The sequence below is a fragment of the Acidovorax sp. SUPP3334 genome, assembly GCF_030159055.1.
GTDB lineage: Bacteria > Pseudomonadota > Gammaproteobacteria > Burkholderiales > Burkholderiaceae_C > Paracidovorax.
Window position 1 is genome coordinate 1 of sequence record NZ_BQXQ01000027.1, and the last position, 57671, is coordinate 57671.

Sequence of the window (57671 nt, forward strand, 5' to 3'; positions counted from 1 at the left end):
AAGCCCGACGTGGGTTTTTGCCGTTGACCCAGCGAAAAACCTGGCGCTCCTGCACGGGTGTGAGGCTGCGCGGGCGGCCTGTGCCTTTGGTCGAGCGCAGCGCGCGCAGCCCATTTCCGCGCCCGCTAACACATTGTGGGCCAGGGTGCGTCCGTCTCGTTTCATGCCGTCAATGAAAGCACCGATCGCCGCTCTGCGCAAGAAAGTGTTCTCTAAGTTACTGACTTATGAGTAACTGAACGACCGCAAACGACAGATCCATAGGGCACGGCGGCAGACCGCTTTGGGTCGCAAACTGCCATGGCTCCCGCTGGCTGCACATCGGGCACACAAGCATCTCCCCCAATAGGCTCTCACAGCCACTTCCTCCAGAATCCAAGCGAACCTCTTTCGCCCCGCCGACAATGGATTCACCCTCCCTGGACACCTTCCTTTCCCAATCCGCCTGGACTGCTGCCCTCACCGAAGAACAGTCCAGCCGCATCCGCGCTGCGATCACCGTGCGCAGCTTCCCCGCTGGCAGCACGGTGTTCTCGCGCGGCCTGCCCACCGCGCATTGGGCGGGGGTGATGCAGGGCATGCTCAAGCTGGACAACATCACCGGCGAGGGGCGCACCAGCACGTTCGCGGGCGTGCCGTCGGGCGCGTGGTTCGGCGAGGGTTCGGTGCTGAAGGACGAGCCCCGGCCCTATGCCGTGACGGCGCTGACCGACAGCGTGGTGGCGCTGCTGCCGCGCAGCGAGTTCTTGCGGCTGTTGCAGGAAAGCCATCCGTTCGCGCTGTGGCTGATCGGGCAGCTCAATGCGCGGCTGGCCCACTACGTGGCGCAGGTGCAGACGGACCGGCTGGGCGATAGGACGGCGCAGGTGGCGTACAGCCTGTCGGGGCTGTTCAACGATGCGCTGTTTCCCAACACGGCGCGGCGCGTGGCGTTGTCGCAGGAAGAGCTGGGGCGGCTGTCCGGCGTGTCTTGCCAGGTGGCCAACCGGGCCTTGCAGGAGCTGCAGGACCGTGGGGCGATTCGGCTGGGCTACGGGTCCATCGAGGTGACCGACCTGAAGGTGCTGCAGGCCGTTGCGCGAGAGGGTTAGCGCCAGGGGCCATTCTTCGGATCAGGGGCTCGCGAAGTCGCCACGCCTCGGGGCGGCAGGTGCCTGTGTTGTTTGATCCGCGAAATCCTCACCATCGAATGCTTGCGCGCGTGTGCCCGGCTCAATCGGCCGGCAGTTGCGCCAGCTGCGTGATGGCCTCGCGGCTGCCTGCGATTTCGCGCAGGCGAAACTTCTGGATCTTGCCGGTGGCGGTGCGGGGCAGGGCGTCGAAGACGACGTGGCGCGGACATTTGAAGCGGGCGAGGTGGCTGCGGCAGAAGGCGATCAGTTCTTCGGCGCTGACGGTGCCCACGGCTTCGGGCTTGAGTTCCACGAAGGCGCAGGGCACTTCGCCCCAGCGCTCGTCGGGCTGGGCCACCACGGCGGCCAGCAGCACGGCGGGGTGGCGGTGCAGCACGTCTTCCACTTCCACGGACGAGATGTTCTCGCCGCCCGAGATGATCACGTCCTTGGACCGGTCGGTGATCTGAACGTAGCCGTCGGGGTGCATTACCGCGATGTCGCCAGTGTGGAACCAGCCGCCGGCAAATGCCTTGTCGGTGGCGGCGGGGTTCTTGAGGTAGCCCTTCATCACCGTGTTGCCGCGCAGCATGATTTCTCCGGCGGTCAGGCCGTCGGCGGGCACGGGCTGCAGGGTGTCGGGGTTCAGCACGCGCAGGTCTTCCAGCGCGGCGGCGCGCACGCCCTGGCGCGCTTGCAGTTTTGCGCGCGCTGCCTCGGGCAGGTCGGCCCAGCCGGTCTGGCGCACGCAGCTCACGGGCGTGCCGGAGACTTCGGTGATGCCGTAAACGTGGTCCACGTCGAAGCCCATGGCCGCGATGGCCTGCAGGATGGCGGCGCCGCACAGGGGAATGCCCAGGTGCGCCTCCAGCATGGCGGGCGTGTTGGGCGCGAGGATGGCCACTGTGTCGCCGCGCTGCACCTGCGCGCTGCGGTCCAGAAAGCCCATGGGCGTGAGCGGAACGTGGTTGGCCGCCGTGCGGCCCAGGCCCTGCCGGGAGGGGCTGCGGGAGGGGTTGCGGGAGGTGGCTCGGTCTGCTGCTGCTGCTGCTGCTGCTGCTGCTGCTGCGGTGGTGGTGGTGGGGATGACGGCCATGCGCTGTGTCTCCTGGCGGTTTTTATGCGTGGAAGGTGGTGAAGGATTCGGCGCTTTCGCGCTCGGTCACCAGCGTGTTCTCGATGCGGTCCGGGTCGGCGTGGCCCAGGCTCATGCCGCACACGACCATCTCGGTGTCGGGTATGTCCAGCGCGGCGCCGATGACCGGGTGGAACTTGGTGAACGCCACCTGCGGGCAGGTGTCCAGCCCGCGCGCCCGGGCGGCCACCATCACGCTTTGCAGGAACATGCCGTAGTCCATCAGGCTGCCGGCCTGCATCACGCGGGGCACCGTGAAGATCAGCCCGACCGGCGCATCGAAAAAGCGGTAGTTGCGGCCGTGCTGCGCATGCATGGCCGCCTTGTCGCCCTTGGCGATGCCCAGCAGGCCATACAAATCCCACCCGACCTTGCGGCGCCGGTCCACGAAGGGCGATACCCATTGCAGCGGGTAGTAGTGATAGGGCTCGGTGAGTGCCGCCGAGGCGTCGGCGTCGTCGTCCACGGCGGCGATGGCTTCGCTCAGGCGCGCCTTGGCGGCGCCCGTCAGCACGTGCACGCGCCAGGGCTGCGTGTTCATGCCCGATGCGGCGTGGCGCGCCACGTCCAGGATGGCGAGCACCGTCTCGCGCGGCACCGGCGTGGGCAGAAAGGCGCGGATGCTGCGGCGCGAGACGATGGCCCAGTCCACGGCCTGCTGCAGTGCTGCGGGCGTGACCGAGGGCGCGGCGCCGCGCCGGGCGGCGTGTTCGAGGGGCGTTGGATGTGCGGGGGAGGGCGTCATGCCGGCATGCTAGGCAGGGAGGCGGTTCGTGACTGTCGATGCGAAGACATTTGCGGACAGCGCCCGTTTCGGCGGCCCGCGCATGGCACAGGCGTGCTCCAGGCGCGCTCCAGGCGCACGGAGCGGCCTGGTATGTGGATGCTATTTATTTAATAGCATTATCCCCTAGTGTTTATTGCGCTTGAGGCCGATTCGATGCCCGGTGCGTTTTCGCACTGAGGCCGCGTGTCGGGGCAGGGTGGCGGGCGTTCATCGCCGGCGCCGGCGCTGGCGGGGCGGTTCGCCGCAGGCCCTGGCCGGGTGTCCCAGAGCGGACACCGGTGAATACCAGACCGCCATGCAAGCCCCCTAGAATGGAAAAGCACGATCGTTCGCTAAAAGGCCGCCAGGCCCGCAGCATTGTCTTTTCCAACCCGAGGAACAAGCGCATGACCGCTGAGTACCAAGTCCACGGCGATGTGGCCGTGATCACGCTTCAAAACCCCCCCGTCAATGGCCTGGGCCATGCCACCCGCCAGGGCGTGGCCGACGGGCTGGCGCGTGCCAATGCCGACGCGGCCGTCCGCGCCATCGTCATCACGGGCGCCGGTGGGGCGTTCTCCGGCGGGGCCGACATCAAGGAGTTCGGCACCGACAAGGCGCTGCAGGAGCCCAATCTGCAATCGGTGATCCTGGCCGTGGAGAACTCGGCCAAGCCCGTGGTGGCGGCGATCCATTCGGTGTGCATGGGCGGCGGGCTGGAGCTGGCGCTGGGCTGCCACTACCGCATCGCCGCGCCGGGCTGCAGCGTGGCGCTGCCCGAGGTCAAGCTGGGCCTGCTGCCCGGCGCCGGCGGCACGCAGCGCCTGCCGCGCGTGCTGGGCGTGGAGGCCGCGCTGAACATGATCGTGAGCGGCGAGACGGTCAAGAGCGAGCTGATCGGCTCCATCCCCGGCCAGAAGCTGTTCGACAAGCTGGTGGCCTCGCCCGAGGTTCTGGCCGCCGAGGCCCTGGCCTTCGCGCAGAGCGTCGCCGACGTGCGGCCCCTGCCGCTGGTGCGCAACCTGCCGTGCAAGCACCCCGAGGGCGATGCGTACTTTCAGTTCGCACGCAACATGGTCTTGGGGCTGGCCAAGAACTTCCCGGCGCCCGAAAAATGCGTGGACGCGGTCGAGGCCGCCACCAAGCGCAAGTTCGCCGACGGCATCGCCTACGAGCGCGAGCTGTTCGTCAACCTGATGTGGACGGCCGAATCGCGCGCGCTGCGCCACCTGTTCATGGCCGAGCGCGCCGCGAGCAAGATCGCCGACGTGCCCTCCGACACGCCCAAGCGCGACATTCGCAAGGTGGGCGTGATCGGCGCCGGCACCATGGGCGGCGGCATCGCCATGAACTTCCTGAACGCGGGCATTCCCGTCACCATCCTGGAGACCAGGCAAGAGGCGCTGGACCGCGGCATCGCCACGATCAAGAAGAACTACGAATCGCAGGTCAAGAAGGGCAAGCTCAAGGAAGACAAGTACCAGCAGCGCATGGGCCTGCTCGCCACCACGCTGCAGTACGACGACCTGAAGGACGCCGACCTCATCATCGAGGCCGTGTTCGAAGAGCTGGGCGTGAAGGAGGCCGTGTTCAAGCAGCTCGATGCCGTGGCCAAGCCCGGCGCGATCCTGGCGTCCAACACCTCCACGCTGGACGTGGACAAGATCGCCGGCTTCACGCAGCGCCCGCAGGACGTGGTGGGCATGCACTTCTTCAGCCCCGCCAACGTGATGAAGCTGCTGGAAGTGGTGCGCGGCAAGGCCACCGCCAAGGACGTGCTGGCCACGGTGATGGCCCTGGCCAAGAAGATCAAGAAGACCGCGGTGGTCTCGGGCGTGTGCGACGGCTTCATCGGCAACCGCATGATCGAGCAGTACAGCCGGCAGGCGGGCTTTCTGATCGAAGAGGGCGCCACGCCGCAGCAGGTGGACCAGGCGGTCGAAAAATTCGGCTTCGCCATGGGCCCGTTCCGCATGGGCGATCTGGCCGGCAACGACATCGGCTGGGCGATCCGCAAGCGCCGCTACCAGGAAAAGCCGGACATGAAGTACAGCAAGACGGCTGACCTGCTGTGCGAGATGGGCCGCTACGGCCAGAAGACCGGCGCGGGCTGGTACGACTACCAGGCCGGCAAGCGCGACGCGATCCCGAGCGACGTGGTCAACCGCATGATCGAGGACCACCGCAAGAGCCTGGGCATCACGCCGCGCAGGATCTCCGACGAAGAGATCGTGCAGCGCCTGGTGTTCTCGCTGGTGAACGAGGGCGCGCACATCCTGGAGGACGGCATCGCCGGCAAGTCGGGCGACATCGACATGGTGTACCTCACCGGCTACGGCTTTCCGATCCACCGCGGCGGCCCCATGCACTACGCCAACGAGGTCGGCCTGTTCAACGTGGTGCAGGCCATGAAGCGCTTCGCGCAGAACCCGCTGGACGATGCGAAGTTCTGGGAGCCCGCGCCTTTGCTGGCCCGGCTTGCCGCACAAGGCAAGACCTTCTCCTGACCCGACCGAGCGCACCGCACGTGTCCCCCCGAATCCCAAGGAATTGCACATGACCTCCGCAGTGATCGTTTCCACCGCCCGCACGCCGCTCGCCAAGAGCTGGAAGGGCTCGTTCAACATGACCCATGGCGCCACGCTGGGCGGCCATGCCGTGCAGCACGCCATCGCGCGCGCCGGCATCGACGGCGCCGAGGTCGAAGACGTCCTCATGGGTTGCGCCAACCCCGAGGGCGCCACCGGCGCCAACATCGCCCGCCAGATCGCGCTGCGCGCCGGCCTGCCGGTCAGCGTGTCGGGCGTGACGGTGAACCGTTTTTGCTCGTCGGGCCTGCAGACCATCGCCATGGCGGCGCAGCGCATCATCGCGGGCGAGGCCGACGTGTTCGTGGCCGGCGGCGTGGAGAGCATTTCCTGCGTGCAGCAGGAGATGAACCTGCACATGCTGCGCGACCTGGCGCTGGCCAAGGCCAAGCCCGAGATCTACTGGAGCATGCTGGAGACCGCCGAACAGGTCGCCAAGCGCTACGGCATCGGCCGCGACGCCATGGACGAATACGGCGCCGGCAGCCAGCAAAAGGCCTGCGCCGCGCAGGCCGCGGGCTTGTTTCAAGATGAGATCGCGCCCATCACCGTGACGGCCGGCGTGGCCGACAAGGTGCGCGGCCTCATCACCCAGCAGGTCACCGTCAGCAAGGACGAAGGCACGCGCGAGGGCACCACCAAGGAAGGCATCAGCGGCATTCGGCCGGCCATGCCCGGCGGCGTGATCTCGGCGGGCAATGCCAGCCAGTTCTCCGACGGTGCCGGCGCCTGCGTGCTGGTGAGCGAGGACTACGCCAGCCGCAAGGGCCTGAAGCCCCTGGGCCGGTTCCTCGGCTTCGCGGTGGCCGGCTGCGAGCCTGACGAGATGGGCATCGGCCCCGTGTTCGCCGTGCCCAAGGTGCTGAAGAAGCTGGGCCTCACGGTGCAGGACATCGACCTGTGGGAGCTGAACGAAGCCTTCGCGGTGCAGGTGCTGTACTGCCGCGACAAGCTGGGCATTCCCGCCGACCGGCTGAACGTGAACGGCGGCGCCATCGCCCTGGGCCACCCCTACGGCGTGAGCGGCCAGCGCCTCACGGGCCATGCGCTCATCGAAGGCAAGCGCCGCGGTGCCAAGCGCGTGGCGGTGACGATGTGCATCGGCGGCGGCATGGGCGCCGCCGGCATCTTCGAAGTGCTGTAACGCCGGGGGCACGCCCGTAGCGATGCCCCCTGCCGGTGACCAGAGCGCCGCCGCCGCCCAAGCCGGTGGCGGATGCTTGCTATTTTATTTGTAGCAATGTGCCGCCGTATTCATTGCGGTAGCGCCTTATTCGATGCCCCATCATGAGCCTGCGCACCACGGTTGATTTCTTGCTCTACGACTGGCTGGACGCCCCCGCGCTGCAATCGCGCGAGCGTTTTGCCGACCATTCGCGCGAAACCTTCGATGCGGTGCTGGACACCTGCCAGCGCATCGCGCGGGAGAAGTACGCGCCCTTCAACCGCCTGGTGGACACCCAGGAGCCGCGCTTCGATGGCGAGAAGGTCATCCTGCCGCAGGCCACGCACGAGGCGCGGCGCGCCTATGCCGAGTCGGGCCTGCTGAGCGCCGCGCAGGACTACGACCTGGGCGGCATGCAGCTGCCCTACACGGTGGAGGCGGCGGCCAACAGCTTCTTCGCGGCGGCGTCGGCCAGCATCGGCTCCAGCCTGCTCACTTCGGGCAACGCCAACCTGCTGATGGCGCACGGCACGCCGGCGCAGCAGCAGGTGTTCGCGCACAACGAATTCAACGGTCGCTGGGCCGGCACCATGTGCCTGTCGGAGCCGCAGGCGGGCTCGTCGCTCTCCGACGTGGCCACGCGCGCCATGCCGGATTCGGACGGTGATGAGGACAGCGGCGGTGGTGGTGGCGGTGGTGCCTGGCAGCACGACCCGCTGGGCCCGCGCTACCGGCTCACCGGCAACAAGATGTGGATCTCCTGCGGCGACCACGAGCTGACCGAGAACATCGTGCACCTGGTGCTGGCCAAGATTCCCGGGCCGGACGGCAAGCTGGTGCCGGGCACGCGGGGCATCTCGCTGTTCATCGTGCCCAAGCGGCTGGTGGATGCGCAGGGGCAGCTCACGGGCGTGCGCAACGACGTGGCGCTGGCGGGGCTCAATCACAAGCTGGGCTGGCGCGGCACGACGAACACGCTGCTCAACTTCGGCGAGGGGCGCTACCCCGTCGAAGGCCGCGCGGGCGCCATCGGCTACCGGGTCGGCCAGCCCGGCGAGGGGCTGAAGTGCATGTTCCACATGATGAACGAGGCCCGCATCGCCATCGGCATGGCTGCGACCATGCTGGGGCTGGCGGGCTACGAAGCGAGCCTGGATTACGCGAAGAACCGGCCGCAGGGCCGGCTGCTGGGCAAGGCCGGCAAGGATGCGGCCTCGCCCCAGGTGCGCCTGATCGAGCATGCCGACATCAAGCGCATGCTGCTGGCGCAAAAGAGCTACGGCGAGGGTGCGCTGGCGCTCAACCTGTTCTGCGCGCGGCTGGTGGACGAGCAGCACACGGGCGCCTGCGCCGAAGCCGACGAGGCGCGGCTCCTGCTGGAGGTGCTCACCCCCATCGCCAAGAGCTGGCCCAGCGAATGGTGCCTGGAGGCCAATTCGCTGGCCATCCAGATCCACGGCGGCTATGGCTACACGCGCGACTTTCCGGTGGAGCAGTATTGGCGCGACAACCGCCTGAACATGATCCACGAGGGCACGCACGGCATCCAGGCGCTGGACCTGCTGGGCCGCAAGGTGCTGATGGAAAACGGCCGGGGCCTGCAACTGCTGGCCGCGCGCATCAACGCCACCGTGGAGCGGGCCATCCAGCAGCCCGCGCTGGCCGAGCATGCCAATGCCCTGGCGCAGGCCCTTCAGCAGGTGGGCGCGGCGACCAAGGCCGCCTGGGCGACGGGCGAGCCCACCGAGGCGCTGGCCAACGCGGTGCCGTACATGCAGGCCTTCGGCCACATGGTGCTGGCCTGGGTGTGGCTGGACGTGGCCCTGGCCACGCTGCGCACCGATGCCGCGCAGGCTGCGCCCGCCAGCGTGGGCCGCCTGGGCGCGGCGCGCTACTTCTTCCATTACGAACTGCCCAAGATCGGCGCGTGGCTGAACGTGGTGCGCACGCGCGACGACACCTGCGCCAGCCTGCCGGAAGACGCGTTCTGAGCGGCCGGCTGCATCGCCGCACGCGGACCGCGCGCGGCGCCCCGGCATCGCCCGCGAGACAGCGCGGCGGCCCCGCGCGCAGCACAATGCACCGGCGCCGCGCAGACGACGCCGGCCGACCCATCCACACCAACGAGGAGACCCAACCATGACCCGCACCATCCAACAACTGTTCGACCTCTCGGGCAAGACCGCGCTGGTCACCGGGGGCTCGCGCGGGCTGGGGCTGCAGCTGGCGCAGGCGCTGGGCGAGGCCGGCGCGCGCATCGTGCTCAGCTCGCGCAAGGCGTCCGACCTGGAGGAGGCCACGGCCACCCTGCAGCAGGCCGGCATCGACACCCGCTGGATCGCCGCCGACTGCGCGCAGGAGACCGACATCCGCCGCCTGGCCGACGAGACGCTGCAGCGCGTGGGCGACGTGGACATCCTGGTCAACAACGCCGGCGCCGCCTGGGGCGCCCCGGCCGAGGACCACCCGGTGGAGGCCTGGGACAAGGTGATGAACCTGAACGTGCGCGGCTACTTCATCCTGAGCCAGCAGATCGCCAAGCGCAGCATGATCGGGCGGCGCAGCGGCAGCATCATCAACGTGGCGTCCATCGCCGGGCTGGGCGGCAACCCCAGCGGCATGAACACCATCGCTTACAACACCTCCAAGGGCGCCGTGATCAACTTCACGCGTGCATTGGCGGCCGAATGGGGCAAGTACAACCTTCGCGTGAACGCCATCTGCCCGGGCTTCTTCCCGAGCCGGATGACGGCGGGCACCCTGAAGGCCATGGGCGAGGAAAAACTCGCCAACCATGCACCGCTCGGCCGCCTGGGCGACGACGAAGACCTGAAGGGCCTGTGCCTGCTGTATGCCAGCGACGCCGGCAAGCACATCACCGGCCAGTGGCTGGCCGTGGATGGCGGCGTGAGCATCGTCACCGGAGGCTGAATGTCCTGCGCCCCCACGGTTGCGCACTGCGTGTCGCTTCCTGCCCCCCAAGGGGGCTGCGTTTCGCCTTGGGGCGGCCCGGCGGCGAAGTATCGCCCCCACGGTCGCGCACTGCGTGTCGCTTCCTGCCCCCCAAGGGGGCTGCGTTTCGCCTTGGGGCGGCCCGGCGGCGAAACCTCTGCTACCCCAGCGGCAGCGGCGGTGAGGCGGGCGGTGTCTTTTCGTGGCTATGCTTTTCGTCTTTCCATTGATTCCTGGAGTGCCCTGTGCTGAGTTTTGGTGTCGAAATTCCCTTTGTCGATGAACTGGGCTTCACGCTGCACCGCATGGCGGACGGCGAGTCCGAGCTGCGCTACGAGGCGCGCCCCGAGCACATGAACTCGTTCGCCGTCACCCATGGGGGCGCTGCCATGACGCTGCTGGACGTGGCCATGGCCACGGCGGCGCGCAGCGATACGCCCGACTTCGGCGTCGTCACCATCGAGATGAAGACGAGCTTCATGCAGCCCGCGCGCGGCCCGCTGGTGGCGCGGGGGCGGCTCATCCACCGCACCGTGGCCATGGCCTTCACCGAGGGCACGGTGTCCGATTCGGAAGGCCGCGTGTGCTGCCATGCCACCGGCACGTTCAAGTACGTGCGGCGCAAGCTGGCCCCCGCGGGCGCGCCGCAAGGCGCGGGCGCCGTGGAAGGCGCGCTGTCCACCGATTGATCCGTCGGCTTTCAGGCCCCGAGGCCTTTGAGTCAAACTGCCTGCCAGCGCAATGAATACGCCGGCAGGCTGCTATGAAAAATGTAGTAAACCCAAGGAGTCCACCATGCCTTCCAACCAACAGATCCTGCTCGACAACCGCCCGCAAGGCGAAGCCGCCACCAGCAACTTCAAGTGGGTGACCACCGACACGCCGGCCCTGAAAGACGGCGAGGTGCTGGTGCGCCACCACTACCTGAGCCTGGACCCGTACATGCGCGGCCGCATGAACGACAGCAAGAGCTACGCGGCCAGCCAGCCGCTGGGCGAGGTGATGATCGGCGGCACGGTGGGCGAGGTGGCCGAGAGCCGCCACCCCAAGTTCGCCGTGGGCGACAAGGTCGTCGGCATGGGCGGCTGGCAGCAGTACAGCGTGGTGGACGGCAATGCGCCCGGCATGCTGCGCAAGGTGGACACCACCCACGTGCCGCTGTCGCACTACCTGGGCGCCGTGGGCATGCCCGGCGTCACCGCCTGGTACGGCCTGGTCAGGATCATCGCGCCCAAGGCCGGTGAAACCGTGGTGGTGAGCGCCGCCACCGGCGCGGTCGGCAGCGCCTTCGCCGCGCTGGCCAAGGCCCGTGGCTGCCGCGTGGTGGGCATCGCCGGCGGCCCTGACAAGTGCAAGTACGCCACCGAAGAGCTGGGCTTCGACGCCTGCATCGACCACCGCGAGCACGGCGACCTCAAGTCCATGTCCAAGGCCCTCAAGGAAGCCTGCCCGAACGGCATCGACGGCCACTTCGAGAACGTGGGCGGCTACATCCTCGACGCGGTGCTGCTGCGCGCCAATGCCTTCGCCCGCGTGGCCGTGTGCGGCATGATCGCCGGCTACGACGGCCAGCCGCTGCCGCTGCAAAATCCCGCGCTGATCCTGGTGAACCGCATGAAGATCGAAGGCTTCATCGTGAGCGAGCACATGGAGATCTGGCCCGAAGCCCTCAAGGAACTGGGCACGCTGGTCGGCTCCGGCAAGCTGCGCCCGCGCGAGACCGTCGCCGAGGGCCTGGCCGCCGCGCCCGAAGCCTTCCTCGGCCTGCTCAAGGGCAAGAACTTCGGCAAGCAGCTCGTCAAGCTCGTCTGACGATGGCGCTGCACTGGACCTGGGCCCGCTTCGACGACATGGGCGTGCATGCGCTGCACGACGCGCTGGCGCTGCGCTGCCGCGTGTTCATCCTCGAACAAGGCCCCTACCAAGACCCTGACGACGCCGACAAGACCGCGTGGCACCTGCTGGGCCGGGGCGGGGCGGGCGACCTGCAGGCCTACCTGCGGCTGTCCGACCCGGGCGTGCACTACGTGGAGCCCTCCATCGGCCGCGTGGTCGTCGCGCCCGAGGCGCGCGGCACCGGCATGGGCTGGGCCCTGGTGCGCGAGGGGCTGGCGCGCGCGCAGGCCACCTGGCCGGACCGCGCGGTGCGCATCAGCGCGCAGGCGCACCTGCAGCGCTTCTACGGCGAGATGGGCTTCGTTGCCGTCTCGGCCGAATACGTCGAAGACAACATTCCCCACATCGAAATGCTGTGGAGCGGCCCCGCCTGACGGCGGGCCGCGCCCGAGCACCCGCACTCAGGCCAGGAGAATCGCCCATGACCGACTTGATCCTTCACCACTACCCCTCGTCGCCGTTCTCCGAAAAGATCCGCGCCGTGATGGGTTTCAAGCACCTGGCCTGGAAGTCGGTCATCGTGCCCCGCTTGGCGCCCAAGCCCGACGTGCTGGCGCTCACCGGCGGCTACCGGCGCACGCCGTTCCTGCAGGTGGGGGCCGACATCTACTGCGACACCGCGCTGATCTGCGACGTGCTGGAGCACGCCCAGCCCGAGCCGGTGCTGTACCCGCCGCACCTCAAGGGCGTCTCGCGCGTGTTCGCGCAGTGGGCCGACACCACGCTGTTCTGGGCCGCCATGGCCTACAACCTGCAGCCGCGCGGCGCGGCGGTGCTGTTCGCCAACCTGCCGCCGGGCGCGATCCAGGCGTTCGGCGAGGACCGCAAGGCCATGACCGTCGGCATGAACCGCCTGCGCCCGGCGGATGCCGCGGCGGCCTACCGCTCGTACCTGCGCCGCATCGCGCACATGGCCGAAGAGCACGAATTCCTGTTCGGCGCCGAGCCGTGCCTGGCCGACTTCGCCGCCTACCACCCGCTGTGGTTCACGCGCACCTGCGTGCCGGTGATGGCCGACATCTTCGCCGCCACGCCCGCCGTGCCCGAGTGGATGGACCGCATCGCCGCCCTGGGCCACGGCCGCATGGAGAAGTTCACCGCCGAGGACGCGATCGCCGTGGCCGCTGCGGCCGAGCCCCTGCCGTTGCCGCCGGAGCCGTTCCAGGACGAGCACGGCATCGCGCTGGGCAGCCGGATCACCATCGCCGCCGAAACCTTCGGCACCGAGCCGACCGAAGGCACGCTCGTCGCGGCCACGCGCACGCGCTACACGCTGGCCCGCACCGATGCGCGGGCGGGCACGCTGCACGTGCATTTCCCACGCATCGGCTACGTACTCAAGACAACGGAGACAGCATGATCGAATCGTTCGAGGGCAAGACGGCGGTACTGACCGGCGCGGGATCGGGCTTCGGCCTCGAATGCGCCCGCATCGGCGCGCAGCGGGGCATGAATCTCGTGCTGGTGGACGTGCAGCAGGACGCGCTGGATGCCGCCGCGGCCGAGCTGCAGGCTGCGGGCGCCGCCGTGCTGGCGCGGCGCGTGGACGTGGCCGACGCCGCGCAGATGGAGCAGCTGGCCGCCGACGTGCAGCAGCGCTTCGGCGCGCCGCACCTCGTGTTCAACAACGCGGGCGTGGGCGCGGGCGGGCTGCTGTGGGAAAGCAGCGTGAAGGACTGGGACTGGGTGATGGGCGTGAACGTGATGGGCGTGGTGCACGGCGTGCGCCTGTTCACCCCCATGATGCTGGCCGCCGCCGCGAAGGACCCGCAGTGGCGCGGCCACATCGTCAACACGGCCAGCATGGCCGGGCTGCTGACGGCCCCCAACATGGGCATCTACAACGTGAGCAAGCACGCGGTGGTGGCCCTGTCCGAAACGCTGCACCAGGACCTGGCGCTCGTCACCGACCAGATCGGCGCCAGCGTGCTGTGCCCGTACTTCGTGCCCACGGGCATCACCCGCAGCGAACGCAACCGGCCGGACACGCCGGCCGTGCAGCTCACCAAGAGCCAGATGATCGGCCAGGCCATGACCGACAAGGCCGTCAGCAGCGGCAAGGTGACCGCGGCCGAAGTGGCACAGCGGGTGTTCGACGCCGTGGGGGCAGGGCAGTTCTACATCTTCAGCCACCCGCAGGCGCTGGGCAACGTGCAAAGCCGCATGGAGCACATCGTGCGCGGCGAGAACCCGCCCGACCCGTTCCTCGCGCGGCCCGACATCGGCCAGCGGCTGCGCGAGCAGCTGCGGGGGTAGGCTGCAGGATGGTTGCAGGGGAAAGGTTGCTGGCGGATTTATCAACTAAAAAGGCCGCCAGCACATATTCCTCTAGGGGGTGTTGCTATTATTTAAATAGCAAACTGTTGATCGGCGCGGCGCCAGGCGGATCGCGCCGTCCAGGCGGATCACCTCGCCGTTGAGCATGTCGTTCTCGAAGATGTGCTGCACCAGGCGCGCGTAGTCTTCGGGCGTGCCCAGGCGGCTGGGGAACGGAACGCCGGCCGCCAGCGCATCCTGCACTTCCTGCGGCATGCCGAACAGCATGGGCGTGCCGAAGATGCCGGGGGCGATGGTCATGTTGCGGATGCCGTTGCGCGCCAGATCGCGTGCGATCGGCAGCGTCATGCCCACGATCCCGCCCTTCGAAGCCGCGTAGGCCGCCTGGCCGATCTGGCCGTCGTAGGCCGCCACGCTGGCGGTGGAAATCATCACGCCGCGCTCGCCGGTGGCTTCGGGCTCGTTCTTGGCCATGGCTTCGGCGGCCAGGCGGATCATGTTGAAGCTGCCGATCAGGTTCACCGTGATGGCCTTGGTGAACAGCGGCAGGGCGTGCGCGCCGTTCTTGCCCACGGTCTTCTCGGCGGGGGCGATGCCCGCGCAGTTGACCAGGCCCATCAGCTTGCCCAGGGACACGGCCTTGGCCACCACGGCCTGGCCATCGGCTTCCTGGCTCACGTCGCACTTCACGAAGGCGCCGCCGATGTCGCGGGCCACGGCCTCGCCCTTGTCGGCCTGCATGTCGGCGATCACGACCTTGCCGCCCTGCGTGGTCAGCTTGCGTGCCGTGCCTTCGCCCAGGCCGGACGCGCCGCCGGTGACGATGAATACCTTGCCTTGGATGTCCATGGGAATTGACTCCTCGATGTGAATTACGTTAACGTAAACGTCAATTATGGCCGAAGCACCGGACGCGAAAAAGCCCGGCGAACCGGGCTTTTTGCAGGGGGGAGGCGAGGCGTGCGGCTTACTGGAAGTTCACGCGGTCCAGCATCTGCTGCACCTTCGTCATGTGCTCGCCCACGGCGCTGATCGGAATGGTTTCGCTCTTGAAGGGCTTGCCGTCCGTCATGGCCTTCAACGCGGGGTTGGCCGTGTCCACGCCCTTGGCGGCGGGCCATTCGTTGTTGCCGTTGGCGAAGTAGTTCTGCGCTTCGGGGCTGGCCAGGTATTCCAGGAACTTGACCGCGTTGGCCTGGTTCTTGGTGTTGCGCGCCACGGCGCCACCGGCGATGTTCATGTGCGTGCCCCACGATTGCTGGTTGGGGAACACCACCGACACCTTGCCGGCGATGGCTTTGTCCTCGGGCTTTTCCGAACGCATGATGCGGGCGAGGTAGTAGCTGTTGGTCACGGCGATATCGCACTCGCCCGACGCCACGGCCTTGATCTGGTCGGTGTCCCCGCCCTTGGGTGGGCGTGCCAGGTTGCCGGCCACGCCCTTGAGCCAGGCCTCGGCCTTTTGCTCGCCCATGTGCTCGGTCACGGCGCCGAACAGGCTCAGGTTGTAGGGGTGCGAGCCGGAGCGGATGCAGACCTTGCCCTTGTTCTTGGGGTCGCCCAGCTCTTCGTAGGTGTCCACGTCTTCCTTGCTGACCTTGTCCTTGTTGTACACGATCACGCGGGCACGGGTGGACAGGCCGAACCATGCGATGCCGCCATCGGCCGCGGGCTTGGCGCGCAGGTTGGACGGAATGGTGTCTTCCAGCACCTTGGAGCGAATGGGCAGGAACAGCCCATCGACCTCGCCACGGTACAGCCGGGCCGCATCCACCAGCAGGATCACGTCGGCGGGTGAGGCCGTGCCCTCCGCCTTCAGGCGGGCCATGATGCCGGCGTCGTCGGCGTCCACGCGGTTCACCTTGATGCCCGTGGCCTTGGTGAAGCCGGTGTACAGCGCTTCATCGGTGGCGTAGTGGCGCGCGGAGTACAGGTTGACCACCTGATCCTGGGCGGACGCGGCGCCGGCTGCGGCGAAAAGGCAGGCCGCCAAAACGGCTTTCATGGACTTCGACATGGATGCGGTCTCTTTGAATGTGGAAACCGGGCGATGATAGGGCCAACGAGAATGATTCTTAAGTATGGCCTGAGGAATCGCAGGTTTATCGCAGGGTCTCGGCCCGTCCATGCCAGTGTGAATGCTGGCCGTGCCGTGCCGTGCCGTGCCTGGACGAGAAGAGAAGAGGAGAGAAGAGACCCCTGCCCGAGTCGCTCACGCATCCGGATCGAACGGCGCGGTGGGCGTTCCCTGGTGAAAGCGCATCTGCCAGCCGAGTGGCAAGCGCTCCCAGATCGAGGTGCGCAGCGTCCAGCGGTCGAAGGCTCCATCGGCCAGCCGGTGCACCGAGCGGTAAGTGAGCAGAGCGACGGCATCGCTCAAAAGCGTGATCTCGAAGCGGTCCGCGAGCAGGGTGGTGAGGGCTGGGCCCTGCGGCAGCGCCGGCAGTTGCGACAGGACGTCTGCCTTGGCATAGGTGCCGCCCGACCGGCCGAACTCGCGAAAGCCGTCGTGCAGGAGTGCGCCCAGCCTTGCCGGATTGCCGCGAGTCTCCGGGGTGTGCAGCTCGACTTCGAGGGCTTTCAGCAGCGCAAGGACGTTGTCAGTGGTTTGCATGGATGCGGACGTTGCGCCATGCCGGCGCCTGGGACTGGACTGGGGCCGGGAATCTACGGGCAAAAAAAAGCCCGGTAGAAACCGGGCTTTGAATTGGATCCCTGAAACCGTTCTCGAGAGATCCAAGGAGACAACTTTTTAGCGCTTGCGCTGCTGCACGGCGGCGGCCGACTTGGCAGCGGCGTTGGCGGCCGTGTTGGCCACGGCGTTGAAGTTGGCTTCAGCGACATCGCTGGCTTGCTTCACGGCCTTTTGCACGGATTCGAAAGCGTTGTTGGCTGCGGAGACGGCGCTCTTGAACACGGCCACGCTGGTTTCGGAGCCAGCGGGGGCGTTCTTGGCGGCGGTGTCCACCAGGTTGCTGAAGTTGCGCTGGGCTTCGGAGGCCTGGGCTTCGAACGTGCGGCCGAATTCAGCGCTGGTGCTCGATGCGATGTCGTACAGGTGGCGGTTGTAGGCGGCGGTCTTTTCAGCCAGGGGCTGGAACAGGCTGGACTGCAGGGACAGCAGCTCTTGTGCATCCTTCACGCTCAACACGGCTTGCGTGTGCGTGGCGACTTCGGCCAGGGCGGCACGGGAGGCGGTCACGTTCAGCTCGACCAGCTTTTCCATGCCTTCGAAGGCCTTGTTCGTCAGGCCGAACAGGGTTTCCAAATGGGCCTTGTGGGATGCGATGAGTTGTTCTGGGGTCAGCGACATGGTGTATCTCCTATTGATGGGTCCGCGAGGGACAAAGGGTTGAGACATCTGCGCTGTCGTGACCCGTGAGTCATGTTGCAGTGCAGCATGGATGGGATTCTAGGCCGTTGAGAACAGGAATCAAGCGATTTTGCTGCGTTGCAACATGATTAGAGTGCATTACCAAAAACGGTCGTCGCATGAGGCACATCAAACAGAAAGCCCCGCTGGCAGAATTTGCGCCCATGAATGCTCCGCCTTTGACTGCGCCGCCCCGCCGTGCGCCTGAGCCGCGCTCTGCCTATTCCGTCTTCCGCACGATTACCACGCGCTGGGCCGATAACGACGCCTATGGCCACGTGAATAATGTGATTTATTACAGCTGGTTCGATACCGCCGTCAATGCTTATTTGATCGAGCAGGGCGCGCTGGATATCCACTCGGGCGAGACGATTGGCCTGGTGGTGGAAACCCAATGCCATTATTTCGCCCCGCTGGCATTTCCCCAGACGGTCGAGGCCGGCATTCGCGTGGCGCACTTGGGAAATTCCAGCGTGCGCTACGAAGTCGGGCTGTTCGCCCAGGGCGCGGCCGAGTCGGCGGCAGGCGGGCACTTCGTGCATGTGTATGTGGGCCGTGAGGACCGCCGGCCCCGCCCGCTGCCGCAGCGGTTGAAGGACGCGCTCGCGCCCCTGCACATTCCCCGGGATTGAGCGGCCCATGAAAAAAGCACCGGCGCGCTTGCGCGGCCGGTGCTCTATCTCTATGGCTTGCAGGAGAGCCGTCCTGGCAGGCCGTTCTCCGCCTCCGCCAGGGGATCAGGGCTTGTAGGTGTCGCCCAGGACCACGCCTTCACGGCGTGGATCGGCGCCGCCCTGCAGCACGCTTTCGCCATTGCGTTGCACGCGGATGATGGTGCTGGTGCCGCTCGACTGCGCCGAGGTGGATACGGTGTGGCCCAGTGCCCGCAGGCCGGTGATCAGCGGATCGTCGTTGCCGCCGTTGGCGCTGTTGATGGCCGGGTGCTCACCGCCCAGCGACGTCGTGGGGCTGTTGCTGGCGCCGAAGTCCACCAGCGAGGTGGCCTGCTGCGCATCCAGGCCCCAGTCGAGCGCGCCGACCACGGTCTTCACCACGTACTGGATGATGGTGCCGCCGCCTGGCGAGCCGGTGCCCATCAGGAAGTCGCCCATGCTGCCATCGGCCGCCTTCTTGAACACCAGCGTGGGTGCCATCGAGCTGCGCGGCCGCTTGCCGGCTTCGACCCGGTTCGCCACCACGGCGCCGGTGCTGTCGGTCGGCGTGGCCGAGAAGTCGGTCAACTGGTTGTTCAGCAGAAAGCCCTGCGTCATGTGGAACGAACCCATGCCGGCTTCCACCGTGGTGGTCATCACCACGGCGTTGCCCTGCTTGTCCACGATGGTGAAGTGCGTCGTGCCCTTCTCGTCGATCAGGCTCACGCCAGCGGGCTTGTTGCTCAGGTCGCCGGCCACTGCCGTGCCCATGCTCTTGGTCATGCTGATCAGGCCCGCGCGGTTGCGCAGGTAGGTCTTGTCCAGCATGGCGGCTGGCGAGCCGCCGGGCAGCGACACGAAGTCGGTGTCGGCGATGTACTTGTCGCGGTCGGCATAGGCCAGGCGCTCGGCCTCGCTCACCAGGTGCACGCCCATCACCGAAGGCTTGCCGCCTTCGATGTCGATGGCCGTGGGCTTGTAGTTCGCGAGGTTGAAGTTTTCCAGAATGCCGAGCGCCGAGGCCACGGCGATGCCGCCGGACGACGGTGGCGACATGCCGCACACCCAGTAGTCGCGGTAGGTGGTGCAGACCGGGTCGCGGCGCTTGGCGCGGTAGTTGGCCAGATCGCTCATCTCGGTCAGGCCGGGGGTGATCGCCACGGTGGGCGTGCCGCCGCTGGTGACCTTGATCTTGTTCACGATGCCTTGCGCCACCGGGCCGGTGTAGAACGCGTCGGCGCCGCCACCGGCGATGGTGTTCAGCGTGGTGGCGTAGGCGGGGTTCTTGATCAGCGTGCCCAGGCCCTTGGGGGTGCCGTCGGCATTGAAGAAATAGGCGACGGCTTCAGGGTCGCGCGACAGGCCGCCCGTGGCGCCGGCAATGGCGCTGGCCATGCGGCCGCTGATCTGAAAGCCGTCGGAGGCCAGCTTGGAGGCGGGCTGGAACAGCTCGCTCCACTTGAGCTTGCCGTGGTCCTGGTGGGCCATCTCCAGCATGCGCACCGCACCGGGCGTGCCGATGGACCGGCCGCTGGCGCGAGCCCCGCCGGGCTGGGGCAGGGTGCGGTCGCTGTCGCTCACCCAGCGCAGGTAGTTTTCCGTCGCCGCCGCGGGCGCGGTTTCGCGGCCATCGTAGGCCTGCACTTTCTTGGCCGCCGCATCGTAGTGCAGCATGAAGGCGCCGCCGCCCAGTCCCGAAGACTGTGGCTCGACCAGCCCGAGCACCATCTGCACCGCCACGGCCGCATCGACCGCGGAGCCGCCCTGGCGCAGCACTTCGCAGCCTGCGCGCGACGCCAGCGGGTTGGCCGTGCTCACCATGTACTGCTTGGCATAGACCGCAGTCTTGCCCACCTTGTAGCCGGAGGCCGGCTCGGGCGCTGCGGGATCGCCCGGCAGTCCGGAGCCGACCGTGACCGAGCCGCCGTCGCTCACCACGGCGCAGGCCGAATCCTGGCCCGGGCCCAGTGCGCTGCCACTGCCGCCACCACCGCCACCACCGCCACCACCGCCGCCGCAGCCTGCGAGGACCAGCAGGGCCGCCGTGAGGGTGGCGGTGTAGCGCCACACGGCGCGCGCGTTGGAAGGTGTGGTGGGCGGGCGGGAATGGCGCATTGAAATACCTTTGTTTTTGAAGAAGGATGTGCCGTCGTCTCTGCGGCGCATTGAGCATACGCGCTGCGAGGGCACTGGCTGGCCAGCCACATTCCGTCGTGCGACATGTGCGCGATGGAGTGAGGTGGATGCACCCCGCCCTGAGGTGCGGCGGCCCATGCGCAGCGCAAGAACCGGACCAGCGGCACGCTCTGCGATGGGGCGCCCTTGATGACACAATGTCGCCCGACGGTGCGCCGCTGCCGTCCACCGCAGATGCCCAGCCGGCCCGCCACGGCCGCTTTCACCATGATCATCACCAGCCTGCTCGACACCGACCTCTACAAGTTCACCATGATGCAGGTGGTGCTGCACCAGTTTCCCGGCGCCCAGGTGGAATACCGCTTTCGCTGCCGCAATCCCGGCGTGCAACTGGTGCCGTTCGTGAGCGAGATCCGTGAGGAAATCCGGTCGCTGTGCAGCCTGCACTTTCAGGATGCCGAGCTGGCCTACCTGCGGTCGATGCGCTTCATCAAAAGCGACTTCGTGGACTTCCTCGGGCTCTTCAAGCTCAACGAAAAATACATCACCGTCAGCCCGCTGCCATCGGGCGAGATCGACATCACGATCACCGGGCCCTGGCTGCACACCATCCTGTTCGAGGTGCCGGTACTGGCCATCGTGAACGAGGTGTACTTTCGCAATACGCAGAAGGTGCCCGACTTTCCCGAGGGCCGCCGCCGGCTCGACGCCAAGATCGCGCTGCTGCAGGCCGATGGCCTGGGCGACCTCAAGATCGCAGACTACGGCACCCGCCGGCGCTTCAGCCGCGCCTGGCACGAAGAGGTGCTGCGCGTGCTCTGCGCCCGCCTGGGCACGGGGGACCGGCGCGCTTCGGGCGCGCTCCCGGGGCCGGGGCAGTTCGCCGGCACCAGCAATGTGCTCTATGCCATGAAGCTGGGCGTGACGCCGCTGGGCACCATGGCGCACGAGTACCTGCAGGCCTGCCAGGCGCTGGGCCCGCGCCTTCGCGACAGCCAGATCTTCGGCTTCGAGATGTGGGCCAAGGAATACCGCGGCGACCTGGGCATCGCCCTGTCGGACGTGTACGGCATGAGCGCCTTCCTGCGCGACTTCGACATGTACTTTTGCAAGCTCTTCGACGGTGCGCGCCACGACAGCGGCGACCCGTTCGCGTGGGGCGAGCGCCTGCTCGACCACTACCGCCGCAACCGCGTCGATCCGCTGACCAAGACGCTGATCTTCAGCGACGCGCTCACGGTGCCGCGCACCATCGAGCTGTACCAGCAGTTCCGCGGGCGCTGCCAACTGGCGTTCGGGATCGGCACGAACCTCACCAACGACGTGGGTTGCGAGCCGCTGCAGGTGGTGATCAAGATGACGCGCTGCAACGGCCAGCCGGTGGCCAAGCTGTCGGACACCCCCGGCAAGGGCATGTGCGACGACGAGAAGTATCTGGCGTACCTGCGCCAGGTGTTCGAGATTCCTGCGCCGCAGTGAGGGCGACCGCCGGACTGAGGCGCGGGCGCGGGCCGCACCGCACGGGCTTGGATCGACCCGCCTTTCCACAACAACCTGCAACGGAGACTTTTGACGCCATGGCCATTTCCCGCTGGGTATTTCTGATCGCCGCCGGCCTGCTGCCCGGTCTCGCGCAGGCCGCAGAGATCGACGGGAGCACTTTGTCGGTGCTTTGGGGCGTGCCGTTCGCGGGCATCCTGCTGTCGATCGCGCTGGTGCCGCTGTTTGCGCCCGTGTTCTGGCACCACCATTTCGGCAAGGTCGCGGCCGCCTGGGCGCTGGCGTTTCTGGTGCCGTTCGCTGCGGTCTTCGGATTGGGGGCCGCAGGGGTCAGCCTGGTCCACGCGCTGCTGGCGGAATACATTCCTTTCGTCATCCTGCTGGCCGCGCTGTTCACCGTGGCGGGCGGCATCCATGTGCGCGGCAACCTGCACGGCAGTCCCGGCCTGAACACGGCCATCCTGGCGATCGGTGCGGTGCTGGCGAGCTTCATGGGCACGACCGGGGCGTCGATGCTGCTCATCCGCCCGCTGGTGCGCGCCAACGACAACCGCAAGCACGTGGCGCATGTCGTCGTGTTCTTCATCTTCATCGTCTCCAACGCGGGGGGATCGCTCACGCCGCTGGGCGACCCGCCGCTGTTCCTCGGCTTTCTGAAAGGCGTGGATTTCTTCTGGACGGTGGGCCATATCTACCAGGAAACGCTGTTCCTCATCGGCAGCCTGCTGGCCATCTTCTACGGGCTCGACCACTGGTACTACCACCGGCGCGAAGAACGGCTACCGGTCGATCCCACGCCCGATTCGCGATCGATCGGATTCGACGGCAAGGTCAACTTCGCATTGCTGGGCATCGTCGTCGCACTGGTGCTGCTCAGCGGTTTCTGGAAGTCGCCGGTGGCCTGGAGCATTGCGGGCACTCCCGTGGGCCTGCCGGGCCTGGTGCGCGACCTGGGGCTGCTCGCCGTGATCGCCGCGTCGCTCTCGCTCACGCCGCGCCAGGTGCATGCCGACAACCAGTTCAGCTGGGGCCCGATGCAGGAGGTGGCCAAGCTGTTCGCAGGCATCTTCCTGACCATCATTCCCGTGATCGCCATGCTCAAGGCAGGCACGCAAGGGCCGTTCGGCGCGGTGGTGAGCGCGGTGACACGGGCCGACGGCTCGCCCGATCCGGCCATGTATTTCTGGGCCACCGGCTTCTTGAGCGCGTTCCTGGACAACGCGCCGACCTATCTGGTGTTCTTCAACACCGCCGGCGGCGACCCTGCCGTTCTGATGACCACGCTCGCACCCACGCTGGCGGCCATTTCGGCCGGGGCCGTTTTCATGGGCGCCTGCACGTACATCGGCAACGCGCCGAACCTCATGGTCAAGGCCATCGCCGAAGAGCGCGGCGTGAAGATGCCCAGCTTCTTCGGCTACATGCTCTGGTCGGTCGGCATTCTGGTGCCGCTGTTCGTCGCCATCACCTTCATCTGGTTCGTTTGAGAGGTTTCGTTCATGTCCAAGCCCCGCATCCTCGTGGCACGCGCCATCTTTCCCGAAGTGGTCGAACGCCTCTCGCAGCACTTCGACGTGCAGGCCAACCCCGACGACGTGGTGTGGTCGCCCGCTGAACTGGCCGAGCGCCTGCAGGACAAGGACGGCGCACTGACCACCGGCAGCCAGCGCATCGATGCCGGCCTGCTGGCGCGTTGCCCGAACCTGCGCATCGTGGCCAACATGGCGGTGGGCTACAACAACTTCGACGTGGACGCTCTCACTGCCGCCGGCGTGCAGGGCACCAACACCCCCGACGTGCTGACGGAAACCACGGCCGACTTCGGCTTTGCGCTGCTCATGGCCACGGCGCGCCGCATGACCGAGAGCGAGCACTATCTGCGCGCCGGGCAGTGGACGAAGTGGAGCTACGACATGTTCGCCGGCGCCGAAGTGCACGGCAGCACGCTGGGCATTCTGGGCATGGGCCGCATCGGGCAGGGCATCGCACGGCGCGGTGCGCACGGGTTCGGCATGAAGGTGATCTATCACAACCGTTCGCGCCTGTCGCCCGCGCTGGAGAGCGAATGCGGCGCCCGCTATGTGGACAAGGACGAGTTGCTGCGCACGGCCGATCACCTCGTGCTGGTGCTGCCCTACACGGCCGCATCGCACCACGCCATCGGGGCTGCCGAACTGGCGCAGATGAAGCCGACCGCCACGCTCATCAACATCGCCCGCGGCGGCATCGTGGACGACGCGGCCCTGGCCGCCGCGCTGCGCGATCGGCGCATCGCCGCCGCCGGCCTGGACGTGTTCGAGGGCGAGCCCAGTGTCCACCCGGACCTGCTCACCGTGCCCAACGTGGTGCTGACCCCGCACATCGCGAGTGCCAGCGTGCCCACCCGGCTGGCCATGGCGAACCTGGCGGCGGACAACCTGATCGCCTTCTTCGACGGGCGGGGGCCGCTGACGCCGGTGAACACGCCGGACGAACGCCGGGCGTGACCGGCGCCGCGACGGCAGTGGCAGCGCGCTTTGAAGAAAGTTTCAAGCAGATATGGCCAGTGCCGCCGTCTTATATGCTTGTGGTGCTATGAATTGAATAGCAAAAAGAGGAGTGCAGGGTTTTGGAAATGCTGGTTGTCCTGGGTTTGCTGGTCATCGTCGTCTTGATGCTGGGGGCGCTGCTGCTGCGCAGCCCGCGCGCTGAACTGCCCCCCGAGTGGCTCATGCGCCTGCAGCGGCTGGAGGCCACGGCCCAGGCCACGCAGCTGGCCGTGGCCAAGAACGATGGCGCTTTGGAAGGCATGGCGCAGCAGTTGCGCGGCTTCACCCAGACCATGCAGGGCACGCTGGAAAGCGTGCGCCAGGCCGTGGACGAGCGGCTGGCGCAGGCGGTGCACGAATCCCGCAGCGGGCGCGCGGAACTGCTGGCGGCCTTTGCCGCCTTCGAGGGCAAGCTGGAGCAGCGCCTGGCGCTCGGCCAGACCGACACCGTCACCGCACGCCAGGAACTGGTGCAGGCGCTGGGCGCCTTCCGCGCCGAACTCACGCAGACCGGCGAGGCGCTGCGCGGGGTGCTGAACGAGCGCCTGTCCGCCATTCAGGCCGACAACGCCGCCAAGCTGGAGGAGATGCGCCGCACGGTGGACGAGAAGCTGCATGCCACGCTGGAGCAGCGCCTGGGCGAATCCTTCAAGCTGGTGAGCGACCGGCTGGAGCAGGTGCACAAGGGCCTGGGCGAGATGCAGACCCTGGCCGGTAGCGTGGGCGACCTCAAGCGCGTGATGACCAACGTGAAGACGCGCGGCACCTGGGGCGAAATGCAGCTGGGAGCCATCATCGAGAACGTGCTGACGGTGGACCAGTTCGCGCGCAACGTGAAGGTCGTGCCCGGCAGCGATGCCCTGGTGGAGTTCGCCATCCGCCTGCCCGGCCGGGGCGATGAGCAGCCGGTGTGGCTGCCCATCGACTCGAAATACCCCGTGGAGCAATACCAGCGCCTGCTGGACGCGCACGATGCGGCCGACAAGCTGGCGGTGCTCTCCGCCGGCAATGCGTTCGAGGCGTCCATCAAGCTGGAGGCTCGCAAGATCTTCGCCAAATACGTATCGCCGCCGCACACCACCGACTTCGCCGTGATGTACCTACCCACCGAAGGATTGTTCGCCGAGGTGATCCGCCGGCCCGGCCTCGTCGAGGCGCTGCAGAACGACTGCCGCGTCATGATCACCGGCCCGGCCAATCTGGCCGCCATGCTCAGCAGCCTGCAGATGGGCTTCAAGACGCTGGCGATCGAAAAGCGGTCGTCCGAGGTCTGGGGCCTGCTCGGCGCCGTGAAGACCGAGTTCGCCAAGTTCGGCGAAGTGGTCGAGGCCACCCGCAAATCCATCGACGCGGCCGCCAAGCGATTCGACGAGGTCGGCGTGCGAACGCGCGCCATCCAGCGCCGGCTGCGCGATGTACAGGCCTTGCCCGCTCCGGTCACCGCGCCGGGCGCCACCCCGCTGAAGGCCGCGGGCACGGCGGATGCCGGCCCCGCCCCGGACGAAGACGAGGCCGCATGACATGAACGCCGCGCTCGCCCGCCTGATCGCCGGACAGATCTGCATCCACGCCTGCATGGCCGGCATGCGGCTGGCCGCGCCGCTGCTGGCCCTGCGTGAAGGCTACAGCGCTGCGGCGGTCGGCATTCTGCTGGCGCTGTTTGCGCTCACCCAGGTGTTCCTGGCGCTTCCGGCCGGGCGCTACGCCGACCGCCATGGCCTCAAGCGCCCGGTGGGCTACGCCGTGGTGGTGGCCGTGGTGGGGGCCGCAGGCGCGCTGGTGTGGCCCGCGTTTCCCATGCTGTGCCTGGCCGCCCTCATGACGGGCGGCGCGACCGGCGCCGCCACCATCGCGCTGCAGCGCCATGTGGGCCGGGCCGCGCACGAATCCACGCAGCTGCGGCAGGTGTTCAGCTGGCTGGCCATCGGCCCGGCCGTGTCCAACTTCGTCGGGCCGTTTTGCGCCGGCATGCTCATCGACCACGCCGGTCCGGTTGCCGGCAGCACCGAAGGCTACCGCGCTGCCTTCGCGCTGATGGCGGTGCTTCCCATCGCCACCTGGTTCTGGGTGCGCGCCACGGTGGAACTGCCGCCCGTGATCGCCGCGGCCGGCGGCGTGCGCCCACGCGCCTGGGATCTGCTGGGCGAGCCCGGTTTTCGCCGCCTGCTCATCGTCAACTGGCTGCTGTCGTCATGCTGGGACGTGCACACCTTCGTGGTTCCGCTGCTGGGGCACGAGCGGGGGTTGTCGGCCTCGGTGATCGGCACCATCCTGGGCGCGTTCGCCATCGCAGCCGCGGTGATCCGCGTGCTCATGCCCCTGGTGGCCGCGCACCTGCGCGAAGCCGTGGTCGTGACCTGGGCGATGGTCATCACGGCGGTGCTGTTCGCGGTGTACCCGTTGCTGCCCAACGCCTGGGCACTGGGTGCGTGCTCGGTGCTGCTCGGGTTCGCGCTGGGCTCGGTGCAGCCGATGATCATGAGCATGCTGCACCAGATCACGCCGTCGCACCGGCATGGCGAAGCGCTCGGCCTGCGGCTCATGGCGATCAACGGGTCGAGCGTGGTGATGCCCGTGCTGTTCGGCTCGGCGGGGGCATTGATCGGGGTGGCCGGGCTCTTCTGGGTGGTGGGAGCGGTGGTGGGTGGCGGTGCCCGGATTGCCGTGCGCCTGGGCGTGGATGGTGCGCATTCCGTGGTGCCCCATTGACCATGCCTTTGATGGAATCCGAACGATTCCTCGCCGGTTAGCTGGTTCTGGCCCCCTGCGAGTTGGGGCGGTTTGAAAGCACAGGGGGATCGGCAGTCACCAGGGCGTGAAGGTTGCGGACCAATTGCGCCGAGTTTCCGTTCGATGCCAGCGCAGCGGCATGGACCGCCTCTGATGCGGCGCCTGCTCGCAGGTCTGTCAGGTGATCGATGACTTGCGGGGCGTGGGGGGCCACTTCCTGTGAGAGATCGTCTGGGTCATCGGGATCGGGCTCGCCGAAAACCATCACGTGATTGATGGCAGCAATCGCCAGTTCCTGGGAGATCTGGGGTACACGTCCTTCCGCTGCAGCGGTTTCCGCCACCGCCTGCAAGCCGTCTGCCACGGCGCGGAGGGCCCCCGGCAAGGCCCGAACGCCCTCCGCGACGGCTTGGACAGCCCCCGGCAGCACTGCCATGAAATTGCTTGCAGCCGTCAATCCCCATCCCGCGGAAGCGATCCCAATCCCTCTCAGGGTTTCCAATGGGTTGTCGAGCTGGTGGTTGACCACGGCGTAACTGGCGCCGCCCACCAGCATGCTGATCCCGGTGTTCCGGAGAGGTGCTGCCAGGAACGCAGCGCCTGCGGCCGTGCCGAGGCGCGCTCCGGCGCTTGCGATTCCCGTGCCGCCATCGACCACCGCTTGCGCTGTCTGCCGCAAGGTCTGCAGCCCGGCGCGGGCGCGGCCCGGTTGCGCAGCCTGCTGTGTGTCAGCCTGCGCACCCGCACGCTGCGGCAGGCCTTGCGGAGAAGGGTGCCTTGCGCTGGGGCGCCGATGCGCATTGGAGGGCTCAGCCTCCGTGTGCTGCGCTGGACCGGACGTGGCCTGGGCCGCGGGACTGGGAGTGTTGATGCGGGTCATGATGGATGGGGAGAAACGCAGACGTCCCCATTGTTCGGACTGCACCGCCAGGTCGCTGCTGGCATGCGATGCACCAGCCCGTTGTGCGAAACAACGGCGGTGCGCGCAATGTTTACGCGCCTTTCCGCCGCGATCAGAGCTTGTAGAACGCCTTGATGATGTTCCAGGCCTCTTGGGGGTCGTCCGTGTAATGGAACAGGTTCAGGTCGGCGGCCGAGATGGTGCCTTGCTCCACCAGCGCTTCGAAGTTGACGACCTTGTTCCAGAAATCGGTGCCGAACAGCACGATCGGCACGGGCTTGGCCTTGCCGGTCTGAACCAGCGTGAGCACTTCGAACAATTCGTCCAGCGTGCCGAAGCCGCCAGGGAAGGCGACGAGGGCCTTGGCGCGCATCATGAAGTGCATCTTGCGCAGCGCGAAGTAGTGGAACTTGTAGCTGAGCGACGGCGAGATGAACCGGTTGCCGCTTTGCTCGTGGGGCAGGGCGATGTTCAGGCCCACGTTGAGCGCGCCGACATCGTGCGCGCCGCGGTTGGCCGCCTCCATGATGCCGGGACCGCCGCCGGTGCACACGTAGATGCGGTCTGCGGGGGGCTGCTGCTCGCTGTGCTCTGCGACCACCCGCGCGAACTGCCGCGCCAGGTCGTAGTAGCGGGCGTTGCGCACGGCCAGCCTGGCGCGCGCGATGCGGCTTTCGTCGCCGCTCGCTTCGGCGTCCGTCAGTTGCGCCTCGGCTTCGTCGGGAGCGATGAAGCGGGCGCTGCCGTACACCACCACCGTGTTCTCGATGCCCTGGGCTGTTTGCCCGAGGTCGGGCTTGAGCATTTCGAGCTGAAAGCGGATGCCCCGCGTTTCGCGGCGCAGCAGGAATTCAGGGTCCGCGAAGGCCAGCCGGTAGGCGTCGGCGTGCAGGGGGTTGCCGTTCACGGCGTGGTTGTTCAGTTCGGCCCAGGCATTGGCCAGGCGGCTGTCGTTGAGTTCGGTATTGGAATCCATGGGTTCAGAGGGTGTGGGCAAAAGAAAGAAGAGGGCACCGGGGCCGGGCGGCCAGTTGCATGGTGGATCAGCGGGCCGCCCACCAGAGCGCAGTGCGCATGCCTGCGAAGGTCAGGGCGAAGGAGCCGCCGACATGCAGCAGCAGCGTGGCGAAGGCGATGCCGTAGCGCTGCTGCAAAAGCATGGTGACGACTTCCCCGGAGAAGCTGGAGAACGTGGTCAGGGTACCGAGAAACCCGGTGATGATGAGCAGCCGCCAGGCCGGGTCGATGTCCGGCCGCTGGGTGAACACCGCGATCGCGATGCCGATGAGGTAACCGCCGATCAGGTTCACGGCCAGCGTGCCCCAGGGCAGCAGGCTGCCGGGATTGAGCCAGGACGCGAAGCCCCAGCGCAAGAGGGCGCCCAGGCAGGCGGCCAGGCAGATGACGGCGACGTTGAGCAGCATTACCGCAAAGTATCGCAAAAACGCGGGGTGCCTTTCCCGGGCGCACACCGCACCGTGCCCAGCACCAGGTAAACGAGGGTCAGCACGCCGATCAGCGCGAAGGGCGACAGGTTCATCGCATTGACCCATTCGGCCAGCTCGCGCGGAATGCCGGTGAAGGCCATGGTCTTCGTCAGGAAGGCCGCGCCGGCCAGGATGAACATGATCATGCAGCTTGTGCGCGTGGTGCTCATCAGCCCTTCGGTGAAGTTCTTCCAGGTGAGCGACCGGCTCCACAGGGCCAGGCCGAGCGATCCGGCCACGCCATAGGCGGCGCATTTGGTGGCGGTGGCATAGCCGGCCACCAGCACCCACACGATGAAGATGATGAGCACCGCCACCGGAATCAGATTGCCGGACTGGCGGATCTTCTGCCGGAAGGTGGTGGGCGCGTCGGCCGGCGGCACCTTGTCGTGGTTGCGCAGGCTCCACCAGCCGATGTAGCCCGAAAACAGCAGCATCAGCAATCAGGCGCGCGCCGAAGCGATGTGCTGCCACGCCTGTACCGCCGCCAGCACCGCAGCCTGCTGCACGGTGTGCGCGAAACGGAACGCATCGCCGGACACGGTCTCGTCTGGAAACTCGGTGATCAGCGTGACCGGCGCGCCGCGCGGGTTTTCCGATTGCGTGCACGCGGTGCCATGGATCACCTCGAACGGCAGGGCGCCCGCATGGCGTTCGTACAGCGCCATCTGGCGGGCGTTGTACTCGGGCAGGCCCGGCACCGCGAGCAGTGCCGCACTCACGCGCTCCAGCAATTCGCGGCCCTCGCGTTGCCAGCCCGGGTGGTGCCGCAGGATCAAAAAGAACCCCTTGGGCACTGTCCACAGGCCGAAGCCGCGTGGCACGTAGCCGGACAGCGGCCGGGTCCATTCGTGCGCCGGATAGCCGTGCAGGTTGATGTGCAGCTGCGCGCCGGACATCGCCAGACCCCGCTCGCGCGCTTCGCGTTCGTACAGCGGCGCGGTTTCGCGGTATTCGATGTCGTCGCCCAGGGCGCTGTAGCGCGCGGCGTGGTGCATGTGGTGGGCATGGTGGGCGCCCAGCTCGCGGTGCAGTGCGAAGCCGTCGGGGTTTTCCAGCGCGATGAGGGCGAAATGCGCCCCGGGCCGCGCATGCAGGACCTCGGCCGCGCGCAGTGCGCCCACCACGCCCGAGGTTTCGTTGGCATGCTGGCCGCCGCTGATCAGCACGGGCGCATCGGTGCCGGGGCGGTACAGGCCCAGCACCGTGCGGCCCTGGCGGCTGGTCGCGGTGAAGCGCTGGCCCCCCATCGCCTCCATGGCCTGGGCGATGCGCGCTGGCGGCGGCGCCTGTCCCATGTCGGCCAGGGCCTGGCCTGCCGTCGTGTCGGTCCAGCCGCTGGCATCTTGCGCAGCCACGTCGAAGGCGCGCAGCACGATGCGCACGCGCGGGTCGACGCCGTGATGGCGAACGTCCGGCACGATCTGCCCGGGCTGCAGGCGACGGTCGCCGGCCGGGCGGCCGGAATGCTGCTGGAAGAACTCCAGCAGCGAAAAGTAAAGGTCCTCGTGCAGGGCCTCGTGCAGGCTCATGCACTCGTCCGGCAGGGGCAGCGGCTGCTCGAAGCCGGGCAGGTCCACAAGAATGTCCAGCCGTTCGAAATAGGGCTCCTGCGCCGGCCAGGGGTGCTGCTGCAGCGTGCGCATGGCCTGGGCGAAGAGGGCTTCGAAGTCGGTGGGTTCCGCGCCATCCCGGCTCAGGCCCGATGCCTCCACGCCGGCTGCACCCGACGCGCCGTGCCCATCGCCCACTCCGTTCGCGCCGCGCGCGGGAATCACGCGCAGCCAGCCCGTGGGCGACAGCAAAGGCTCGGGCGCCGTCGGGTCGGCGTGCATCCGGTTGGGTGAGAACACCCGGGCGGTGGTTTCGCGGCCATCGCGAAACCGCAGCGCCACGTCGTAATGCAGATCGTCCGCGCCGGGCTCGAACTGCACATCGCAGCCCGCGAGCATGTCCGCCAGCGGATAGGCTTCCAGCAGGAACCGGCCCGGCGACCCGGTGGCGTGCATGGGGTAGCGCACGGTGGCCGCTGCAAGTTGCGCGGCATCGACTTCTTCCAGGAAGTAATGCACCAGCGGCTTGTAGGCGCTGCGAAACCGCGCCGTCACGCCCACGGCCGCCAGGCGCTGCTCCGCGGCGCGGCGGGCCGGTGCCCCTTCGAACAACCACCCTTCGACCTGGGCCCCGCGCAATGCCGGCTGTCCGAGGCGGTCCACCCATTCGAACAAGGTGCGGGGAAAGGTCTGGTCCAGCAAGGACTGGGTGGGTGCGGAAGGCGTCATGCGATGGGTGCCTGCGGTGTGTCCTTGGGGACGTCTTGAAGGGGCGTTACCGGGGCGTGGCGGCTGCGGTGTAGGGCCCGGTTGCGGTGCGCGGCGGGTTCACCACGATCTGCGTGTACGAGCGGTACGTGCCGTTTTTCAGCTCGTCGGTCACCCACACGATCCATTCCTGCGTTTTGCGCGAACCCTTGCCGTGGTCGATGGTGGCGACGACTTCCAGGCGGAAGTGCTGCTCCTGCGTCTCGACCGCGACGGCCGCGCCTTCGGAGGTCTTCGTGCCGGGCAGCAGGGTTTTCAACGTGTGCTTCGCATCGTCGGCACGGTTGCGCAGCGAGGAGGGAAACGACCGCAGGTCGAGCTTTTCATACAGGGCTTTGGCCTGGCCGCTTGCGGCGGCCTTCTTCTCAGCGGAAAACGGCTTGCCAGCCATCGGCCGGAGGCTGTCGCACAGCAGGTATTCGCTGCGGATCTCGAAATTGCGCGTCGTTTCGGCGGGCTGGCCCTTGGTCAGCAGGTCCGAGTATTCGAGGCAGTTCTTGGCCGATGCGCCATTGTCGAACGCGAGCGGCGTGCGCTCGGCTTCCATCGCCACCCTGGGGGTTTTCAGCGCCGCCAGCAGTTCGGGGTTGGAGACGCGCACCGTGGCGGTGGCGTCGGCCGGGGCGCCGGCGTCGTCATGGGTGTGGTTGTGGGCCTGCGCGGCCTGCGCGGCCTGCAGGGTGCCGCACAGCATCATGGCCGTGGCGAGGGTGGTCCACTGTTTCATTTGACTTTCTCCAGCAAGGCGGCTTCTTTGCCTCGGCGTGTGGGGTGGACGTCTCCAAAATTCTTGAGCAGTTTGACGGCTTCGGTCCAGTCCTGCTCGGTGACGGCTTTCCAGAATTTCGGGGTGGCGGCGTCCAGGTTGACGCCGTACTGGAACGACACCGATGCGATGACGGTCTGCGCTTGCGCCGGCAGGTCGATGAAGTTCTTCTTGGCGGCGGTGGCCGAGTCGTACTTCAGCTTCACGCTGGGGATGTGGCTGGCCTTGGTGGCCGTGAAGGGAACGGAGGGTTGCTGCGGCACGCCGGCTGGGGCCTGTCCCGCGGGGCTGACGATATCATCGAAAAAGGTCGGCCAATCGTGGATGTTCTCTTGCCTTGCGGGTGATGCCCGCGTGATTGTTGTCGAAGCATTTCATCCGTAACGAGGCGAAGGAAACCATCGACATGGCAAGGCAACTGTGGCAGTTCTGGGTGGATCGTGGCGGCACCTTCACCGATGTCGTGGGCCGCCGCCCGGACGGGGCCCTGGTCACGCACAAGCTGCTGTCGGACAACCCCGAGCAATACCGCGACGCGGCGGTGGCCGGCATCCGCCACCTGCTCGGCCTGGCACCCGGCGCGGCGGTGTCGCCCCTGCAGGTCGAGTGCGTGAAGATGGGCACCACCGTGGCCACCAATGCCCTGCTGGAGCGCAAGGGCGAGCCCACGCTGCTGGTGACCACCCGAGGCTTTCGCGATGCGCTGCGCATCGCCTACCAGAACCGGCCCCGGTTGTTCGACCGCCGCATCGTGCTGCCCGAGTTGCTGTACAGCCGCGTGATCGAAGCGCAGGAGCGCGTGGGCGCCCACGGAGAGGTCGAGCAGCCGCTGGAAGAAGGGCACCTGCGCGAGCGCCTGTGGGCCGCGTACGACGCCGGGCTGCGCAGCGTGGCCATCGTGTTCATGCACGGCTACCGCTACACCGCGCACGAACAGGCGGCGGCGCGCCTCGCGCAGGAGGCGGGCTTCACGCAGATCAGCACGTCGCACGCCACCAGCCCGCTGATGAAGTTCGTGAGCCGGGGGGACACCACGGTGGTCGATGCCTACCTCTCGCCCATCCTGCGCCGCTACGTGGAGCAGGTCGCGGCCGAAATGCCGGGCGTGCCGCTGTACTTCATGCAGTCGTCGGGCGGACTGACCGATGCGCACCGGTTCCAGGGCAAGGACGCCATCTTGTCCGGCCCCGCGGGCGGCATCGTGGGAATGGCCCGCACGGCCGAGCTGGCCTTTGCGGCCGATGCAGCGGCCGATGCAGCGGGCGACGATGCAGGCGAAGGTGCAGCGAAAAGGAGCGATGCGGTGCGCGTCATCGGCTTCGACATGGGCGGCACGTCCACCGATGTGAGCCACTACGCCGGCGAGTTCGAGCGCGAGTTCGAAACCCAGGTGGCCGGCGTGCGCATGCGTGCCCCGATGATGGGCATCCACACCGTGGCGGCGGGCGGCGGCTCGCTGCTGGGCTACGACGGCGCGCGCTTTCGGGTCGGCCCGCAAAGCGCCGGCGCCAACCCTGGCCCCGCCAGCTACCGCCGGGGCGGGCCGCTGGCCGTGACCGATGCGAACGTGATGGTCGGCAAGATCCAGCCCGCGTACTTTCCCCGCGTGTTCGGGCACGGCGCAGACGAGCCGCTCGATGCCGCGGTGGTCGAGGCCCGCTTCGCCGAACTGGCCGCCCAGACCGGCAGGCCCACGCACGACGTGGCGCACGGCTTCATCCAGATCGCCGTGCAGCAGATGGCCAACGCCATCAAGAAGATTTCGGTCGCACGCGGCTACGACGTCACGCGCTACACCCTGCAGTGCTTCGGCGGAGCGGGCGGGCAGCACGCCTGCCTGGTCGCCGATGCGCTGGGCATGCAGCGTGTGCTGGTGCATCCGCTGGCGGGCGTGCTGTCGGCCTACGGCATGGGCCTGGCGGACCAGAACCTGATCCGCGAACAGGCCGTGGAGGTGCGATTGACGCCAGAGGCGCTCGGCGGCATCGGCCAGACGTTGCAGGCGCTGGCTGCGGCGGCCGAGACCGAGATGGCCCGGCAGCAGCACGGCGCCGGGCCCGTGTCGGTGCGCCGCCGGGTACACGTGCGCTATGAAGGCTCGGACGCCGCGCTGGTCGTGCCGTTCGCCGATTCGTCCGAGGCAGCGGATGCACCGGACGCTCCAGATGCACGGGCCGCTGCCGATGTCGCGGCCATCACGGCGGGGTTCGAAGCGGCCTACCGCCAGCGCTTCGCCTTCCTCATGCCGGGCCGGGCCCTGATCGTGGAGGCCGTGTCGGTCGAGGCGGTGGTGGCCGGCGACGCACCGGCCGAGCCGCGCCACGCGCTGCACCCGCCGCGTGAAACGCCTCGGCGCGGCACCGTGCGCATGTACACCGTGGGCAGCGACGGCGAGCCGGCCTGGCACGACGCGGCCCTGGTCGTGCGCGAAGACCTGCGCCCGGGCGACGCCATCGCCGGGCCGGCCATCATTGCCGAGAAGAACGCCACCACCGTGGTGGAGCCGGGCTGGGAGGCGGCGTTGACCGCGCTCGACCATCTGGTGCTGGACCGCCGCACCGCGCGCAGCCTGCGGCACGCCCTGGGCACCACGGTGGACCCGGTGCTGCTGGAGGTGTTCAACAACCTCTTCATGAACATCGCCGAGCAGATGGGACTGCAACTGCAGAACACCGCGCACTCGGTGAACATCAAGGAGCGCCTGGATTTCAGTTGCGCGCTGTTCGACGCCGAAGGCCATCTGATCGCCAACGCGCCGCACATGCCGGTGCACCTGGGCTCGATGGGCGAGAGCATCAAGGCCGTCATCCACCACAACGCCGGGCGCATGCAGCCGGGCGATGTGTATGTGCTGAACGACCCCTACCACGGCGGCACGCACCTGCCGGACATCACCGTCATCACGCCCGTGTATCTGGCCGACGAGGCCGAGCCCACGTTCTATGTCGGCAGCCGCGGCCACCATGCCGACGTGGGCGGCATCACGCCGGGGTCGATGCCGCCGTTTTCGACGCGCATCGAGGAAGAGGGCGTGCAGATCGACAACGTCAGGCTGGTCGAGCGGGGCGTGCTGCGCGAGGCCGAGATCATCGCCCTGCTGCAAAGCGGCGAGCATCCCAGCCGCAATCCGCAGCAGAACCTGGCCGATCTGAAGGCGCAGATCGCCGCCAACGAAAAGGGCGTGCAGGAGCTGCGCCGCATGGTGCAGCAGTTCGGCCTGCCCGTGGTGCAGGCCTACATGGGCCATGTGCAGGACAACGCCGAAGAGTCGGTGCGCCGCGCCATCACCCGCCTGGCGGCCCGGCTGAAGAACGGCGGGTTCACGCTGCCGCTGGACAACGGCGCGCAGATCCAGGTCGCGGTGCGGGTGGATGCCGCAGCCCGCAGTGCGGTGATCGACTTCACGGGCACTTCGCCCCAGCAGGCCAACAACTTCAACGCGCCCACGGCGGTGTGCATGGCCGCGGTGCTGTACGTGTTCCGCTCGCTGGTGGACGACGACATTCCGTTGAACGCCGGCTGCCTCAAGCCGCTCAAGGTGATCATTCCGCCGGGCTCCATGCTGAACCCGCTGCCGCCGGCATCGGTGGTGGCGGGCAATGTGGAAACGTCCACCTGCATCACCAACGCGCTGCTCGGCGCCCTGGGCGTGTCGGCCGGCAGCCAGTGCACGATGAACAACTTCACCTTCGGCAACGACCGCTACCAGTACTACGAAACCATCTCGGGCGGCAGCGGCGCGGGAGGCGTGTTCGACGATGCGGGCGAGCGCGTGGACGGCTTTCACGGCACGAGCGTGGTGCAGACCCACATGACCAATTCGCGGCTCACCGATCCGGAGATTCTGGAGTTCCGTTTTCCGGTGCGGCTGGAGAGCTATGCCGTTCGTGCCGACTCGGGCGGCGCCGGGCGCTGGAAGGGTGGCAGCGGCGGGGTGCGCCGGGTGCGGTTTCTGGAGCCGATGACGGCCGGCATTCTGTCCAACGGCCGCCGCCACGGGGCGTTCGGCATGGCTGGCGGACAAGCGGGCCAGCCCGGCATCAACCGCGTCGTGCGGGCGGATGGCCGGGTGGAGGTGCTGGAGCACATCGGGCAGGCGCAGATGCAGCCCGGCGATGTGTTCGAGGTGCATACGCCGGGTGGCGGTGGCTTCGGCAGCTCGGACCTGGGCTGAGTGCCAGAAAGGCCGCCAGCGCATATTCATCTAGGGCATTGCGCTATTGAAATGGTAGCAAATGCTCGAAGTGCTGCACAGAGTGACCAGCCATGGCACTCCAGCGCACGCCGTTCCCGCATTCGAGCCAAAACGGCCTCCAGCACATATTCCACTATGGCATATTGCTATCAAAATAGTAGCAAACGATCAGGAGTCGCGGTCGGTGCTCTCCACCAGGCGGCTGAGGCTGGGGGGCACGTTCTGGCCGGCGCGGCGGGCGCGGAACAGCGCGGCGCGCATCAGGAAGATGTTGGTCACAGGCACCGTCACCGATACGAACAGGCCGATCAGCAGCGCATGCAGCGCCAGCCCTTCGCCCTGCAGCGAAAAGTACAGCAGCGTGGCCAGCACGATGCACCAGCATCCGAGCGTGGCGATCACGGACGGCGCATGCACCCGCTCGAAGTAGGTCGGCAGGCGCAGCAGCCCGAGCGACCCCAGGAGGGCGATGCCGCAGCCGGCCAGCACCAGGGCCGCGATGGCGATCTCGGCCCACAGGGGCAGGGTGGTGGCGGTCATTCGATCACCTCGCCACGCAGCAGAAACTTGGCCATCGCGGTGGAGCTGGCGAAGCCCAGCAGCGCGATCAGCAGCGCGGCCTCGAAGTAGTTCGTGCTGTTGTAGTAAATGCCCAGCACCAGCATGCAGAGCATGCCGTTCAGGTACATGCAGTCCAGGGCCAGAACGCGGTCCTGGGCAGAAGGCCCTTTGAGCATTCGCGCCAAGGCACAGGACATGGCCAGCACCAGCATGAACACGGCGATGGGCAGGGCGATGGCGAGGATGGAACCGTTCGTCATGATTCGAAAATCTCCATCAGGGGGCGCTCGTAGCGCGTTTTGACGTGATCGATGGCGGCTTGCTTGTCGTCCAGCTCCAGCACGTGCAGCATGAGGATGGAGCGGTCCAGCGACAGCTCCGCCCACGATGTTCCGGGGGTGATGCACACGATCATCGCCAGCACGGCCAGGGCGTTCGGGTCCCGCAGGTCCAGGGGAATCTGCACGAAGCCCGGTGGGTGGGGCCGGTTCGACGGCCAGGCCAGCAGGCGCAGCAGCCGCAGGTTGGAAACCACGCTGTCCGCCAGCACCGCGAACACCAGCCGCAGCACGGTGCCGGGCCGGCGGATGCGCACCGGCAAGGGCCGCAGCCCGCGCGTGAGAACCGGAATGGCCACCGCCACGAAGGCCGCCAGAACGATTTGCCCCGCGCTCACGGAGCGGTTGAGCATGAGCCACAGCACGAACAGCGCCACCGACAGCAGCGGGGCGGGAAACAGCCGTTTCATGGCGCCTCCCGGGCAGGTGGCTCGGCGGGCGTGACGGGCCCTGGCACGGGCCGCGCCGACATCACCGCGCGAATGTAGTTGGATGGCGTGTGCAGCGAGTCGGCCGTGGCCTGGGTGAACCGCATCACCGCGCCGGCGTACAGCGTGAGGGCGATGCACCCGGACAGCAGCAGCGCGATCGGCAGGCCTTCCAGCACGCGCAACTGGGGGCGCCGCCGGTCGTGCGTGGTCCAGAAGTAGCGGATGCCGGTGCGGGTGAGCGCGATCAGAGCGAACAGGCCGGTGACGATCAGCAGGGCCAGCAGCGTCCAGCCGGGCATGCCGGGCTGGGCGCCGGCGGAAGACCCCAGCCCCAGCGGATTGAGCAGCGCCGTCAGCATGGCGAACTTGCCGACGAAGCCCGACAGCGGTGGCAGCCCCGCGACCACCAGCGTGCACAGCAGGTACGCCAGCCCGAGGAAGGCGGCGGCGGCGGGGATGATCCGGCCGATCAGAACCGTCTCGTCTTCGTCCAGGTTCAGTCCTTCGGCAGGCACCAGCTCGGCGGTGAGGAAGGGCGCATCGTCGTGGCGTTCGTGCGGCGCGAGCGTGGCGCCGTCGTTGCGCCAGCGGTCGATCAGGTCGGCCAGCAGGAACAGCGCGCTGATCGCCAGCGTGGAACTGGGCAGGTAGTACAGCAGGCTGGCGGTCAGCACGTTCTGGCCGAAGCCGGCCGCCGCGAGCAAGGTGCCGGAGGACAGAATGGCCGCGTAGCCCGCGAGATGGGTCAGCCGCTGCGAACCCAGCATGCCGATGCCGCCGAACGCCATGGTGAGCATGCCGCCGCCGATCAGCCACAGGCTGCCGAACAGGGCCGAAGGGCCGGCCTCGCTGCTGAACATGAGCGTCCACAGCCGCAGGATGGTGTACACGCCGACCTTGGTCATCAGGGCGAACAGCGCCCCCGCCGGCGCGGTGGCGGCGCTGTAGGCCGGCACCAGCCAGAAGTTCAGCGGCCACACCGCGGCCTTGATGAGGAACGCCGTGGCCAGAATGGCCGCTGCCGCGTGCAGCAGCCCTCGGTCGGCGTCGGCCACCTTGGGAATGCTCTGCGCCAGGTCGGCCATGTTCAGCGTGCCGGTGATGCCGTAGAGCATGGACACGCCGATGAGGAACAGCGACGACGCCGCCAGGTTGATGGCGATGTAGTGCAGCCCCGCCTGCACGCGGGTGCGGCCCGAGCCGTGCAGCAGCAGCCCGTAGGAGGCCGCCAGCATGATCTCGAAGAACACGAACAGATTGAACAGGTCGGCCGTGAGGAACGCGCCGGCCAGGCCCATCAGCTGAAACTGGAACAGCGGGTGGTAGTGCACCCCCGCGCGGTGCCAGCGCGCCGCCGCGAAGACGATGGAGCACAGGGCCACCGCGCTGGTGAGGGCCAGCATCATGGCCGAGAGGCGGTCCAGCGCCAGCACGATGCCGAACGGGGCGGGCCAGTTGCCGGGCAGGTACACGCCCATGGTGGTCGGCACGGTGGCCTGGCTGGTCCACAGCAGCAAGGCCACGCCGACCATCAGGCCCAGAAAGGTGGACGCGATGTTGAGCCCGAGCTTGAGCCGCTGGCGCTCCTCGCGCAGCAGCAGCATCAGCGCGGCGGTGAGCAGCGGCAGCGCGATGGGTGCCAGCATTAGGTGCGGCATCAGCGCGGAAATGGCGTCGAAAAGGGCGGTGGACAGGGCCGGGGTCACGGCATCTCCTGCACGTCGTGCGAGCGCGTGCCGTCCACATGGTCGGTGCCCGACATGCCGCGCGATGCCAGCAGCACCACCAGGAACAGTGCCGTCATGGCGAAGCCGATCACGATGGCGGTCAGCACCAGCGCCTGGGGCATCGGGTCCGCGTAGTGCTGCAGGTCTTTCGGCACGCCCGCCAGCAGCACGGGCTCCTTGTTGATGGCCAGGCCCAGGCGGCCCATGCTGAAGATGAACAGATTCACGGCATACGACAGCAGGGCCAGGCCCATGATGACCTGGAAGGTGCGCGGGCGCAGCAGCAGCCACACGCCCGAGCCGGTGAGCACGCCGATGGCAATGGCGAGGACGATTTCCATCAGCGGTTTCCTCCTTCGGGGGCCACGGCGGCGGGGTTGGCGGCCTGCTCGGCCTCGCGTTCCTCGGCCAGTCGTGCGTGGTAGCGGTGGCCGCGCACCGATTGGTGGGCGATGGCGGTCAAGATCAGCAGCGTGGAGCCCACGACCAGGGTGAACACGCCGATGTCGAAGAACAGCGCGCTGGCGATGTGGATCTCGCCGATCACCGGCAGGTGGAAATGCGCCGTGTGGCTGGTCAGGAAGGGGTAGCCCAGCACCAGCGCGCCCATGCCGGTGCCCAGCGCGAAGAGCAGTCCCACGCCGATCCAGCGGCGCGGGTACAGCGGCAGGTGGGCCTCGACCCAGTGCGTGCCCGAGATGATGTATTGCAGCAGCAGTCCCACCGACAGCACCAGCCCGGCCACGAAGCCGCCGCCCGGCTCGTTGTGCCCGCGCATGAACATGTAGAACGACACCAGCGCGGTGAACGGCAGCAGCAGCCGCACCAGCACGGCCGGCACCATCAGGTAGCCCACGGCGGTGTCGGCGGCGTTGCGCGGGTTGAGCAGGTCGGTCTGCAGATCGGCCGGCATGTTGCGCTGCTGCTCGGGCAGGTCCATCGTCTCGCGCGCGGGCCGGAAGCGGCGCAGCAGCGCATACACCGTCAGCGCCACGATGCCGAGCACGACGATCTCGCCGAAGGTGTCGAAGCCGCGGAAGTCCACCAGCATCACGTTGACCACGTTGGTGCCGCCGCCCTCGGTCTGCGCGCGTTCCAGGAAGAAGGTGGAGGTGCTTTCGGGGAACGGCCGGCTCATCATGGTGAAGGCCAGCCACGCCATGCCGCCGCCGGCCGCCAGTGCCACGGCCATGTCGCGCAGCCGCCGGGCCCGCACGATGCCGGGGTGCGTGGTGTCCACGCCGCGCAGCCGCTCGTCGCGCCGGGGCAGCCAGCGCAGGCCCAGCAGCACCAGCACCGTGGTCACGATCTCCACCACGATCTGCGTGAGCCCCAGGTCGGGGGCGGAGAACCACAGGAAGGTGATGCAGGTGCACAGCCCGGCGCCGCCCATCAAGGTCAGCGCCGCGAGCCGGTGGTATTTGGCCTGCCATGCGGCCGCCACGGCGCAAAGGCAGCCCAGGGTCCACAGCACCACAAAGGCCGGCGACAGCGGCAGCGTGCCCCGGCCGCCAAGCTGCAGGCCCTGGGTCCACAGCGGCAGTGCCGCGCCCAGCAGGGCCGCCAGCACCAGCCACAGCATCTGCCACTGCAGCTGCGGCGTGGACATCAGCCGCCGGCCGTTGTGGCCCAGCAGCGTGAGCCAGGTGAGCGCGATCTCGAACAGCCGCCGCCCGCTCACGCGGTAGATGAGCGGGGGCGCGTCCACGTTGCCTGCGGCGCGCTGCCACCGCAGCACGAGGTAGAGCGCGGTGCCGCCCACCAGCGCGACCAGGCTCATCATGAACGGCGTGTTGAATCCGTGCCAGATCGCCAGGCTGAACTGCGGCAGTTCGCCGCCGACCACCGGGCGCGCGGCCGCGTCCAGGTACCGGCCGACCGACCATGCGGGGAAGATGCCCACCACCATGCAGGCCAGCACCAGCAGTTCGACCGGCACGCGCATCCAGTGCGGGGGCTCGTGCGGCTGGCGCGGAAGGTCCTGGGCGCGCGGCCCCCAGAACACGTCGATCGTGAAGCGCAGCGAATACGCCACGCTGAAGATGCCGGCCAGTGTCGCGGCGATCGGCAGCACGGTGGCGACCAGCGGCGAAGCGTCGAGGAACACCGTCTCGGCGAAGAACATTTCCTTGGACAGGAACCCGTTGAGCAGCGGCACGCCCGCCATCGCCGCGCTGGCCACCATGGCCAGCGTGGCGGTCACCGGCATCATGGTGCGCAGGCCGGACAGGCGCCGGATGTCCCGGGTGCCGCTCTCGTGGTCCACGATGCCCGCCGCCATGAAGAGCGAAGCCTTGAAGGTGGCGTGGTTCATGATGTGGAACACCGCCGCCACCGCCGCCAGCGGGCTGTTCAGTCCCAGCAGCAGGGTGATGAGCCCCAGGTGCGAAATCGTGGAGTACGCCAGCAAGCCCTTGAGGTCGTTCTGGAACATGGCGGCGTAGCCACCCACCAGCAGCGTGCAGACGCCCGCCCCGCCCACCAGCCAGAACCAGGGCTCGGTGCCGCCCATCACGGGCCACATGCGCGCCATCAGAAAAACACCGGCCTTCACCATGGTCGCCGAGTGCAGGTAGGCCGACACGGGCGTCGGCGCGGCCATGGCGTTGGGCAGCCAGAAGTGGAAGGGAAACTGCGCGCTCTTGGTCAGCGCGCCCAGCAGCACCAGCACCAGGGCCGTCAGGTACCAGGGGTGGTTGCGGATCTGCTCGCCAGCGGCCAGGACGTGATCGAGGTCGTAGCTGCCCACGATGTGCCCGATCACCAGCATGCCCGCCAGCATGCACAACCCGCCGGTTCCCGTTACCGTGAGCGCCATGCGGGCGCCCCTGCGGGCGTCCTGGCGGTGGTACCAGTAGCCGATCAGCAAGAAGGAAAAGAGGCTGGTGAGTTCCCAGAAGAAAGCCAGCTGGATGATGTTGCCCGACAGCACCACGCCGGTCATCGCCCCCATGAACGCGAGAAAGAAAGAGAAGAAGCGCGGCACCGGGTCGGCTGGAGACATGTAGTAGCGGGCATAGAGCACCACCAGCGAGCCGATCCCGAGGATCAGCATGCAGAACATCCATGCGAATCCGTCCATGCGGATCACCAGATTCAGGCCCAGGGCCGGCAGCCACGGAATTTCCTGCCTCAGCACCCCGCCCGCCGCGATTTCCGGAAAGTACAGGGCCGCTTGCACCGCGCAGAACAGCGCGATCGCGCCAGCGAGCGTGGACTCGGTGTTGCGCGCATTCGTCGGCAGCACCGCCGCCAGGAGGCTGCCGATGAAGGGAAGGAGGACGAGAAGGATCAGGGGCATGCCCGGACGATTCTACGGGCAAGCCTTTCAGGACTTGCTATGAATACCCTAGCACGCCCCGGAGATTGGACGCGCCGCCGGCACGCAATCGGTGCGCCCTTTAACGCGAGGCGCCGGACGCGGGCCGCGCGAGCGCCTGCGGTGCGGCCGAGGCCGGCGCATCACCGAACGCGGCGCCATTCACGGTGAGTCCTTCCGCCGAAAGCCGGGCCGCGGATGCCTTGCCCATGCCCTGCACCCGCCCGAAAAGATCTGCCCAGCTCTGGAAAGAACCCGTTTCCCGCGCCTTCAAAATCCTGGCCGACAGCGCCGGGCCGATGCCCTTCACGCCGTCCAGGTCGGCTACGGAAGCCGTGTTGACCTCGGTGGCGGCCGATGCCAGCGTGCAAGCAGAGACGGCCACCAGTGCCACCCAGGCCCTCATCCGGCGCCAACGCGAAGGTGCCTTGTGATGCGGTTGCGACGGATGCCTGCGCGCGTCGGCCGGCTGCGCCAGCGCTCTCACAGCTCTTCCACGCGCCGCGCGGGATAGCTGTCCCAGGTCTGGCAACCGGGGCACTGCCAGAAGTGCTGGCGTGCCTCGAAACCGCAGGCCGCACAGCGGTATCGGGTGAGGGGCTTGGTCGCCTGGTCCAGTGCCTTTTGCACCTGGGGGTGGAATTCTTCGTGCTGCAGGGTTTCCTGCGCCAGCCATTTGGAGGCGGCCACCAGCGACGGCTCCTTGTCCAGATGGCGCACATACCACTGCGGCCCGGGCCTGGAGGGATCGCCAGACGCGCTGTCCATCGAGACGATGGCTTCCAGCATGTCGAGAGACGGAGCGCGTTCGTAATGCGCCAGCAGCAACCGGTACGTTTCCTCTGCCCGGCCGGTGGCGGTGCCGACCTCGACGAGCAGCGGAGCAGCCAGGGGCAGGGCGCCGGGCGATTCACGGGACAACTCCAGCAGCGTGGAAAACGCTTGCTCCTGCCGGCCGCATCGATGGTGCAGGCGGGCGAGTTCGATGCGCGGCCGCGGGGCATGGGGCGCGGCAGCCACGGCTTCTTCGAGCTGCGCTTGCGCCGCTTCCTGATCGCCCTGGGCCGCGCGGGCCACGGCCTGCTCGCACAGATAATGCGCCTGCCGCGTGCTGAAGTCGCCCTGGTGCGAGCCATGCATCTTGCGGGCGATGGCCGCCGCCTGCGGCCAGTCGCGGGAGCGCTCGTAGATGGCCAGAAGGGCCAGGCGCGACTGGCTCTCGAACGGCGTGTTTTCCAGAAGGCGCAGCGCGTCTTCGGCGCGGTCGAGCAGCCCGGCCTTGAGAAAGTCCAGCGCCAGCGCATGCTGGGCGCGGTCGCGGTCCGTGCGGCTCAGATCGCCCCGTGACAGCAAATGCTCGTGTACCCGCACGGCGCGGTTGTACTCGCCCCGGCGGCGAAAGAGATTGCCCAGCGCGAAATGCAATTCGGAGGTGTCCGGATCGTTCTGTACGGCCTCGATGAACGCATCGATGGCCTGGTCTTGCTGCTCGTTGAGCAGAAAGTTCAAGCCCTTGAAGTAAGCCTTGGGGGCGCGGCGGTTTTCTTCCCGCAATTGCCGCAGGTCGAAGCGGGAGGCGAACCACCCCAGCACGAACGCCAGGGGCAGCCCCAGCAACAGCCAGCTGAGATCAAATTCCATGGATGGAGGGCGGTTGTTGTTGCAGGTCTGGAACGGCCGGAGCGGTGACTGGCGTGGCCGATGCGGGCTCGCCCGGCAGCACGGCGGCCTGGGCTCGCCGGGCCGCGCTACGGTGCTTCCACCAGCGGGGCACCATGCCCAGCACCCCGACCACGACGCCTGCTGCGAACGCGGTCAGCACCACGAGCACCAGAGGTGCGCTCCAGTGCGTGCCGAAGAAGAAATGCACGGTGGCGTCTTGCTGGTTGTTCAGCGCGAAAGCGAAAAGGGTAAAAAAAATGGCTGCCTTGAGCAGCCACAGGAGGTATTTCATGCGTCTCCCCGGTGGTGTGGGGGCATTCTACGGGCACGCCATGGCCCGTCTGCCGATTGAAGCGATACCCCTGCATTGGCCTTCAGCGCTTGACCGCCAAGCGCTGATAGCTATCAATTTTGATGCTTGTCCTTGGGGGCATCCACGATGCCCATTTCGACCGTGCGCTGGTCCACCGCTTCGCGCAGCGCCTTGCCAGGCTTGAAATGCGGCACGCGCTTTTCCGGAATCGCCACCGCTTCGCCGCTGCGGGGATTGCGCCCCATGCGGGGAGGGCGACGGTTGACCGAGAAGCTGCCAAAACCCCGGATCTCGATGCGGTGCCCGCGCACGAGTGCATCCCCCACGGCGTCCAGAATGGTCTTGACGGCGTACTCGGCATCGCGCTGGGTGAGCTGGCTGAACCGTGCGGCCAGTTCTTCAACGAGGTCTGATCGGGTCATGGAGTCTTGTCTTTGCAACCGGGGTAACAGAACAAAAAGAAGCGGGCGCACGAGGCGCCCGCCATTCACAACCGCCGAAGCGGTCGTCGATTGTGCCTCGGCTTATTTGTCCGAGTTGTCCAGCTTGGCGCGCAGCAGTGCGCCCAGGCTGGTGGTGCCGGCGCTTTCGCGGCTCGACTGTTGGCTCAGGTTGGCCATGGCGCCTTGCTCGTCGGCCATGTCCTTTTGCTTGATCGACAGCTGGATGTTGCGGGTCTTGCGATCCACGTTCACCACCACGGCCGTGACTTCGTCGCCTTCCTTCAGCACGTTGCGGGCATCTTCCACGCGGTCGCGCGAGATTTCCGAAGCACGCAGGTAGCCGATGATGTCTTCGCCGAGGTCGATTTCAGCGCCACGGGCGTCCACCGTCTTGACCTTGCCGGTCACCGTCTGGCCCTTGTCGTTGACCGTCACGAACGTCGTGAATGGGTCGCCGTCGAGCTGCTTGATCCCCAGCGAGATGCGTTCGCGGTCCACGTCCACGGCCAGCACGATCGCTTCGACTTCCTGGCCCTTCTTGTAGTTGCGAACGGCAGCTTCGCCGGTTTCGTTCCACGACAGGTCGGACAAGTGCACCAGGCCGTCGATGCCGGCAGCCAGACCCACGAACACGCCGAAGTCGGTGATCGACTTGATCGGGCCCTTGACGCGGTCGCCACGCTTGGTGTTCTGCGCGAACTCCTGCCATGGGTTGGCCTTGCACTGCTTCATGCCCAGGCTGATGCGGCGCTTGTCTTCGTCGATCTCGAGGACCATGACTTCGACTTCGTCACCCAGCGAAACGAGCTTGGAAGGAGCGATGTTCTTGTTCGTCCAGTCCATTTCGGAAACGTGCACCAGGCCTTCGATGCCGGGTTCCAGTTCCACGAATGCGCCGTAGTCGGCAATGTTCGTGACCTTGCCGAACAGGCGGGTGCTCGAAGGGTAGCGGCGCGACACACCCATCCATGGGTCGTCGCCCATTTGCTTGAGGCCCAGGGACACGCGGTTCTTTTCGGTGTCGAACTTGAGGATCTTGGCCGTGATTTCCTGACCAGCCGTCACCACTTCCGAAGGGTGGCGAACACGGCGCCATGCCATGTCGGTGATGTGCAGCAGGCCGTCGATACCGCCCAGGTCCACGAACGCACCGTATTCGGTGATGTTCTTGACCACGCCTTGAACGATGGAGCCTTCCTTGAGGGTTTCCATCAGCTTGGCGCGCTCTTCGCCCATCGAGGCTTCCACCACGGCGCGGCGGCTCAGCACCACGTTGTTGCGCTTGCGGTCGAGCTTGATGACCTTGAATTCCAGGGTCTTGTTTTCGTAAGGCGTCAGGTCCTTGATCGGACGCGTGTCGATCAGCGAACCTGGCAGGAAGGCGCGGATGCCGTTGACCAGCACCGTCAGGCCGCCCTTGACCTTGCCGCTGGTCGTGCCGGTGACGAATTCGCCGGATTCCAGGGCCTTTTCCAGCGCCAGCCATGAAGCCAAGCGCTTGGCGGTGTCACGCGACAGGATGGTGTCGCCGTAACCGTTTTCGATCGAGCCGATGGCCACGGAGACGAAATCGCCTACTTGGACTTCGACTTCGCCCTTGTCGTTCTTGAACTCTTCCAGGGGGACGTAGGCTTCGGACTTGAGGCCAGCGTTCACCACGACGAAGTTGTGTTCCACGCGCACGACTTCGGCGGTGATGACTTCGCCTGGGCGCATTTCGGTGCGCGTCAAAGACTCTTCAAAAAGGGCGGCAAAAGATTCAGACATGTATTTCCTAAAGCCGCAAACAAGGTTCCGACAGCACCATTGCCATCGTTTTTATAGCTGCCTGCGGAGGTTTTTTGCGGCAAAACCGCGGTTAGGTTGTAGAGCCGCATGGTCTGGCGCTGTTGCGCGTGGGGGACCGTGCGGGCCTGTCCGGGGCAGTTGGCCACCGGTTTTTTGCAACCCCGTGCCTAGGTGGCGAAGGGCTGGCGTTCCTGCCACCAGGCAAGCACTTGTTCGACGGCCGCATCGACCGTGAGCGAGGAGTTGTCCAGAATCAGGGCATCCTGCGCTGGTTTCAAGGGCGCCACGCTGCGGGAGCTGTCCCGGGCGTCGCGTGCCTCCAAATCGGCGCGAAGATCCGCGATGCTAGCCGAAATCCCCTTTGAAATCAACTGTTTATGCCGGCGTTCTGCGCGGCATGCCGCGCTGGCCGTCAGATACACCTTCAAAGTGGCTTGAGGGAAGATCACCGTGCCCATGTCGCGGCCATCGGCCACCAGCCCTGGAAGCCGTCGAAAGCTGTGCTGAAGTGCCACCAAAGCCTCTCGCACGCTGGGCAGCGCCGACACGCGCGAAGCGTTCATTCCGGCTTCTTCGGTGCGGATGGAGTCGGTCACATCGTCGGCACCCAGCCAGATCCGCCCGCCCTCGAAACGCACCGGCAGCCCGCGCGCCAGCAAGGCGATCTGCGGCTCATGGGCTGCATCGATCTGCAGTCCGGCACGCAGCGATGCCAGCGCCGTGATTCGGTACATGGCGCCGGAATCCAGAAACCGGTAGCCCAGGCGCTGGGCCACCGCCGCCGCCACCGTGCCTTTGCCGGAGGCCGTGGGGCCATCGACACAGATGACCGGAATGCGCGCGGTCGGTGTCTGCGTGACTGAAAACAGCGCTTCGAAATAATCCGGAAATGTCTTGGCTACGCACTTCGGATCTTCGATGCGTACGGGAACACCTGCCGGGTTGAATGCAGCCAGCGAGAAGCACATGGCCACGCGATGGTCGTCATAGGTATGGATGCTGGCCGCTCGCCAGTCGGCAGGCTCTGGCGGGGGCGTGACCTTCAGAAAATCCGCACCTTCTTCCACGGATGCGCCGAGCTTTCGCAGCTCGGTTGCCATCGCGGCAAGACGGTCGGTTTCTTTCACGCGCCAACTGGCAATGTTGCGCAGTGTGGTCTTGCCTTTCGCGTACAGGGCCATCACCGCCAGCGTCATGGCGGCGTCCGGAATGTGATTGCAATCGAGGTCGATGGCCTTGAGCGGCCAGGCCCCACGGCGGATCTGCAGCCAGTTGTCGCCCCCCGAAACGTCTGCGCCCATGGCCTGGGCGGCCTCAATGAACCGGATATCGCCCTGGATGGAGTTTTGCCCCACGCCCAGAATGCGAACGCCATCGCCGGGCTGGTCGCCCAAGCCGCCAATGGCCCCCAAGGCCACGAAGTAACTGGCCGACGAGGCATCGGCTTCGACGTGGATGCTGCCTGGCGAACGGTACCGGCTTCCGGCCCGGATGGTGAATCGTTGCCACTGGTCATGCTCCACCTCAATGCCGAAGCGGGACAGCAATTGCAGCGTGATGTGGATATAGGGCCGTGAAATCAGCTCGCCAACCACCTGGATCACGATGTCTTGCCGCGCGGCTGCCAGCGGCAGAGCCATCAGCAAGGCTGTCAAAAACTGGCTCGATACATCACCACGCACGGGAATCGGATCATTCAGCGACAGTGCGGGCACGCATCGAGCGTGCGCGATGCGCAGGGGTGGAAACCCATCATTGCCCAGATAGTCGATTTGGCATCCGAGTTGGCGAAGGGCATCCACCAGATCGCCGATGGGGCGCTCGTGCATGCGCGGAACGCCGGACAGTTCGAACTCCCCGCCCAGCAAAGCCAGTGCCGCCGTCAACGGGCGCATCGCCGTGCCGGCATTGCCCAGAAAGAGAGCGGCTGGCGCCAGCGGAGCACGCGCGCCCAGGCCGGTGATGCGCACGACTTTGCCATGCTCCTCCACCGCACAGCCCAGCTGGCGCAATGCGTCGAGCATCACCCGGGTGTCGTCCGACGCCAGGAGGTCGTGGATTTCGGTCGTGCCTTCGCTCAGCGCGGCCAGCAGCAAAACCCGGTTGGAAATGCTCTTGGAGCCTGGCAGCTGGATGGTGCCGCCCGCATTGGAAAGGGACGGAAGATCGAGGAACGCGGTGCTGAACATCAGGAGTCGGTCGGTGTGCGCTGCGCGCCCATGCGCCAATGCGCGCGGGTTTCGCTGGCGAGCGTGATCAGGTCTTCCAACGCCTGCGCGTTGCCCTGCTGCATGGCGTGCTCCAGTTGTTGCACTGCCTGTTGAAACAGCCGTGACTGCGCCAGAAGCTCGTCCCGGTTGGACAGCAGGATGTCTCGCCACACCTTCGGATCGCTCGCTGCGATGCGTGTGAAGTCGCGGAATCCGGGGCCGGCCAGGGAGAGGAACATATCGCCATGGTCTTGTGACGTGATGCTGTTCATCATCGCGAACGCCAGCAGATGGGGCAGATGGCTGACCGATGCGAAGGCGGCATCGTGTGCTTCCGGAGACATGCTCTGTACCCGGCAGCCCAGCGCGCGCCAAACTTCTTCGGCTTTTTGCAGGTGAACCGTCAGTGTCCGTTCGGTCGGGGTGAGGATGACCTGGCGCCCGCTGTACAACTCAGCTTCCGCATATTCCACCCCCGACACCTCCCGCCCGGTGATGGGATGCGCGGGAACGAACGACCCCACCTGGTCGCGCAATGCACGGCGCGCTGCCTGCACCACATCGGCCTTCGTAGAGCCCACGTCCATGATCAGCATCTGTGGCGTGACAAGGTGTTTGATGGCCTTGAGGGTGGCTTCGGTGGCGGCGACAGGGACGGCCACCAGCACGATGTCGGCACCCGCCACCGCAAGCAAGGCCGAAGGTGCCTCGACGTCGATCACGCCCATCTGGCGGGCTCGGTCGGTGGTGGATGGTGATTTGCTGTAGCCGACCACGCGTTTGACGAGGCCGGCCTTTTTCATGGCCAGAGCGAAAGAGCCGCCCATGAGGCCGCAGCCGATCAATCCCAATTGTTCGAACATGGCCGAGTCGCTCATGGCGCTACCGGGTAAGTGCCCAGCACTTTGTAGAACGCGCACAACGCCCGCAGTTCTTCGAGGGCGCGTGCCACGTGCGGCAGGGAAGGGTGGCCGTCCAGATCGATGTAGAAGTAATACTCCCACTGCCCTGTGCGGGCCGGCCGAGACTCGAAACGCGTCATCGACACGCCATGGGTCTTGAGCGGCACCAGCAGGTCGTGAACCGCACCAGGCCGGTTGGGGACGGAAATCACGAGGCTGGTGCAGTCCTTGCTCGACGGCGGAGGCGTCTGCAGCGTGTGCGGCAGGCAGATGATCGCGAAGCGCGTCCGGTTGTACGCGTCGTCCTGAATGGCGTGGGCGACCAGATGCAGGCCGAACTGCGTGGCGGCGCGCTCGCTGGCAATGCCGGCCCACGCGGGATTCGTCGCGGCAAGCCGTGCGCCCTCCGCATTGCTGGACACGGGGCGCCGTTCCACATGGGGCAGGTGCTTGGACAGCCACCCCTGGCATTGCGCGAGTGCTTGCGGGTGCGCCAGCACGGCTTCGATGCCCTCCAGCGAATCGAATTGCCTCATCAGGTTGTGCCGCACCAGGAGACTGACTTCACCGACCACATGGCACGGGGTGTGCAGGAACAAATCGAGTGAGCGGGTGACCACGCCTTCCACGGAGTTCTCCACACCCACCACGCCGTACTGTGCGCTCCCCGCAGCGGTCGCGTGGAACACCTCATCGAAGTTGGCGCAATACATCAGGTCGGCTGCACCGCCGAAAAACTCGACCGCCGCCTGCTCGCAGAAAGTGCCAGCAGGCCCCAGCACGGCGACCCGCTGCGGGGACTCCAGTGCGAGGCATGCAGACATGATCTCGCGCCAGATCGCCGCCACGTGGGGGCCCTTCAGCGGCCCCGGGTTGGCGGTCTGGATTTTCTCGATGACTTGGGCCACGCGGTCCGGCCGGAAAAACGGAGTGCCTTCGCGTTTCTTGATCTCGCCGACCCGCTCTGCCACCAGGGCGCGTTGGTTCAGCAGCGTCAGCAGTTGCTGGTCGATGTTGTCGATCTGGACGCGCAGGCTGGCGAGGTCTGGAGAGGCTTGCGGGATGGTCATGAAGTGGATGCGCGTTTTCTCGGGGGCGACGGTCGGACTCAGGCTTGCTTTTGCTCAAATTCTCGCATGTAGGCCACCAAGGCTTCGACGCCTGACAGTGGCATGGCGTTGTACAGGCTGGCGCGCATGCCGCCCACTGATTTGTGGCCTTTGAGTTGGAGCAGGCCCCGCTCTTTGGCGCCCGCCAGAAAAGCATCGTTGCGCGACTCGTCACGCAGGAAGAAGGGGATGTTCATGCGGGACCGGGCATTCACGGCCACCTTGTTGACGTACAACTGCGACTGGTCGATGGCGTCGTACAGCAGCTTCGCCTTGGCGAGGTTGCGCCGCTCCATCGCCGCGACACCCGTCAGGTCGCCTTCACGCTGGCGCTTGAGCCACTGAAAGGTCAGTCCGGCGATGTAGATGCCCCATGTGGGGGGGGTATTGAACATCGACTGGTTGTCCGCCACGATCTTGTAGTCGAAGGCGCTGGGACAGGCGGGGAGTGCGTGCCCGAGCAGGTCTTCACGCACGACCACGAGGGTGAGGCCTGCAGGTCCGAGATTTTTCTGTGCACCGCCGAAAGCCAGACCCACACGCGACCAATCGACAGGACGCGATGCCACGTGGGAAGAGAAGTCGATGACCAGTGGCGCATCGCTGCCCAGCGCCTTGAGGTCGGGCAGATCGTGAAATTCGATTCCGTGAATGGTCTCGTTGCTGCAAAGGTGCAGGTAACTCGCTCCTCGGCTCAACTCCCACGTGCCAGGCTCGGGCAGCGCAGTGAAGTGGCTGGCTTCGCCCGATCCGACCAAGCGGACTTCCGAAGCGTATTTGCGTGCCTCTTTGGCCGACTTTTGGCTCCAACTGCCTGTGACCACCATGTCGACAGTCGCGGCGCGCGAAAGGTTCAGGGGCACGATCGCGTTCTCTGCCAAGCCACCGCCTTGCATGAACAGGATCTTGAATTGCGCAGGCACTGCCAGCAGTTCGCGCAGGTCGGCCTCGGCCTGTTCGTAGATCGAAACGAATTCCTTGCCGCGATGGCTCATCTCCATCACGCCCATGCCGCTGCCATGCCAGTCCAGCATTTCGGAGGCAGCTTGCTGCAGGACTTCAGCAGGAATGGCGGCCGGGCCGGCGGAGAAGTTGTACGGGCGATTCATGGATTCAAGCCAAATATGGCACCAGCGCATATCTGGTATGCGCTGGGTGCTATGTTTATGGTAGCGAGCCTGTCTTGCAGGCTCTTCGTCAAATATTGGATCAAGCCTCGGCAGGCGGCGTGCCAGCGTCTTCGTCCAAGTCGATGTCCGCCACGTTGGCATCGTTTTCGACGATGCGCTGCAAGCCGCTCAGCTTGGAGCCCTCGTCCAAAGCGATCAAGGTCACGCCTTGCGTGGCACGGCCCAGTTCCCGGATCTCGGACACCCGCGTGCGCACCAGAACACCCTTGTCGGTGATCAGCATGATCTCGTCGTCGGCGTGGACCAGCGTGGCAGCAACGACCTTGCCGTTTCGCTCGCTCTGCTGGATGGCGATCATTCCCTTGGTGCCACGGCCGTGGCGCGTGTACTCGACGATGCTGGTGCGCTTGCCGTACCCGTTCTCCGTCGCGGTCAGAACGCTTTGCGTTTCATCTTCGGCCACCAGCATGGCGATGACGCTTTGCCCGTCTTCCAGCATCATTCCGCGAACGCCGCGGGCTTGACGGCCCAATGGGCGCACGTCGTTTTCGTCGAAACGCACGGCCTTGCCGCCATCGCTGAACAGCATGACGTCGTGAGCCCCGTCGGTGAGTGCAGCGCCGATGAGGTAGTCGCCATCGTCCAGATTGACCGCGATGATCCCGCCCTTGCGCGGGTTGCTGAATTCATCGAGCGCCGTCTTCTTTACCGTGCCCATGCTCGTGGCCATGAACACGTATCGGTCGGCTGGGAAGGTGCGCATGTCGCCGGTGAGCGGCAACACCACATTGATCTTCTCGCCCTCCTGCAACGGGAACATGTTGACGATCGGACGCCCGCGGGAACCGCGCGAGCCCGCAGGCACTTCCCACACCTTGAGCCAGTACAGGCGGCCACGATTGGAAAAGCACAGGATGTAGTCGTGCGTGTTGGCAATGAAAAGCTGGTCGATCCAGTCGTCTTCCTTGGTGGCCGTCGCCTGCTTGCCGCGCCCGCCGCGCTTTTGCGCCCGGTACTCGGAAAGGGGCTGGCTCTTGATGTAGCCGGTGTGGCTGAGCGTGACCACCATGTCGGTCGGCGTGATCAGGTCTTCGGTCGAAAGATCCTGCGCGCTGTACTCGACGACGCTGCGCCGCGCGCCGAGTTTGTGCTGACCGAATTCCTGCTTGATGGACGCCAACTCATCGCCAATGATGACCGACACGCGCTCGGGCTTGGACAGGATGTCCAGCAGGTCTTCGATCACCGACATCACGTCCCGATACTCGGACACGATCTTGTCCTGCTCCAGGCCGGTCAGGCGCTGCAGTCGCATCTGCAGAATTTCCTGGGCCTGTGTTTCGGACAGCCGATACAGGCCATCCTGGCCCATGCCGTATTCGCGTTCCAGCCCCTCGGGCCGGTAGTCGTCTGCATTGATCGATCCACCATCGGCACGCGTGCGTGTCAGCATTTCGCGCACGAGCTTGCTGTCCCACGAACGGGTCATCAACTCCGCTTTGGCGACTGGCGGCGTGGGCGATTCGCGGATGATGCGGATGAAGTCGTCGATGTTTGCGAGCGCGACTGCCAAGCCTTCCAGCACATGGCCTCGTTCACGGGCCTTGCGCAATTCGAACACCGTGCGGCGGGTCACCACTTCACGGCGATGTTGCAGGAAGACGCTGATCAATTCCTTCAGGTTGCAAAGGCGGGGCTGACCATTCACCAGCGCAACCATGTTCATGCCGAACGTATCCTGCAACTGCGTCTGCTTGTACAGATTGTTCAACACCACTTCTGGTACTTCGCCGCGCTTGAGTTCGACCACCAGGCGCATTCCGGATTTGTCGGATTCGTCCTGAATGTGGCTGATGCCTTCGATCTTCTTTTCGTGCACCAACTCTGCCATGCGTTCCTGCAGAGTCTTCTTGTTGACCTGATAGGGCAGCTCGTCCACGATGATGGCTTGGCGCTGGCCACGGTCGATGTCCTCGAAGTGGCAGCGCGCGCGCATGATCACCTTGCCGCGTCCCGTGCGATAACCATCCTTCACACCGTTGATGCCGTAGATGATCCCTGCGGTTGGAAAATCAGGCGCCGGAATGATCTCCATCAGATCGTCGATGGATGCATCGGGATGGCGCAACAGGTGAAGGCAGCCATCCACGACCTCGTTGAGGTTGTGTGGCGGAATGTTCGTGGCCATCCCCACCGCGATACCGCCTGAGCCGTTGACCAGCAGGTTGGGCAGCTTGCTGGGCAATACAAGCGGCTCTTTCTCGCTGCCGTCGTAGTTGGGCCCGAAATCGACGGTTTCCTTGTCGATATCCGACAGCATTTCGTGGGCGATCTTCGCCAGGCGAATTTCGGTGTAACGCATGGCGGCGGCGTTATCACCGTCCACCGAACCGAAGTTGCCCTGCCCATCGACAAGCAGATGGCGCATGGAAAAATCCTGAGCCATGCGCACGATCGTGTCGTAGACCGACTGGTCGCCATGGGGATGGTATTTGCCGATCACGTCACCGACGATACGAGCCGACTTTTTATAAGGCCGGTTCCAATCGTTGTTGAGTTCATGCATGGCGAACAGCACGCGCCGATGAACCGGCTTGAGACCGTCACGCGCATCGGGCAGCGCACGACCCACAATTACGCTCATCGCGTAATCGAGATAACTGCGCCGCATTTCCTCTTCAAGGCTGATGGGCAGGGTTTCTTTGGCGAACTGTGTCATGGAGAACTGCGTGAACGGCGGAGGAGGGCCATTCTAGGCGCAACGTCTTGTCGCAAGTGCGCAACACATCTGGGGTAAAGCGCTTTTGTCCTACCGTAGGCACCCTGTCCGCAACCACTTTGCCTTGTTACGTATGGCACAATCATTTCAACGTTTTTAGTGATGGTCACTGATGACGTCCATATTCGCAGCGCGGCTGCGGCTTTTTCCCCAAGAGGAGAACCATGAAGAAACTGAACAAAGTGGCGATGTTGTTGGCCTCCGCTGTGCTTGCTACCTCGGCTGGCGCCCAAGTCAAGGCAGCCGACGGCGGCAAGGTTGTTGACAACTGGCAGAACGGTACTGGCGAACTGGTGTGGAAGAACGGCACGAACGAACTGTGCTGGCGCGATGCCAACTGGACCCCTGCTACCGCTGCTGTCGGTTGTGATGGTGCTCTGGTTGCTCAGGCTCCTGCTCCTACCCCCGCTGCTGCTACTCCTGCACCTGCTGCAACGCCAGCACCTGCTGCGCCTCCTGCTCCCGCAGTGGCCAGCAAGGTGACTTACGCTGCTGATGCCTTCTTCGACTTCGACAAGTCCGTGCTGAAGCCTGAAGGCAAGGCCAAGCTGGACGATCTGGTCTCCAAGGTCAAGGGCGTGAACCTGGAAGTCATCATTGCCGTGGGTCACACCGACTCCGTTGGCACCGATGCCTACAACCAGAAGCTGTCGGTTCGCCGCGCTGAAGCTGTGAAGGCTTATCTGGTTTCCAAGGGCATTGAAAAGAACCGCGTCTACACTGAAGGCAAGGGCGAAAAGCAACCTGTTGCCGACAACAAGACGAAGGAAGGCCGTGCGAAGAACCGTCGCGTGGAAATCGAAGTGGTCGGTACCCGCGCTTCCAACTGATTTTCAAATCGGTCAAAAGAAAGCCCCGGAAACGGGGCTTTTTTTATGGGCAATCTCTTTTTGGAGTATTTCCACATGAGTGATCACGTTAACGCTGACCCAGCCGAATTGGCTAAATTTTCCGCACTGGCTCATCGCTGGTGGGATCAGGAAAGCGAATTTCGACCGCTTCATCAGATTAATCCGCTGCGTCTCGATTGGATCAATGGGTTGTCACCACTCAAAGATCAGAAAGTATTGGACGTAGGGTGTGGTGGCGGCATCCTGTCCGACTCCATGGCCAGAAAAGGCGCTCACGTGACCGGTATTGATTTGGCAACCAAATCTTTGCGAGTAGCGCAATTGCACGCCCTGGAAAAGAGCACGCCTAATATTCAATACCGAGAAGTGAGTGTAGAAGCATTTGCTGCCGAGGCACCAGGCACTTTCGACACGGTGACCTGCATGGAAATGCTGGAACACGTACCTGATCCTGGTTCTGTCGTGAACGCTTGCGGGCAATTGGTAAAGCCGGGTGGGTGGGTTTTCTTCTCGACCATCAATCGAAATGCCAAGGCATTTTTGCTCGCGATCATCGGCGCCGAATACGTTTTGGGCATGCTCCCCAAAGGCACGCACGAGTATGCGAAATTCCTCAAGCCCAGTGAATTGGCTTCAGCTGCCAGATCCGCAGGCTTGGAGGTCTTGCACAGCCGCGGGCTGGAATACAACCCCATCACGAAGCGCTATTGGCTGAGCGCAGACACTTCAGTCAATTACATGTTTGCCGCTCGGCGCACGTTCGTATGAATCCACCTTTTGCAGACGTCCGTGCGGTGCTTTTCGATCTCGACGGGACGCTGATCGACAGCGCTCCAGACCTGGGCGCTGCCGCTGATAAATTGCGCACCGACCGTGGACTGCCCTCTCTGCCGATGGAGCAATATCGACCGCTGGCTGGAGCAGGTGCGCGTGGAATGCTTTCAGTAGCGTTCGGTATGACGCCTGAACATCCAGAGTTCGCCGATTTGCGCGAAGAGTTCTTCGTCAACTATGAGGCCTGCATCCATCAGCGCACGAAGGTATTCCCCGGTGTGGATACTTTGATTGCGCACTTGCATCAGACAGGTACTGGCTGGGGCATCGTGACCAACAAGGCCGCAAGATTTACCGATGTGCTGGTGAAAGCCACTCCATTGTTCAGTTCCGCCGGGGCGGTGATCAGCGGAGACACCACGCCACACCCGAAGCCGCATCCTGCGCCCTTGTTGGAGGCTGCGGCACGCATGGGCATGGCTCCTGAATATTGCCTCTACGTAGGCGATGACGAGAGGGACATCGTGGCAGGCAGGGCTGCTGGCATGCGTACCGTAGCTGCGATGTACGGATACCTGGGCACACAGACTTCTGCCCAACATTGGGGTGCAGATGCTGCAATTAATTCTCCATTGGAGCTCTTGCAATTGATCTCAGCGCCTTAAAATACGAGGCTTGGGGCTGCCCTGGTTTCGACGTGGGTTCGGAATCGGTGTGGTGCATGTCGAGCTTGAGTGGCGCTCGTAAATCTGCATTCAAAAAACTAACTGCAAACGACGAACGTTTCGCACTCGCCGCTTAAACACCGGTGAGCCTTGCAACAGCATGCTAGCGGGCTGGGCAAGGGGGTCGT

General features: G+C 66.2%; 48 protein-coding genes, 1 other RNA gene and 3 pseudogenes (1 of these 52 running past the window's edge). 21 read left to right on the plus strand and 31 right to left on the minus strand.

The features are described from left to right. Positions 1-118: pseudogene (locus AVHM3334_RS15485) on the minus strand (IS630 family transposase); the annotation flags it as partial. Positions 119-404: 286 nt separating this feature from the next. Between AVHM3334_RS15485 and AVHM3334_RS15490 the strand changes: the two are divergent. Further along, a complete protein-coding gene (locus AVHM3334_RS15490) occupies positions 405-1091 on the plus strand; it encodes a Crp/Fnr family transcriptional regulator (protein WP_284413705.1) in 687 nt (228 codons plus the stop codon). Positions 1092-1212: 121 nt separating this feature from the next. Here the strand turns inward: AVHM3334_RS15490 and AVHM3334_RS15495 are convergent. Both AVHM3334_RS15495 and AVHM3334_RS15500 read right to left on the minus strand, forming a co-directional pair. Continuing rightward, a pseudogene (locus AVHM3334_RS15495) lies at positions 1213-1950 on the minus strand (AMP-binding enzyme); the annotation flags it as partial. Positions 1951-2230: 280 nt separating this feature from the next. After that, entirely contained in the window at positions 2231-2992 is a 762-nt protein-coding gene (locus tag AVHM3334_RS15500; RefSeq protein WP_284413707.1) for a nitroreductase, read from the minus strand. Positions 2993-3420: 428 nt separating this feature from the next. On the opposite strand from AVHM3334_RS15500, the gene AVHM3334_RS15505 reads away from it, so the two are divergent. From AVHM3334_RS15505 to AVHM3334_RS15545, 9 genes are all read left to right on the plus strand, one after another. Continuing rightward, positions 3421-5520, plus strand: a complete 2100-nt coding sequence (locus tag AVHM3334_RS15505) for a 3-hydroxyacyl-CoA dehydrogenase NAD-binding domain-containing protein (protein ID WP_284413709.1) — start codon at positions 3421-3423, stop codon at positions 5518-5520. A gap of 49 nt (positions 5521-5569) precedes the next feature. Further along, positions 5570-6745, plus strand: a complete 1176-nt coding sequence (locus tag AVHM3334_RS15510; RefSeq protein ID WP_284413710.1) for an acetyl-CoA C-acyltransferase — start codon at positions 5570-5572, stop codon at positions 6743-6745. A gap of 143 nt (positions 6746-6888) precedes the next feature. After that, entirely contained in the window at positions 6889-8757 is a 1869-nt protein-coding gene (locus AVHM3334_RS15515) for an acyl-CoA dehydrogenase (RefSeq protein WP_284413712.1), read from the plus strand. 148 nt (positions 8758-8905) lie between these two features. Further along, entirely contained in the window at positions 8906-9697 is a 792-nt protein-coding gene (locus AVHM3334_RS15520) for an SDR family oxidoreductase (protein WP_284413714.1), read from the plus strand. Between the two features lie 266 nt (positions 9698-9963). Then, complete coding sequence (locus tag AVHM3334_RS15525; protein ID WP_284413716.1) at positions 9964-10407, plus strand: PaaI family thioesterase; 444 nt, start codon at positions 9964-9966, stop codon at positions 10405-10407. 106 nt (positions 10408-10513) lie between these two features. After that, on the plus strand, positions 10514-11530 hold the full coding sequence (locus AVHM3334_RS15530; protein ID WP_284413718.1) for an NADP-dependent oxidoreductase: 1017 nt from the start codon (positions 10514-10516) through the stop codon (positions 11528-11530). Positions 11531-11532: 2 nt separating this feature from the next. Beyond that, positions 11533-11988: a GNAT family N-acetyltransferase gene (locus tag AVHM3334_RS15535; RefSeq protein ID WP_284413720.1), complete on the plus strand. Its 456-nt coding sequence runs from the start codon at positions 11533-11535 to the stop codon at positions 11986-11988. A 47-nt stretch (positions 11989-12035) separates the two neighbouring features. Continuing rightward, the gene (locus AVHM3334_RS15540; RefSeq protein ID WP_284413722.1) at positions 12036-12974 is read left to right on the plus strand and encodes a glutathione S-transferase family protein; all 939 of its coding nucleotides are present in this window, start codon (positions 12036-12038) and stop codon (positions 12972-12974) included. After that, positions 12971-13870 carry an SDR family oxidoreductase gene (locus AVHM3334_RS15545; protein ID WP_284413723.1) on the plus strand — a complete coding sequence of 300 codons (900 nt, stop codon included), beginning with the start codon at positions 12971-12973 and terminating at the stop codon, positions 13868-13870. Before AVHM3334_RS15540 ends, AVHM3334_RS15545 begins: the two co-directional genes overlap by 4 nt. Positions 13871-13942: 72 nt before the next feature. On the opposite strand, the gene AVHM3334_RS15550 is transcribed toward AVHM3334_RS15545, so the two are convergent. The 4 genes from AVHM3334_RS15550 to AVHM3334_RS15565 all read right to left on the minus strand — a co-directional run bounded on the left by AVHM3334_RS15550 (position 13943) and on the right by AVHM3334_RS15565 (position 17204). Next, positions 13943-14740: a 3-hydroxyacyl-CoA dehydrogenase gene (locus tag AVHM3334_RS15550; RefSeq protein WP_284413725.1), complete on the minus strand. Its 798-nt coding sequence runs from the start codon at positions 14738-14740 to the stop codon at positions 13943-13945. A 118-nt stretch (positions 14741-14858) separates the two neighbouring features. After that, on the minus strand, positions 14859-15908 hold the full coding sequence (locus AVHM3334_RS15555) for an extracellular solute-binding protein (protein WP_284413727.1): 1050 nt from the start codon (positions 15906-15908) through the stop codon (positions 14859-14861). Between the two features lie 195 nt (positions 15909-16103). Next, on the minus strand, positions 16104-16505 hold the full coding sequence (locus tag AVHM3334_RS15560; RefSeq protein WP_284413730.1) for a nuclear transport factor 2 family protein: 402 nt from the start codon (positions 16503-16505) through the stop codon (positions 16104-16106). A 138-nt stretch (positions 16506-16643) separates the two neighbouring features. Further along, the gene (locus AVHM3334_RS15565; RefSeq protein ID WP_284413732.1) at positions 16644-17204 is read right to left on the minus strand and encodes a phasin family protein; all 561 of its coding nucleotides are present in this window, start codon (positions 17202-17204) and stop codon (positions 16644-16646) included. Between the two features lie 224 nt (positions 17205-17428). On the opposite strand from AVHM3334_RS15565, the gene AVHM3334_RS15570 reads away from it, so the two are divergent. Beyond that, positions 17429-17896: an acyl-CoA thioesterase gene (locus AVHM3334_RS15570; protein ID WP_349816625.1), complete on the plus strand. Its 468-nt coding sequence runs from the start codon at positions 17429-17431 to the stop codon at positions 17894-17896. A 105-nt stretch (positions 17897-18001) separates the two neighbouring features. On the opposite strand, the gene ggt is transcribed toward AVHM3334_RS15570, so the two are convergent. Continuing rightward, entirely contained in the window at positions 18002-20032 is a 2031-nt protein-coding gene (gene ggt / locus AVHM3334_RS15575) for a gamma-glutamyltransferase (RefSeq protein WP_284413735.1), read from the minus strand. Between the two features lie 288 nt (positions 20033-20320). Between ggt and pncB the strand changes: the two genes are divergently transcribed. From pncB to AVHM3334_RS15600, 5 genes are all read left to right on the plus strand, one after another. Continuing rightward, on the plus strand, positions 20321-21532 hold the full coding sequence (gene pncB, locus AVHM3334_RS15580) for a nicotinate phosphoribosyltransferase (RefSeq protein WP_284413737.1): 1212 nt from the start codon (positions 20321-20323) through the stop codon (positions 21530-21532). A 98-nt stretch (positions 21533-21630) separates the two neighbouring features. Beyond that, a complete protein-coding gene (locus AVHM3334_RS15585) occupies positions 21631-23040 on the plus strand; it encodes a sodium:proton antiporter (RefSeq protein WP_284413739.1) in 1410 nt (469 codons plus the stop codon). Positions 23041-23052: 12 nt separating this feature from the next. After that, positions 23053-24039 carry a 2-hydroxyacid dehydrogenase gene (locus AVHM3334_RS15590; RefSeq protein ID WP_284413741.1) on the plus strand — a complete coding sequence of 329 codons (987 nt, stop codon included), beginning with the start codon at positions 23053-23055 and terminating at the stop codon, positions 24037-24039. Positions 24040-24167: 128 nt separating this feature from the next. Beyond that, positions 24168-25601 (plus strand): DNA recombination protein RmuC, encoded by a 1434-nt coding sequence (locus AVHM3334_RS15595; protein WP_502869922.1) that lies wholly within the window; start codon positions 24168-24170, stop codon positions 25599-25601. A gap of 1 nt (position 25602) precedes the next feature. After that, positions 25603-26790 carry an MFS transporter gene (locus tag AVHM3334_RS15600; RefSeq protein WP_284413743.1) on the plus strand — a complete coding sequence of 396 codons (1188 nt, stop codon included), beginning with the start codon at positions 25603-25605 and terminating at the stop codon, positions 26788-26790. Between the two features lie 37 nt (positions 26791-26827). On the opposite strand, the gene AVHM3334_RS15605 is transcribed toward AVHM3334_RS15600, so the two are convergent. From AVHM3334_RS15605 to AVHM3334_RS15635, 7 genes and pseudogenes are all read right to left on the minus strand, one after another. Continuing rightward, positions 26828-27691 (minus strand): hypothetical protein, encoded by an 864-nt coding sequence (locus AVHM3334_RS15605; RefSeq protein ID WP_284413746.1) that lies wholly within the window; start codon positions 27689-27691, stop codon positions 26828-26830. A 133-nt stretch (positions 27692-27824) separates the two neighbouring features. Continuing rightward, entirely contained in the window at positions 27825-28688 is an 864-nt protein-coding gene (locus AVHM3334_RS15610) for an LOG family protein (protein WP_284413748.1), read from the minus strand. A gap of 67 nt (positions 28689-28755) precedes the next feature. After that, a complete protein-coding gene (gene crcB, locus AVHM3334_RS15615) occupies positions 28756-29136 on the minus strand; it encodes a fluoride efflux transporter CrcB (protein ID WP_284413750.1) in 381 nt (126 codons plus the stop codon). Between the two features lie 53 nt (positions 29137-29189). Next, a pseudogene (locus tag AVHM3334_RS15620) lies at positions 29190-29642 on the minus strand (TRAP transporter large permease subunit); the annotation flags it as partial. Next, the gene (locus AVHM3334_RS15625; protein WP_284413752.1) at positions 29643-31481 is read right to left on the minus strand and encodes a M14 family metallopeptidase; all 1839 of its coding nucleotides are present in this window, start codon (positions 31479-31481) and stop codon (positions 29643-29645) included. 46 nt (positions 31482-31527) lie between these two features. After that, positions 31528-32247 carry a hypothetical protein gene (locus tag AVHM3334_RS15630; RefSeq protein ID WP_284413754.1) on the minus strand — a complete coding sequence of 240 codons (720 nt, stop codon included), beginning with the start codon at positions 32245-32247 and terminating at the stop codon, positions 31528-31530. Continuing rightward, positions 32244-32549, minus strand: coding sequence for a pesticin C-terminus-like muramidase (locus AVHM3334_RS15635; protein WP_284413756.1), 306 nt, complete (start codon positions 32547-32549; stop codon positions 32244-32246). The genes AVHM3334_RS15630 and AVHM3334_RS15635 overlap by 4 nt, the downstream gene beginning before the upstream one ends. Positions 32550-32692: 143 nt before the next feature. Between AVHM3334_RS15635 and AVHM3334_RS15640 the strand changes: the two genes are divergently transcribed. Beyond that, entirely contained in the window at positions 32693-36460 is a 3768-nt protein-coding gene (locus AVHM3334_RS15640; RefSeq protein WP_284413757.1) for a hydantoinase B/oxoprolinase family protein, read from the plus strand. Between the two features lie 189 nt (positions 36461-36649). Here AVHM3334_RS15640 and mnhG read toward each other — a convergent pair whose 3' ends face one another. The 16 genes from mnhG to gyrA all read right to left on the minus strand — a co-directional run bounded on the left by mnhG (position 36650) and on the right by gyrA (position 55133). Continuing rightward, on the minus strand, positions 36650-37021 hold the full coding sequence (gene mnhG, locus AVHM3334_RS15645) for a monovalent cation/H(+) antiporter subunit G (protein WP_284413759.1): 372 nt from the start codon (positions 37019-37021) through the stop codon (positions 36650-36652). Continuing rightward, positions 37018-37302, minus strand: a complete 285-nt coding sequence (locus AVHM3334_RS15650) for a K+/H+ antiporter subunit F (protein ID WP_284413761.1) — start codon at positions 37300-37302, stop codon at positions 37018-37020. The genes mnhG and AVHM3334_RS15650 overlap by 4 nt, the downstream gene beginning before the upstream one ends. Beyond that, complete coding sequence (locus AVHM3334_RS15655; RefSeq protein WP_284413762.1) at positions 37299-37790, minus strand: Na+/H+ antiporter subunit E; 492 nt, start codon at positions 37788-37790, stop codon at positions 37299-37301. The genes AVHM3334_RS15650 and AVHM3334_RS15655 overlap by 4 nt, the downstream gene beginning before the upstream one ends. Beyond that, positions 37787-39469 carry a monovalent cation/H+ antiporter subunit D gene (locus AVHM3334_RS15660; protein ID WP_284413808.1) on the minus strand — a complete coding sequence of 561 codons (1683 nt, stop codon included), beginning with the start codon at positions 39467-39469 and terminating at the stop codon, positions 37787-37789. The genes AVHM3334_RS15655 and AVHM3334_RS15660 overlap by 4 nt, the downstream gene beginning before the upstream one ends. Positions 39470-39513: 44 nt before the next feature. Further along, positions 39514-39879, minus strand: a complete 366-nt coding sequence (locus AVHM3334_RS15665; RefSeq protein WP_092739623.1) for a Na+/H+ antiporter subunit C — start codon at positions 39877-39879, stop codon at positions 39514-39516. Further along, the gene (locus AVHM3334_RS15670; protein ID WP_284413765.1) at positions 39879-42839 is read right to left on the minus strand and encodes a monovalent cation/H+ antiporter subunit A; all 2961 of its coding nucleotides are present in this window, start codon (positions 42837-42839) and stop codon (positions 39879-39881) included. The genes AVHM3334_RS15665 and AVHM3334_RS15670 overlap by 1 nt, the downstream gene beginning before the upstream one ends. Positions 42840-42939: 100 nt before the next feature. Continuing rightward, positions 42940-43251, minus strand: coding sequence for a ComEA family DNA-binding protein (locus AVHM3334_RS15675; RefSeq protein ID WP_284413767.1), 312 nt, complete (start codon positions 43249-43251; stop codon positions 42940-42942). A gap of 89 nt (positions 43252-43340) precedes the next feature. Beyond that, positions 43341-44498: a lipopolysaccharide assembly protein LapB gene (gene lapB, locus AVHM3334_RS15680; protein WP_284413768.1), complete on the minus strand. Its 1158-nt coding sequence runs from the start codon at positions 44496-44498 to the stop codon at positions 43341-43343. Beyond that, positions 44488-44811 (minus strand): LapA family protein, encoded by a 324-nt coding sequence (locus AVHM3334_RS15685; RefSeq protein WP_284413770.1) that lies wholly within the window; start codon positions 44809-44811, stop codon positions 44488-44490. The genes lapB and AVHM3334_RS15685 overlap by 11 nt, the downstream gene beginning before the upstream one ends. A gap of 113 nt (positions 44812-44924) precedes the next feature. After that, on the minus strand, positions 44925-45272 hold the full coding sequence (locus AVHM3334_RS15690; RefSeq protein WP_284413772.1) for an integration host factor subunit beta: 348 nt from the start codon (positions 45270-45272) through the stop codon (positions 44925-44927). 84 nt (positions 45273-45356) lie between these two features. Beyond that, positions 45357-47042 (minus strand): 30S ribosomal protein S1, encoded by a 1686-nt coding sequence (rpsA, locus tag AVHM3334_RS15695; protein ID WP_272547927.1) that lies wholly within the window; start codon positions 47040-47042, stop codon positions 45357-45359. A 188-nt stretch (positions 47043-47230) separates the two neighbouring features. Beyond that, the gene (locus tag AVHM3334_RS15700; RefSeq protein ID WP_284413775.1) at positions 47231-49252 is read right to left on the minus strand and encodes a bifunctional 3-phosphoshikimate 1-carboxyvinyltransferase/cytidylate kinase; all 2022 of its coding nucleotides are present in this window, start codon (positions 49250-49252) and stop codon (positions 47231-47233) included. After that, positions 49252-50136, minus strand: coding sequence for a prephenate dehydrogenase (locus AVHM3334_RS15705; protein WP_284413810.1), 885 nt, complete (start codon positions 50134-50136; stop codon positions 49252-49254). Before AVHM3334_RS15705 ends, AVHM3334_RS15700 begins: the two co-directional genes overlap by 1 nt. Before the next feature lie 11 nt (positions 50137-50147). Next, positions 50148-51245 (minus strand): prephenate dehydratase, encoded by a 1098-nt coding sequence (gene pheA / locus AVHM3334_RS15710; RefSeq protein ID WP_284413777.1) that lies wholly within the window; start codon positions 51243-51245, stop codon positions 50148-50150. Positions 51246-51283: 38 nt separating this feature from the next. Continuing rightward, positions 51284-52393 carry a 3-phosphoserine/phosphohydroxythreonine transaminase gene (gene serC, locus AVHM3334_RS15715; RefSeq protein WP_284413779.1) on the minus strand — a complete coding sequence of 370 codons (1110 nt, stop codon included), beginning with the start codon at positions 52391-52393 and terminating at the stop codon, positions 51284-51286. 100 nt (positions 52394-52493) lie between these two features. Continuing rightward, positions 52494-55133, minus strand: a complete 2640-nt coding sequence (gyrA, locus tag AVHM3334_RS15720) for a DNA gyrase subunit A (RefSeq protein WP_284413781.1) — start codon at positions 55131-55133, stop codon at positions 52494-52496. Positions 55134-55357: 224 nt separating this feature from the next. Here gyrA and ompA point away from each other — a divergent pair, with 224 nt between their 5' ends. The 4 genes from ompA to ssrA all read left to right on the plus strand — a co-directional run. Then, positions 55358-56023 (plus strand): outer membrane protein OmpA, encoded by a 666-nt coding sequence (gene ompA / locus AVHM3334_RS15725; protein WP_284413783.1) that lies wholly within the window; start codon positions 55358-55360, stop codon positions 56021-56023. 75 nt (positions 56024-56098) lie between these two features. Continuing rightward, positions 56099-56812 carry a bifunctional 2-polyprenyl-6-hydroxyphenol methylase/3-demethylubiquinol 3-O-methyltransferase UbiG gene (ubiG, locus tag AVHM3334_RS15730; protein WP_284413785.1) on the plus strand — a complete coding sequence of 238 codons (714 nt, stop codon included), beginning with the start codon at positions 56099-56101 and terminating at the stop codon, positions 56810-56812. Then, positions 56809-57483: a phosphoglycolate phosphatase gene (gene gph / locus AVHM3334_RS15735; protein WP_284413787.1), complete on the plus strand. Its 675-nt coding sequence runs from the start codon at positions 56809-56811 to the stop codon at positions 57481-57483. Before ubiG ends, gph begins: the two co-directional genes overlap by 4 nt. A 12-nt stretch (positions 57484-57495) precedes the next feature. Beyond that, positions 57496-57671, plus strand: a transfer-messenger RNA (tmRNA) gene (gene ssrA / locus AVHM3334_RS15740); it runs 203 nt beyond the window's last position.

Coding starts and splice junctions, on each gene's coding strand:
- AVHM3334_RS15535 (WP_284413720.1), top strand. CDS start 11,533: ATGGCGCTGCACTGGACCTGGGCCCGCTTCGACGACATGGGCGTGCAT.
- AVHM3334_RS15490 (WP_284413705.1), top strand. CDS start 405: ATGGATTCACCCTCCCTGGACACCTTCCTTTCCCAATCCGCCTGGACT.
- AVHM3334_RS15670 (WP_284413765.1), bottom strand. CDS start 42,839: ATGCCCCTGATCCTTCTCGTCCTCCTTCCCTTCATCGGCAGCCTCCTG.
- AVHM3334_RS15540 (WP_284413722.1), top strand. CDS start 12,036: ATGACCGACTTGATCCTTCACCACTACCCCTCGTCGCCGTTCTCCGAA.
- AVHM3334_RS15505 (WP_284413709.1), top strand. CDS start 3,421: ATGACCGCTGAGTACCAAGTCCACGGCGATGTGGCCGTGATCACGCTT.
- serC (WP_284413779.1), bottom strand. CDS start 52,393: ATGAATCGCCCGTACAACTTCTCCGCCGGCCCGGCCGCCATTCCTGCT.
- pncB (WP_284413737.1), top strand. CDS start 20,321: ATGATCATCACCAGCCTGCTCGACACCGACCTCTACAAGTTCACCATG.
- gyrA (WP_284413781.1), bottom strand. CDS start 55,133: ATGACACAGTTCGCCAAAGAAACCCTGCCCATCAGCCTTGAAGAGGAA.
- AVHM3334_RS15640 (WP_284413757.1), top strand. CDS start 32,693: ATGGCAAGGCAACTGTGGCAGTTCTGGGTGGATCGTGGCGGCACCTTC.
- AVHM3334_RS15660 (WP_284413808.1), bottom strand. CDS start 39,469: ATGCCGCACCTAATGCTGGCACCCATCGCGCTGCCGCTGCTCACCGCC.
- AVHM3334_RS15610 (WP_284413748.1), bottom strand. CDS start 28,688: ATGGATTCCAATACCGAACTCAACGACAGCCGCCTGGCCAATGCCTGG.
- AVHM3334_RS15585 (WP_284413739.1), top strand. CDS start 21,631: ATGGCCATTTCCCGCTGGGTATTTCTGATCGCCGCCGGCCTGCTGCCC.
- AVHM3334_RS15625 (WP_284413752.1), bottom strand. CDS start 31,481: ATGACGCCTTCCGCACCCACCCAGTCCTTGCTGGACCAGACCTTTCCC.
- AVHM3334_RS15545 (WP_284413723.1), top strand. CDS start 12,971: ATGATCGAATCGTTCGAGGGCAAGACGGCGGTACTGACCGGCGCGGGA.
- AVHM3334_RS15550 (WP_284413725.1), bottom strand. CDS start 14,740: ATGGACATCCAAGGCAAGGTATTCATCGTCACCGGCGGCGCGTCCGGC.
- AVHM3334_RS15705 (WP_284413810.1), bottom strand. CDS start 50,136: ATGTTCGAACAATTGGGATTGATCGGCTGCGGCCTCATGGGCGGCTCT.
- lapB (WP_284413768.1), bottom strand. CDS start 44,498: ATGGAATTTGATCTCAGCTGGCTGTTGCTGGGGCTGCCCCTGGCGTTC.
- AVHM3334_RS15560 (WP_284413730.1), bottom strand. CDS start 16,505: ATGCAAACCACTGACAACGTCCTTGCGCTGCTGAAAGCCCTCGAAGTC.
- AVHM3334_RS15685 (WP_284413770.1), bottom strand. CDS start 44,811: ATGAAATACCTCCTGTGGCTGCTCAAGGCAGCCATTTTTTTTACCCTT.
- AVHM3334_RS15520 (WP_284413714.1), top strand. CDS start 8,906: ATGACCCGCACCATCCAACAACTGTTCGACCTCTCGGGCAAGACCGCG.
- AVHM3334_RS15510 (WP_284413710.1), top strand. CDS start 5,570: ATGACCTCCGCAGTGATCGTTTCCACCGCCCGCACGCCGCTCGCCAAG.
- mnhG (WP_284413759.1), bottom strand. CDS start 37,021: ATGACCGCCACCACCCTGCCCCTGTGGGCCGAGATCGCCATCGCGGCC.
- AVHM3334_RS15655 (WP_284413762.1), bottom strand. CDS start 37,790: ATGAAACGGCTGTTTCCCGCCCCGCTGCTGTCGGTGGCGCTGTTCGTG.
- AVHM3334_RS15595 (WP_502869922.1), top strand. CDS start 24,168: ATGCTGGTTGTCCTGGGTTTGCTGGTCATCGTCGTCTTGATGCTGGGG.
- AVHM3334_RS15515 (WP_284413712.1), top strand. CDS start 6,889: ATGAGCCTGCGCACCACGGTTGATTTCTTGCTCTACGACTGGCTGGAC.
- AVHM3334_RS15565 (WP_284413732.1), bottom strand. CDS start 17,204: ATGTCGCTGACCCCAGAACAACTCATCGCATCCCACAAGGCCCATTTG.
- ggt (WP_284413735.1), bottom strand. CDS start 20,032: ATGCGCCATTCCCGCCCGCCCACCACACCTTCCAACGCGCGCGCCGTG.
- AVHM3334_RS15590 (WP_284413741.1), top strand. CDS start 23,053: ATGTCCAAGCCCCGCATCCTCGTGGCACGCGCCATCTTTCCCGAAGTG.
- rpsA (WP_272547927.1), bottom strand. CDS start 47,042: ATGTCTGAATCTTTTGCCGCCCTTTTTGAAGAGTCTTTGACGCGCACC.
- AVHM3334_RS15605 (WP_284413746.1), bottom strand. CDS start 27,691: ATGACCCGCATCAACACTCCCAGTCCCGCGGCCCAGGCCACGTCCGGT.
- AVHM3334_RS15665 (WP_092739623.1), bottom strand. CDS start 39,879: ATGGAAATCGTCCTCGCCATTGCCATCGGCGTGCTCACCGGCTCGGGC.
- AVHM3334_RS15500 (WP_284413707.1), bottom strand. CDS start 2,992: ATGACGCCCTCCCCCGCACATCCAACGCCCCTCGAACACGCCGCCCGG.
- AVHM3334_RS15650 (WP_284413761.1), bottom strand. CDS start 37,302: ATGACGAACGGTTCCATCCTCGCCATCGCCCTGCCCATCGCCGTGTTC.
- pheA (WP_284413777.1), bottom strand. CDS start 51,245: ATGACCATCCCGCAAGCCTCTCCAGACCTCGCCAGCCTGCGCGTCCAG.
- ubiG (WP_284413785.1), top strand. CDS start 56,099: ATGAGTGATCACGTTAACGCTGACCCAGCCGAATTGGCTAAATTTTCC.
- AVHM3334_RS15530 (WP_284413718.1), top strand. CDS start 10,514: ATGCCTTCCAACCAACAGATCCTGCTCGACAACCGCCCGCAAGGCGAA.
- AVHM3334_RS15555 (WP_284413727.1), bottom strand. CDS start 15,908: ATGTCGAAGTCCATGAAAGCCGTTTTGGCGGCCTGCCTTTTCGCCGCA.
- AVHM3334_RS15630 (WP_284413754.1), bottom strand. CDS start 32,247: ATGAAACAGTGGACCACCCTCGCCACGGCCATGATGCTGTGCGGCACC.
- AVHM3334_RS15700 (WP_284413775.1), bottom strand. CDS start 49,252: ATGTTCAGCACCGCGTTCCTCGATCTTCCGTCCCTTTCCAATGCGGGC.
- ompA (WP_284413783.1), top strand. CDS start 55,358: ATGAAGAAACTGAACAAAGTGGCGATGTTGTTGGCCTCCGCTGTGCTT.
- AVHM3334_RS15600 (WP_284413743.1), top strand. CDS start 25,603: ATGAACGCCGCGCTCGCCCGCCTGATCGCCGGACAGATCTGCATCCAC.
- gph (WP_284413787.1), top strand. CDS start 56,809: ATGAATCCACCTTTTGCAGACGTCCGTGCGGTGCTTTTCGATCTCGAC.
- AVHM3334_RS15570 (WP_349816625.1), top strand. CDS start 17,429: ATGAATGCTCCGCCTTTGACTGCGCCGCCCCGCCGTGCGCCTGAGCCG.
- crcB (WP_284413750.1), bottom strand. CDS start 29,136: ATGCTGCTCAACGTCGCCGTCATCTGCCTGGCCGCCTGCCTGGGCGCC.